At 38.5% G+C, this 57,671-nt stretch carries 51 protein-coding genes (2 of these 51 running past the window's edge); 38 read left to right on the top strand and 13 right to left on the bottom strand.

All coding sequences use genetic code 11. The features are described from left to right. The 7 genes from C4F49_RS02965 to polA form a co-directional block, all read right to left on the bottom strand. A protein-coding gene (locus C4F49_RS02965) for an OmpA family protein (RefSeq protein WP_196934370.1) crosses the window boundary here: on the bottom strand, positions 1–449 show its beginning. It extends 937 nt beyond the left edge of the window; the window shows 449 of its 1,386 coding nt (coding positions 1–449); its start codon is at positions 447–449; the stop codon falls past the left edge of the window. Between the two features lie 243 nt (positions 450–692). Further along, positions 693–1,703, bottom strand: a complete 1,011-nt coding sequence (locus C4F49_RS02960) for an inorganic phosphate transporter (RefSeq protein WP_196934369.1) — start codon at positions 1,701–1,703, stop codon at positions 693–695. A gap of 34 nt (positions 1,704–1,737) precedes the next feature. Further along, a complete protein-coding gene (locus C4F49_RS02955) occupies positions 1,738–2,385 on the bottom strand; it encodes a DUF47 domain-containing protein (protein ID WP_196934368.1) in 648 nt (215 codons plus the stop codon). A 77-nt stretch (positions 2,386–2,462) separates the two neighbouring features. Beyond that, the gene (locus C4F49_RS02950) at positions 2,463–3,491 is read right to left on the bottom strand and encodes a sensor histidine kinase (protein WP_196934367.1); all 1,029 of its coding nucleotides are present in this window, start codon (positions 3,489–3,491) and stop codon (positions 2,463–2,465) included. Positions 3,492–3,547: 56 nt separating this feature from the next. Next, positions 3,548–4,201 carry a phosphatidylserine decarboxylase family protein gene (locus C4F49_RS02945; protein WP_196934366.1) on the bottom strand — a complete coding sequence of 218 codons (654 nt, stop codon included), beginning with the start codon at positions 4,199–4,201 and terminating at the stop codon, positions 3,548–3,550. Positions 4,202–4,246: 45 nt separating this feature from the next. Continuing rightward, positions 4,247–5,350: a toxin-antitoxin system YwqK family antitoxin gene (locus tag C4F49_RS02940; protein WP_196934365.1), complete on the bottom strand. Its 1,104-nt coding sequence runs from the start codon at positions 5,348–5,350 to the stop codon at positions 4,247–4,249. 11 nt (positions 5,351–5,361) lie between these two features. Beyond that, positions 5,362–8,157 carry a DNA polymerase I gene (gene polA, locus C4F49_RS02935; RefSeq protein WP_196934364.1) on the bottom strand — a complete coding sequence of 932 codons (2,796 nt, stop codon included), beginning with the start codon at positions 8,155–8,157 and terminating at the stop codon, positions 5,362–5,364. Between the two features lie 114 nt (positions 8,158–8,271). Here polA and rsgA point away from each other — a divergent pair, with 114 nt between their 5' ends. The 6 genes from rsgA to C4F49_RS02905 all read left to right on the top strand — a co-directional run bounded on the left by rsgA (position 8,272) and on the right by C4F49_RS02905 (position 17,703). After that, complete coding sequence (gene rsgA, locus C4F49_RS02930; protein WP_196934363.1) at positions 8,272–9,192, top strand: ribosome small subunit-dependent GTPase A; 921 nt, start codon at positions 8,272–8,274, stop codon at positions 9,190–9,192. A gap of 66 nt (positions 9,193–9,258) precedes the next feature. Next, on the top strand, positions 9,259–11,049 hold the full coding sequence (locus tag C4F49_RS02925) for an AsmA family protein (RefSeq protein ID WP_196934362.1): 1,791 nt from the start codon (positions 9,259–9,261) through the stop codon (positions 11,047–11,049). Between the two features lie 72 nt (positions 11,050–11,121). Then, the gene (locus C4F49_RS02920; protein ID WP_231388184.1) at positions 11,122–12,909 is read left to right on the top strand and encodes a TrkH family potassium uptake protein; all 1,788 of its coding nucleotides are present in this window, start codon (positions 11,122–11,124) and stop codon (positions 12,907–12,909) included. Continuing rightward, positions 12,910–13,596, top strand: coding sequence for a potassium channel family protein (locus C4F49_RS02915; RefSeq protein ID WP_196934361.1), 687 nt, complete (start codon positions 12,910–12,912; stop codon positions 13,594–13,596). A gap of 7 nt (positions 13,597–13,603) precedes the next feature. Further along, entirely contained in the window at positions 13,604–15,097 is a 1,494-nt protein-coding gene (locus C4F49_RS02910; RefSeq protein ID WP_196934360.1) for a TPM domain-containing protein, read from the top strand. 113 nt (positions 15,098–15,210) lie between these two features. Continuing rightward, complete coding sequence (locus C4F49_RS02905) at positions 15,211–17,703, top strand: YfhO family protein (protein WP_196934359.1); 2,493 nt, start codon at positions 15,211–15,213, stop codon at positions 17,701–17,703. Positions 17,704–17,721: 18 nt separating this feature from the next. Here the strand turns inward: C4F49_RS02905 and C4F49_RS02900 are convergent, their stop codons facing one another. Further along, the gene (locus C4F49_RS02900; RefSeq protein ID WP_196934358.1) at positions 17,722–18,333 is read right to left on the bottom strand and encodes a ribonuclease HII; all 612 of its coding nucleotides are present in this window, start codon (positions 18,331–18,333) and stop codon (positions 17,722–17,724) included. Positions 18,334–18,462: 129 nt separating this feature from the next. On the opposite strand from C4F49_RS02900, the gene C4F49_RS02895 reads away from it, so the two are divergent. From C4F49_RS02895 to fabD, 4 genes are all read left to right on the top strand, one after another. After that, a complete protein-coding gene (locus C4F49_RS02895) occupies positions 18,463–19,284 on the top strand; it encodes a hypothetical protein (protein ID WP_196934357.1) in 822 nt (273 codons plus the stop codon). A gap of 14 nt (positions 19,285–19,298) precedes the next feature. Continuing rightward, the gene (locus tag C4F49_RS02890) at positions 19,299–22,139 is read left to right on the top strand and encodes an outer membrane beta-barrel protein (protein WP_196934356.1); all 2,841 of its coding nucleotides are present in this window, start codon (positions 19,299–19,301) and stop codon (positions 22,137–22,139) included. 62 nt (positions 22,140–22,201) lie between these two features. Continuing rightward, positions 22,202–23,461 (top strand): M16 family metallopeptidase, encoded by a 1,260-nt coding sequence (locus C4F49_RS02885; protein WP_231388183.1) that lies wholly within the window; start codon positions 22,202–22,204, stop codon positions 23,459–23,461. A 53-nt stretch (positions 23,462–23,514) separates the two neighbouring features. Further along, complete coding sequence (gene fabD, locus C4F49_RS02880) at positions 23,515–24,402, top strand: ACP S-malonyltransferase (RefSeq protein ID WP_196934355.1); 888 nt, start codon at positions 23,515–23,517, stop codon at positions 24,400–24,402. A 72-nt stretch (positions 24,403–24,474) separates the two neighbouring features. Here fabD and metK read toward each other — a convergent pair whose 3' ends face one another. Next, positions 24,475–25,728: a methionine adenosyltransferase gene (gene metK / locus C4F49_RS02875; protein ID WP_196934354.1), complete on the bottom strand. Its 1,254-nt coding sequence runs from the start codon at positions 25,726–25,728 to the stop codon at positions 24,475–24,477. 288 nt (positions 25,729–26,016) lie between these two features. Here metK and C4F49_RS02870 point away from each other — a divergent pair, with 288 nt between their 5' ends. The 25 genes from C4F49_RS02870 (at position 26,017) to C4F49_RS02750 (ending at position 51,207) form a co-directional block, all read left to right on the top strand. Continuing rightward, complete coding sequence (locus tag C4F49_RS02870; RefSeq protein ID WP_196934353.1) at positions 26,017–26,895, top strand: diacylglycerol/lipid kinase family protein; 879 nt, start codon at positions 26,017–26,019, stop codon at positions 26,893–26,895. A gap of 4 nt (positions 26,896–26,899) precedes the next feature. Next, complete coding sequence (locus C4F49_RS02865; protein ID WP_196934352.1) at positions 26,900–27,250, top strand: translation initiation factor; 351 nt, start codon at positions 26,900–26,902, stop codon at positions 27,248–27,250. 428 nt (positions 27,251–27,678) lie between these two features. After that, complete coding sequence (locus C4F49_RS02860; RefSeq protein WP_196934351.1) at positions 27,679–28,509, top strand: MotA/TolQ/ExbB proton channel family protein; 831 nt, start codon at positions 27,679–27,681, stop codon at positions 28,507–28,509. Positions 28,510–28,610: 101 nt separating this feature from the next. Beyond that, the gene (locus C4F49_RS02855; protein ID WP_196934350.1) at positions 28,611–29,264 is read left to right on the top strand and encodes an ExbD/TolR family protein; all 654 of its coding nucleotides are present in this window, start codon (positions 28,611–28,613) and stop codon (positions 29,262–29,264) included. Between the two features lie 18 nt (positions 29,265–29,282). Continuing rightward, positions 29,283–29,837 (top strand): ExbD/TolR family protein, encoded by a 555-nt coding sequence (locus tag C4F49_RS02850; RefSeq protein ID WP_196934349.1) that lies wholly within the window; start codon positions 29,283–29,285, stop codon positions 29,835–29,837. An 18-nt stretch (positions 29,838–29,855) separates the two neighbouring features. Then, positions 29,856–30,728 (top strand): energy transducer TonB, encoded by an 873-nt coding sequence (locus C4F49_RS02845; protein ID WP_196934348.1) that lies wholly within the window; start codon positions 29,856–29,858, stop codon positions 30,726–30,728. Between the two features lie 296 nt (positions 30,729–31,024). Beyond that, positions 31,025–31,951 (top strand): PstS family phosphate ABC transporter substrate-binding protein, encoded by a 927-nt coding sequence (locus C4F49_RS02840; protein ID WP_196934347.1) that lies wholly within the window; start codon positions 31,025–31,027, stop codon positions 31,949–31,951. 28 nt (positions 31,952–31,979) lie between these two features. Next, positions 31,980–33,716 carry a tetratricopeptide repeat protein gene (locus tag C4F49_RS02835; protein ID WP_196934346.1) on the top strand — a complete coding sequence of 579 codons (1,737 nt, stop codon included), beginning with the start codon at positions 31,980–31,982 and terminating at the stop codon, positions 33,714–33,716. A gap of 111 nt (positions 33,717–33,827) precedes the next feature. After that, on the top strand, positions 33,828–34,199 hold the full coding sequence (locus C4F49_RS02830; protein ID WP_196934345.1) for an NADH-quinone oxidoreductase subunit A: 372 nt from the start codon (positions 33,828–33,830) through the stop codon (positions 34,197–34,199). 95 nt (positions 34,200–34,294) lie between these two features. Continuing rightward, on the top strand, positions 34,295–34,849 hold the full coding sequence (locus C4F49_RS02825; protein ID WP_196934344.1) for an NADH-quinone oxidoreductase subunit B: 555 nt from the start codon (positions 34,295–34,297) through the stop codon (positions 34,847–34,849). Beyond that, entirely contained in the window at positions 34,842–35,345 is a 504-nt protein-coding gene (locus tag C4F49_RS02820; RefSeq protein WP_196934343.1) for an NADH-quinone oxidoreductase subunit C, read from the top strand. Before C4F49_RS02825 ends, C4F49_RS02820 begins: the two co-directional genes overlap by 8 nt. Before the next feature lie 12 nt (positions 35,346–35,357). Next, complete coding sequence (locus C4F49_RS02815) at positions 35,358–36,593, top strand: NADH-quinone oxidoreductase subunit D (protein ID WP_196934342.1); 1,236 nt, start codon at positions 35,358–35,360, stop codon at positions 36,591–36,593. Beyond that, positions 36,586–37,101: an NADH-quinone oxidoreductase subunit NuoE family protein gene (locus C4F49_RS02810; protein WP_196934341.1), complete on the top strand. Its 516-nt coding sequence runs from the start codon at positions 36,586–36,588 to the stop codon at positions 37,099–37,101. The genes C4F49_RS02815 and C4F49_RS02810 overlap by 8 nt, the downstream gene beginning before the upstream one ends. Position 37,102: 1 nt before the next feature. Next, positions 37,103–38,458, top strand: a complete 1,356-nt coding sequence (gene nuoF, locus C4F49_RS02805) for an NADH-quinone oxidoreductase subunit NuoF (protein ID WP_196934340.1) — start codon at positions 37,103–37,105, stop codon at positions 38,456–38,458. Positions 38,459–38,482: 24 nt separating this feature from the next. Continuing rightward, positions 38,483–39,499, top strand: coding sequence for an NADH-quinone oxidoreductase subunit G (locus C4F49_RS02800; protein ID WP_196934339.1), 1,017 nt, complete (start codon positions 38,483–38,485; stop codon positions 39,497–39,499). A 12-nt stretch (positions 39,500–39,511) separates the two neighbouring features. Then, the gene (gene nuoH, locus C4F49_RS02795) at positions 39,512–40,549 is read left to right on the top strand and encodes an NADH-quinone oxidoreductase subunit NuoH (RefSeq protein WP_196934338.1); all 1,038 of its coding nucleotides are present in this window, start codon (positions 39,512–39,514) and stop codon (positions 40,547–40,549) included. A gap of 6 nt (positions 40,550–40,555) precedes the next feature. Next, the gene (locus C4F49_RS02790) at positions 40,556–41,068 is read left to right on the top strand and encodes a NuoI/complex I 23 kDa subunit family protein (protein ID WP_196934337.1); all 513 of its coding nucleotides are present in this window, start codon (positions 40,556–40,558) and stop codon (positions 41,066–41,068) included. A 10-nt stretch (positions 41,069–41,078) separates the two neighbouring features. After that, the gene (locus C4F49_RS02785; RefSeq protein WP_196934336.1) at positions 41,079–41,576 is read left to right on the top strand and encodes an NADH-quinone oxidoreductase subunit J family protein; all 498 of its coding nucleotides are present in this window, start codon (positions 41,079–41,081) and stop codon (positions 41,574–41,576) included. Continuing rightward, positions 41,576–41,905 (top strand): NADH-quinone oxidoreductase subunit NuoK, encoded by a 330-nt coding sequence (gene nuoK, locus C4F49_RS02780; protein WP_196934335.1) that lies wholly within the window; start codon positions 41,576–41,578, stop codon positions 41,903–41,905. The genes C4F49_RS02785 and nuoK overlap by 1 nt, the downstream gene beginning before the upstream one ends. A 28-nt stretch (positions 41,906–41,933) precedes the next feature. Next, positions 41,934–43,853 (top strand): NADH-quinone oxidoreductase subunit L, encoded by a 1,920-nt coding sequence (gene nuoL / locus C4F49_RS02775; RefSeq protein WP_196934334.1) that lies wholly within the window; start codon positions 41,934–41,936, stop codon positions 43,851–43,853. A 25-nt stretch (positions 43,854–43,878) separates the two neighbouring features. After that, positions 43,879–45,321 (top strand): complex I subunit 4 family protein, encoded by a 1,443-nt coding sequence (locus C4F49_RS02770; RefSeq protein WP_196934333.1) that lies wholly within the window; start codon positions 43,879–43,881, stop codon positions 45,319–45,321. Between the two features lie 22 nt (positions 45,322–45,343). Next, positions 45,344–46,726 carry an NADH-quinone oxidoreductase subunit N gene (locus C4F49_RS02765; protein ID WP_196934332.1) on the top strand — a complete coding sequence of 461 codons (1,383 nt, stop codon included), beginning with the start codon at positions 45,344–45,346 and terminating at the stop codon, positions 46,724–46,726. A gap of 105 nt (positions 46,727–46,831) precedes the next feature. Beyond that, entirely contained in the window at positions 46,832–49,360 is a 2,529-nt protein-coding gene (locus C4F49_RS02760; protein WP_196934331.1) for a DUF5686 family protein, read from the top strand. Between the two features lie 2 nt (positions 49,361–49,362). After that, positions 49,363–50,136, top strand: coding sequence for an enoyl-CoA hydratase/isomerase family protein (locus tag C4F49_RS02755; protein ID WP_196934330.1), 774 nt, complete (start codon positions 49,363–49,365; stop codon positions 50,134–50,136). 12 nt (positions 50,137–50,148) lie between these two features. Continuing rightward, positions 50,149–51,207 (top strand): AI-2E family transporter, encoded by a 1,059-nt coding sequence (locus C4F49_RS02750; RefSeq protein WP_196934329.1) that lies wholly within the window; start codon positions 50,149–50,151, stop codon positions 51,205–51,207. On the opposite strand, the gene C4F49_RS02745 is transcribed toward C4F49_RS02750, so the two are convergent. Next, positions 51,208–51,843: a 4'-phosphopantetheinyl transferase family protein gene (locus tag C4F49_RS02745; RefSeq protein ID WP_196934328.1), complete on the bottom strand. Its 636-nt coding sequence runs from the start codon at positions 51,841–51,843 to the stop codon at positions 51,208–51,210. A gap of 103 nt (positions 51,844–51,946) precedes the next feature. On the opposite strand from C4F49_RS02745, the gene dcd reads away from it, so the two are divergent. Together dcd and C4F49_RS02735 are read left to right on the top strand one after the other, a co-directional pair. Then, the gene (gene dcd, locus C4F49_RS02740; protein ID WP_196934327.1) at positions 51,947–52,483 is read left to right on the top strand and encodes a dCTP deaminase; all 537 of its coding nucleotides are present in this window, start codon (positions 51,947–51,949) and stop codon (positions 52,481–52,483) included. Positions 52,484–52,576: 93 nt separating this feature from the next. Further along, complete coding sequence (locus C4F49_RS02735; protein WP_196934326.1) at positions 52,577–53,353, top strand: hypothetical protein; 777 nt, start codon at positions 52,577–52,579, stop codon at positions 53,351–53,353. A gap of 180 nt (positions 53,354–53,533) precedes the next feature. On the opposite strand, the gene prfB is transcribed toward C4F49_RS02735, so the two are convergent. The 3 genes from prfB to C4F49_RS02720 form a co-directional block, all read right to left on the bottom strand. Then, positions 53,534–54,611, bottom strand: a protein-coding gene (prfB, locus tag C4F49_RS02730) for a peptide chain release factor 2 (RefSeq protein WP_196934325.1) whose coding sequence is annotated in 2 segments (ribosomal slippage) — positions 53,534–54,550 and positions 54,552–54,611 — 1,077 coding nt in all. Because the reading frame shifts where the segments join, the coding sequence is not laid out codon by codon here. A 51-nt stretch (positions 54,612–54,662) separates the two neighbouring features. Continuing rightward, positions 54,663–55,319, bottom strand: a complete 657-nt coding sequence (locus tag C4F49_RS02725; protein WP_196934324.1) for a hypothetical protein — start codon at positions 55,317–55,319, stop codon at positions 54,663–54,665. After that, a complete protein-coding gene (locus C4F49_RS02720; RefSeq protein ID WP_196934323.1) occupies positions 55,312–56,343 on the bottom strand; it encodes a hypothetical protein in 1,032 nt (343 codons plus the stop codon). The genes C4F49_RS02725 and C4F49_RS02720 overlap by 8 nt, the downstream gene beginning before the upstream one ends. Before the next feature lie 136 nt (positions 56,344–56,479). Here C4F49_RS02720 and pgi point away from each other — a divergent pair, with 136 nt between their 5' ends. Further along, positions 56,480–57,671 carry the 5' portion of a glucose-6-phosphate isomerase gene (gene pgi / locus C4F49_RS02715; RefSeq protein WP_196934322.1) on the top strand. 455 nt of this gene lie beyond the right edge of the window, so only the first 1,192 of its 1,647 coding nucleotides appear in the window; it begins with the start codon at positions 56,480–56,482; its stop codon lies off the right edge, out of view.

The following is a 57,671-nucleotide window of genomic DNA, read 5'->3' as shown; positions in this document are numbered from 1 at the left end:
GCATTTTCTCTTCTTAAGAAGTCAATTGTTCCTAATTGGAAAACACCATTTAAGCTACTTGCCCAGTTTACTGAAGTCTCAACTGAACGAGCGCCATAAGCACCTTCTGCAGCAGGACCAGAAACATCATGGTTGTAAGTTTTGATACGACCACGGTTACCTTCTAACTCTAAACCGAATAAGTGAGAGAATTGTTTACGGATAGTTAATCCATAATACTCACCAACTTTGTTTTGGAATAAACCAACTTTTTGTCCGAAAGGTTGAGAACCACCAACGATAACGTTAGGAGTAGTAATACCACCTTGAAGACCGATAGACCAAGTTCTGTATTGGCTTCTTCCGCCGAATACCGTTGGTGTAGTTTGCGCTTGTGCAGTCTCTGCGAAGCCTAAAGCGGCTACTAAAGATGCTGCAACAGCTGTTTTTTTAATTGTAGAATAGTTCATACTCTTGTTTTTAAGGTTATTAAAAATTTTAAAATTGTTTCTTTTCTGTTATTTAACAAAACTTAACAATAAGGATGCCAAAAAATGTTTGGCCGCTAAAAAAGTTTTATTTTGTCAAAAAGTTATTTACAACAGGGTAAAAGTATATAATTCTTTAATACTATACAAATTTTTTATCTAACTATTTACTATTATAAGTGATTAATAATCAAATGTAGTTCTATTGCTACAGATATTAATACTTTATAAGATGTAGTGAATAATTGTCAAAGTTAATCCGCCTAAAACCGCGCTTACAGGAATTGTCAGGACCCAAGCCCATAACAAACTAATTGTAACACCCCATCGAACGGCTGACACTCTTTTAACTACCCCAACACCAATAATTGCTCCTGTTATGGTATGTGTTGTCGAAGCAGGAATCCCAAAATGCTCGGTGATACCAAGTGTTAATGCACCAGCGGTTTCTGCACTCACGCCTTCTAATGGCGTAACTTTCGTGATTTTAGTTCCCATCGTTTTCACAATTTTCCATCCTCCGCTCATTGTACCCAATGCAATCGCCGCATAACAAGTCAATGGAATCCATTCAGGCATGTGGTCAGTATTTTCTACATAGCCTCCCGCAACCATAGCGACTAAAATAATACCCATTACTTTTTGAGCGTCATTTCCACCATGCGCAAAGCTTAAAGCGGCAGAAGATATCAATTGTAATATTTTAAACCATTTCTCTGCAATTGCAGGGCGTGAGTTTTTCGAAATGTTTATTATGATTAAGGTTATGATAATCGAAATAATCATCCCGATCACCGGTGCGAGAACAATAAAGGAGATAATAACTAAAACTGCATTTACATTGATTGCATCTAAAGGATTTGCCCCAACGATAACTGCATAAGCCATTCCGGATCCTGCAAAACCACCTATTAACGTATGGGAGGATGAGGATGGGATGCCATAATACCAAGTGAATAAGTTCCAAGAAATCGCGGCAACTAGACCCGCGAAAATAACTTCTAAGGTGATGTATTCCTCAAGTACAGTTTTTGCTACCGTGTTAGCGACCTTATGATCTGTAAAATAAAAATAAGCTGCAAAATTAAATAGCGCGGCCCAAAGAACGGCCATAAATGGCGTAAGGACTTTGGTCGAAACGACTGTCGCAATGGAGTTTGCGGCGTCATGGAATCCGTTGATATAATCAAAAGCAATAGCTAATATTATAACAACAATTAATAATGTTGAAATCATGTTGAATTGTGTTTAATCAGTTTTTCAGAAAGAATTATGCATTCTTCACTAAAATACTTTCTAATACATTTGCAACATCTTCACATTTATCTGTTGCATCTTCCATCGCTGATAATACTTCTTTGAATTTAATCAAGTTAATCGCATCTTTTTCGTATTCGAATAACTCTGCTACCGCTTTGTCAAAGATGTAATCGGCTTTATTTTCAACACTATTGATTCGTACACAAGAATCGGTAATGTTGCGGATGTTTTTCAAATCCTTTAATTCAAAAATAGCTTTAGCAACATGTTCGGTTGCTTCTAAGATCAAATCAGTCATTTCTTTCATTGCCTGACTAGGATTCGCCACTTTATAAAGTTCGATTCTGTTAGCTGCGCCATGTATAAAATCTGCAACGTCATCTAAAGAACTTGCTAAAGCGTGGATATCTTCTCTATCGAAAGGTGTTATAAAGTTTTTGCCTAATTCTAGGTGGATTTGATGGGTAATGTTATCACCTTTATGTTCCAGGTCTTCGATTTGCTTTGCGTTTTGTGTTCTTTTTGCTGGGTCTGTTGAATACAGGCTTTCTTGAAGAAGTTTAGCCATATCAATCAGGTTTGAACCCGCTTGTTCGAATAAAGGAAAGAATTTTTTATCTTTTGGAACGAAGTATTGAAAAATGCTGTTTAGAGACATAGTAGAAAATTTATGTGCAAAAATATAACCTTAATGTTAAGTTAATGTTAAGTTTCGAATAATCTGTTAATCTAAATTTATTTTGCTTTGTTTAGCGTAAATGCGAAAGTCGTCCCAATTCCTCGGGTACTTCTTACATGTACATTTTGTTGATGTGCTTCCATAATGTGTTTAACAATAGATAATCCCAATCCTGAGCCACCAATGTCTCGGGACCGGCTTTTATCAGTTCTATAAAAACGTTCGAAAACGCGGTTTAAGTCTTTTTCGTCAATACCATGCCCATCATCAGTCACTTCTACCAAAATTTGGTCAAAAAGCTGAAACGTGCTGATAGACGTTTTGCCGTTTGCTTTTCCATACTTAATCGAGTTGTCAATCAGGTTTGTTAAAACCTGTTGAATTTTCTTCCGGTCAGCCTTGACAAGTATCGGCGTATTGTTTTTGACTTTTAAAGATAGCAAAATCTGATTAGCTTTTGCTTTATCATCTAAATAATCAATCGTTTCTCGAATCAGCTCGATGATATCGAATTTCTCAATATTCAAGGCTATTCTTCCTGATTCCAGTTTTGATATTTCATCTAAATCATTGATTAGATAACTTAGCCTGTCCAGATTTTTGGACGCTTTATCCAAAAAGCTTTTGGCTAAAACGGTGTCTTCATCGATTAAACCGTCTTGCAAGGTCTCCAAATAGCCTTGTATCGCAAAAAGCGGTGTTTTAAATTCGTGGGAAATATTGGAAAGAAATTCTTTACGGAATTGCGCCTGTACTTTTAACTTGTCAATCTCAGAAGCTTTCTGTTTGGCCCAATCGCGAACTTCGCGCTCAGCATCCGTAATCGGGTCGCTTCGGCTATGGTCTCCCAAAGCCTCTTTTAAATCTTTGCCCAACTTTAAGTTGTGAATCAATTTATAGATTGTGCGAATGCGTTCATTTATGAATTTTTCGAAGACATAATTGAGCGAAAGAAAGCTGACAACTATAGAAACTGCAAAATAGATAACGGAAGTGATAAAATCTTGGTGGTAGACGAAGCTAACCAATGAGATTGCGAAAGCAATAAAAAAAGAAATGACTAGCAACAAAACTTTAAAATCCATAAAAAAAGCCTCTTTTTAAAAGAAGCTCTAAGTTAGAATAGATTTTTTAATATTCTTTAAAATCTGGCAAGTATTGTTTTTCCGCCGACAACTTTATCGCCGATTTGCACTTCTACTTTTGAATCCAATGGAATGAAAACATCGACTCGAGAACCGAATTTTATAAAGCCAAATTCATCGCCTTGTTTAACGACGTCGTTATCTTTTACATACCAAACAATCCGGCGGGCCAGAGCTCCAGCAATCTGACGGAATAAAACTTCCACACCGCTGTTATTTTTTACGACTATGGTGGTTCGCTCATTTTCAGTCGAAGATTTTGGATGCCATGCAACCAAGAATTTTCCTTTATGGTATTTAAAGAATGTGACGATTCCGCTTATTGGACTGCGGTTAACATGCACATTCGTAGGTGACATGAAAATTGAAATCTGACGTCTGTTTTCGTTGAAATATTCCGTTTCTAAAGTCTCTTCAATAACGACAACCTTTCCGTCTGCGGGACATAAAATGACGCCATGGTCTTCTTCGAAATATTTGTTCGGACTTCTGAAGAACTGAACAACCACGATAAATAAGAAGGCCGAAAAAATATAGATAATCCAAGTTACTACAGCATTTGCATTGTAATAATTAGCCAAAGCCAGCAGTATAAAAATCAATAATATCGTTATCGCTAAGGTACTGTAGCCTTCTTTGTGAAATTTCATTTTTTTAACTTTAAAAGCAAATATAAAACTTTATCGACAAAAACTTTATTGTTCAGCATTTCTTTTAATGCTAATGCTGTGCACAGCTGGGGTTCCGTCTTCTTTAATTATCAGTTTTCCAGAAACTGATAAAATGTCCTTGACATATTCTCCATCTTTAAACGATGGCAGATAATACCTAATTCTCGATACCGCAATGTTCAGCTGTCTATTTAATTTCTCATCGGCGAAAGCTTTTGTAAAATCAGCTCTGCCCGGCTCCCCTTTTTCAGATACAGCAATGACGTATGAAAAGTCGTCGTCAGCTACTTCAGCATCTACTAATAGTGTTGCAAATCTTGAATTAAGTTTTTCCGTTAAATAAATCGAGAAACCACTGAAATCATCAAATGTGCAGTTTTTAAAATAAAGAATTTCAGCTCTGTTAAAATTTTCTGCTGGGAAAAACTGCAATTTATTGTTTACTAATTCGAAATTAAAATATTGTTCTCCAAAATCGGCAAGCACACCATTTTTGTAATATTCTTCCCGGCCTAGTTCGCTAAATTTTCCGTCAACTAAAGTTAAAGTCCAAAATCCATTTGGCACTCCATTAACTACGCGCCCCTTTCTACGGTAGGAAGGAAATCCAAATTCTGTAAATCCTTCAAAATGATAGGTAAATTCAAAATCTCCTTTTCCGTCTTTTACTTTTTCTCTACCTTTTATATCCCAAAGTGATTCGATGCGCATAATGCTATCTGTGTAATTTACAACCAGCATCGGCTTCGCGTCAGGGTAATAATATTTCCATTCGCCTGTCGGAAAATTATTTTTAAAAACGACTTCCCATTTCAGCACTTTATTCGGATGATAGGCCTTAAATACGCCTTCTTTCTCTCCGTCAACATAATTTCCTGTAAGAATCACATGTCCGTTAGGCGCGAAATCTCTAAATTCTCCATTGAAGCGCGAGTTTTTTGTATCAAAGCTTGCAACACGCTCGATAGCTTTGAACTCACAGTTTTTGTCGCATAAGAAATAATTCTTGTCAAAATAAAAGCGCAACATCCCGTTAACAGTTTTTTCAAAAAGTATCGGCTTGGTTGATTCTTGTGCGTTTAAGTTAATAGCTAAAATACAGAATAGCAAAGAATAAAAAAACTTCATAATCTAAACATTTAGTGAGCCTCGAGCCAGTTCTGGCCTTCTCCAATTTCGACTTCAATCGGAACTTGAAGTTTAATCGCGTTTCTCATCCGATTCCCAATGATTTCTTTAAGTTGGCCGATTTCGTTCATAGGAACATCAAATACAAGCTCATCATGCACTTGCATAATCATTTTTCCAGTTAATTTTTGTTCGCTGATATCTTGCTGAATTTGAATCATGGCGACCTTAATCATGTCTGCAGCAGACCCTTGAATAGGTGCGTTGATTGCATTTCGCTCCGCGAAACCACGAACAGTCATGTTCGCAGAATTGATATCTCGCAGATAACGCCTGCGCTTCAAAATTGTTTCTACATATCCGTTTTGCTTCGCAAAATCAATGGACTGATTCATGTAATTGCGAATTCCCGAATATTGTTCAAAATATTGGTCAATAATGTGCGCCGCTTCTTTTCGCGGAATTCCCAAACTCTGAGAAAGTCCAAATGCCGACTGGCCGTAAATAATCCCGAAGTTCACTGCTTTCGCATTTCTGCGCTGGTCGGAAGTGACTTCGTCCAATTCAACTCCATAAACTTTGGCGGCGGTGGCTCGGTGAATATCATGACCTAGTTGGAATGCCTCCAGCATATTTGGGTCTTGGCTTAACTCCGCCATCAAGCGCAATTCAATCTGCGAATAATCGGCAGATAAAATCACATGATTTTCAAAACGAGGGATAAACGCCTTGCGGACTTCGCGACCCTTTTCCGTACGGATAGGGATATTTTGAAGATTCGGATTCGTCGAGCTCAAACGTCCAGTTGCAGCAACTGCCTGGTTGTATGAGGTGTGGATTAGTCCGGTCTCTGGATTGATTAATTCTGGCAGGGCATCAACATACGTCGATTTCAATTTCTGCAACTGCCTGAAATCAAGAATATCTTGCACGATGTCGGATTTATGGGCTAGCGCCAACAAAACATCCTCTCCGGTTTTATATTGACCTGTTTTTGTTTTCTTCGCTTTGGGGTCTAACTGCAGTTTGTCAAATAAAACTTCGCCTAATTGCTTTGGCGAAGCAATATTGAAGGATACACCAGCTTTTTCATAAATATTCTTCTCCAAATCCTGCACATGCGCCTGCAACTCTTTAGAAAATGATTTTAACGTGTCCACATCTATTTTAACGCCGTTTTTCTCAATTTCAGCTAAAACGTAGACCAAAGGGAATTCTACGGTTTCTGCTAAATGCAAGGTTTCCGTATTTTTCAAAAGCGGGAAAAATTCATCTTTCAGCTGAAGCGTAATATCAGCATCTTCTGCTGCATATTCCGTGATTTTATCCAATTCCACATCGCGCATGTTTCCTTGTTTCTTGCCTTTTGGACCGATTAAGGTGGTGATGGATATTGGCGAATAATTTAAATAATTTTCTGCCAGAATATCCATGCCATGACGTGTGTCCGGGTCGATTAGATAATGAGCCAACATTGTATCAAAAAGTTCTCCTTGAACTTTTACATCATATCTGGAAAGCAATAAAATATCGTATTTGATATTTTGGCCAATTTTCTGAATCGAAGGATTTTCTAAAACAGCTTTGAATCGGTTAACAACCGTTAGCGCTTCTTCTCTGTTTTCTGGAGTTGGAGCGTAGAACGCTTTCCCTTTTTCATACGAAAAAGAGAGCCCAACAACATCAGCCGTCAACGCATCAATCCCCGTTGTCTCCGTATCGAAACAAAATTGCGTAAGCGATTGCAATGTTTTTGCCAGCTCTTCTTGTTCTTCAGCTGTATTGACAAGTATATAGGTATGTTCCGTATTTTCTGCTGATTGGCTTGGTTTGCTTGGAGCTTCACTTTCCGAGTCCGCCTGATTGCCTGTCGGAGGTAATGAAAATAAATCCATTTGCATTGGATTTCCTTTTATAGCAGTTTCTGTAATCGAGAAATCTTCGCCAAACACACGTTTTCCCAAAGTCCGGAATTCCAATTCAGCAAATAAAGCTTCTAGGGATTCTTTATTCGGGTCTTCGAGAATTAATTTTTCTTCTTCCAATTCGACGGGAACATCCAATAAAATGGTTGCTAATTTTTTGGAGATTAATCCTTGCTCCGCAAAATTTTCTACATTTTCTTTCAGCTTTCCTTTTAATTTGTCGGAGTTAGCGACAATGCCTTCTACTGAGCCAAAATCTTGAATTAATTTCTTTGCCGTTTTTTCACCTACTCCGGGGATTCCTGGAATATTATCGACCGCATCTCCCCACAATCCCAAAATGTCAATGACCTGAAGCACGTCGGAGATTTCCCATTTTTCTAAAATTTCGGGAACACCTAGAACTTCAGCGCCATTGCCCATTCGGGCAGGTTTATAAATGAAAATATTTTCAGAAACCAATTGTCCGAAATCTTTATCAGGCGTCATGCAATACACCTGAAAATCTTCCTTCTCTGCTTTTTTTGCCAATGTTCCAATAATATCATCCGCTTCAAATCCATCTTTTGTAATAATGGGAATGTTGAATCCTTCAATCAGGCGAAAAATATAAGGAATGGAGGTTGCCAAATCTTCAGGCATTTGTTGACGATGAGCTTTATAGGCTTCAAATTCAATGTGACGATTCGTCGGCGCTTCGGTATCAAAAACAACGGCTATGTGCGTAGGTTTTTGATTTTTTAAAACATCTAACAACGTATTTGTAAATCCCATAACGGCTCCGGTGTTTAAACCATAAGAAGTCAAACGAGGAACTTTATTTAAAGCAAAATACGCTCTGTAAATGAGCGCCATACCGTCTAAAAGGAATAATTTTTTCACAAAATCTGATTTTTAGTGTTTATCACAAAGGTAATAATTTCAATAGATGAAAGGATTAATAAATTTTTGCGACTTTTGTAGCATGCAAAGTGGTTTAAATGGGGGTTTTTGTAAATGAGGGGTTTAGTTACTAAATCAACGGGAAGTTGGTATCAAGTCTTGGCGGAAGATGGTTCTAGCTATGAATGTAGGATTAAAGGAAAATTTAGAACACAGGGCATCAAATCCACAAATCCAATCGCTGTGGGCGATAGGGTGGTTTTCGACCTAGAACCAAATGAGAATGTAGGCGTAATCCATGAACTTGAACAGCGCAAAAATTACATTATCCGAAAGTCGGTTAATCTATCTAAACAAACCCAAATTCTAGCGTCGAATCTTGACTTGGCACTATTGGTTGTCACATTGGCTTCGCCACCAACTTCGCTCGGATTTATTGACCGTTTTTTGGTCACAGCAGAAGCATATAGCATTCCGGCAATTTTAGTGTTCAATAAATTGGATTTGTTTTCAAAAGAAGGATTGGAAATCTTGCAGGAATACAAAGCAATTTACCAACATGTCGGTTACGATTGTTACGAAGTTTCGGCTTTGGAAAATATAAATATTGACCAAATCCAGGCGCTTTTGAAAGATAAAATTACTTTGGTTTCAGGACATTCGGGCGTTGGCAAGAGTACTTTGATTAACGCTATAATTCCAGATAGCAATCTGAAGACAGGAAATATTTCGGAATGGTCTGACAAAGGAAAGCACACCACAACATTCGCAGAAATGATTGAATTGCCTAATGGAGGCTTTATCGTGGATTCTCCAGGAATCAGGGAGTTGGGCGTGGTCGATATTGAGAAAGGCGAACTTTCTCATTATTTTCCAGAGATGCGAGCGCTTTTGAACCAATGTAAATTCCATAATTGTAGGCACATCAATGAGCCGGGTTGCGTGGTTTTAGAAGCGGTTGAAAATGGTGAGATTGAAAATTCGAGATATGAAAGTTATTTAAGTATCTTTCACAATCAAAACACTCGAAATTAATTATTTAAATTAGTGTGTAAAAACATAATTATAAAATCGTTGTTTTAAATCCGTAATTAGATATTTATGAAGTCAGTTTGGAAGTGGATTTTAATCAGTTTAGGCGTTTTAATCGTAATCATTATCGGTGTGTCGTGGTATTTTGCCAATAATTGGAAACCACTTGTCGAACAGAAATTGAAGGACGTTATCCATAATTCGACCAATGGATTGTATACATTAACCTACGATGATTTAGACCTGAACCTTGCATTGGGAAATGTGACCTTAAAAAACGCGCATTTGATTCCTGATTCTGCGGTCTATGCGAAATTAGTATTGGCCAAAGAAGCCCCAAACAATCAGTTCAATATCAAATTGGATGCATTGAAAATCCGCCGATTCGGCTTGATGAATATTTTAACAAATAAGAAGCTAAGCATCAATACCATTATTCTTGAAAATGCGGATATTCATTTAGTCAATGAATACCACGCTTACAACGATACGATTTCGACAAAGCCTAAGAAAACATTGTATGAAAGCGTGCAAGATGTACTTAGTTCAATCAGTGTAAAAGATATTAAAATCGATAATTTCAAATTCAAATTCACGAAGTTAGCTGACGGGAAATCCAGCGATATTTTATTGGATAGCGTAAACATCAACATACATGATGTGCTATTGGATGAAACATCCATTAACGATTCTAGCCGTTTGTTTTATACCAAAATGGTGGATATTCATGTTCCGAAATTCGCTTATGAAATGCCGGACGACATTTATAAGGCGAGTTTTGAAGATTTGAGATTGAATACGCAGAAGAAAAATTTATTGCTGACACGCGTATCTTATGCTCCAAAAATGAGCAAAGCCAATTTCTTCAAAACAAAGAACCAGAATGTCACGATGGCGGTTATGAATTTTGATACGGTGAGAATCGATAATATTGATTTGAAACAGCTTTTGGACAATCAAATTACTGTTGCGAAATCTGTTCAGCTGAAAAGCGGTGCGGTCAGCCTGTACAACGATAAACGCTTTCGCAAAGTTCCAAAAAATAAAATCGGCAATTCTCCGCACCAACAGCTTATGAAAATGAAAAGTTTGCTGTCGATTGATACGGTTTATGTAGATGATGTGGATATTCTGTATGGCGAGTTCAGCGCAAAATACAACCAGGAAGGTATCATCACCTTCAATCATGCGACGGGAATTTTGACAAATGTGACGAACGACAGCCTGCGATTGAGCAAAGACAAATTTATGCGAGCTGATTTGACCGCAAAAATCATGAAATCTGGAACGTTAAAAGCGCAGTTTGGATTTGACATGTTAAGCAAAACAGGATTTTATACCTACAAAGGTTCCTTAGGTCCAATGCAAGCCACGGCTTATAACAAAATCTTAAGACCACTTTTGAATGTTGAAATTGCCTCCGGCAATGTAAAAAGTGTGCGTTTCGATATGCAGGGTACGGATACAAAAAATTGGGGCGATTTCCGCTTCGATTATGATAATCTAAAAATCAAACTGCTGAACGAGCCTGACGCCGAGAAGAAATCTTCTAAAAAAGTGATTTCATTTATTGTGAATAACATCATCATCAATGATAGCAACCCTGATGCAAACGAGGTATATCACACCGGGAAAATAAATTACACACGGAACCCTCAGCATACATTCTTCAAAACGTTGTGGCAAAGTTTGCTAGAAGGGATTAAGCAATGTGCCGGCATCAGTCCAGAACGCGAAGCGCGATTGATGGGCGCAGCGAAGGATGTGAAAAATGCTAGCAAAGAAACACAGGGCGCGCTGAAGAAAACAGGTAGTTTTATTAAGGGAATCTTCAAAAAGAACGATAAAGAGGAAAAATAATTAACCTTTATGCAAGGTTCGGCAAAAAACCATTGCTGACAATCTTATTTAAAATCTATAAGTTTGTGATTCATGGACTCGATTATCAGTTTTTTCAAGTACGTTTTTAAGTATCGCGTTAAGGTAGTCGATAGGATTCTGTTCTATTTAAGTTTGGTCTGTGCGTTCATGGTAATTGCGCATGTTGGATACATTACTGACCCAGCAATCGGAAAGATTTCCCGCAAATTAGTCCTGTCCTTATTCTATGTGCTTTTCACTGTTGAATCCTTAATTACGGTATTTTCTATTTTCTCAAGCCGAAAACTCACACCGAGTAATTATCCTGGAATCGCGGTTATTATTTATTTCTTAATTATTCTTTTTCAGCGATTTACGCATGTTCCTTTCTTGTCTTTTCTAGAGAAAGATGAATGGATTTATTTCGGAATAGCATTTATCTTTTTTGTCCAATTATCAAAAAACAGTTTATTCTTCGATAATTTCTATTTCAACCCAACGATACTATTCGTCATCAGTTTCTTAGGGTTGATTATTTTAGGTGCAGTTTTATTGATGCTTCCCAAAACGACCATCGAAGCGCCTTTGAGTTTTATCGATGCTTTTTTTATGGCGACTAGCGCTGTCTGCATCACAGGTTTGTCTGTTACGGATATCTCGACGAATTTTTCTGTGTTCGGACAGACGGTCATTATGTTGCTTATCCAGATTGGCGGTTTGGGAATCATGACCTTTACCGGATTTTTTGGTTATTTTTTCTCTGGCGGATTTTCATTCAAAAATCAATTGATGTTCGGTGAAATTTTAGGAGAGAATAAGTTGAATTCTGTGATTTCAACTTTGTTGACCATTATTTTCATCACGCTTCTATTCGAATTTATTGGAGGGCTATTTATCTTTTTTACACTAGATTCTACGCTATTCGAATCCTTGGGCGACCGAATTTTCTTTGCGGCATTTCATGCGATATCCTCATTCTGTAATTCAGGATTTACAATCTTAAAAGATGGTATTCAGGGAGAAAATTATCGGTTCAATTATTCTTTTCAGATTGCTTTGGCAATGATTTTTGTTTTTGGAGGTTTAGGGTTCGGAACTGTTTTCAATTTTTACACCTATTTTAAAGCGAAATTTTCAGCCATAATCTGCAAGTTATTTCTAAAAAAGAATTATAAATACAAACCTCAGATTTTCAGTTTTAATTCGAGGTTCATTTTGCTCTGCAATATTATTGTTATCGTATTGGCGACGATTTCCTATTACTTTCTGGAACAGCAGCATACATTGACGGAAGACAAAAGTGCTTTCGGAGAATGGGCAACATCCTTTTTTATGGCGAATACGTCGCGCTCGGCAGGTTTTAACAGCGTGAATATTAATTTTTTGGCCAATCCGACCTTGATTATGGTGGTGACGCTGATGTGGATTGGTGCCTCGCCAGGTTCAACCGGTGGTGGTGTCAAAGTAACGACGGTAGCTATTGCTTTTTTGAATGTCATTGCGCTAGCAAGAGGAAAAGAATCGATTGAAATTTACAAAAGAAGGATTGCTTCTGAATCCATTAGCAAAGCTTTCGCTATTATCCTGCTTTCCATCGTAAGCATTACCATTTGTTTTATCTTGTTAAATTTTAGTGACCCAAATGTAGGAATGGTGGAATTGCTTTTCGAATCCGTTTCTGCGTACACGACTTGTGGATTGAGCCTAGGAATTACCAGTTCGTTGAGCTCTGCAAGTAAATTAATATTGATGCTGACAATGTTTGTCGGACGCGTTGGAACCTTGACGTTGCTTGTGGCGTTTATAAAGAATACAAAAAACAAAAGTTATATTTATCCATCGGAAAAGATTTTATTTTAAATGAAATATATTGTACTTGGTTTAGGACATTTTGGACGTTCACTTGCAACGCATCTGACGGAATTGGGGCATGAGGTTATCGCTGCGGACAAAAGCATCGTCATTGTGGAACAACTGAAAGACAAAATTACGCATACGGTTTGTTTGGATACGACCGACCGTGAAGCGGTGAGCTCGTTGCCGTTGAAAGAAAGCGATGCGGTTATTGTCGCGATTGGCGAAGATGAAGGCGCTTCATTATTGACGACCGCATTAATCAAACAGCTGGGCGTGAAGCGCGTCATTGGGCGGGTGGTTTCTGATTTGCAAAAAACCGTGCTCGAAGCCATGAACATTGATGAATATATTATGCCCGAAGAAGAAGCTGCCGAACGTTTGGCGATGCGCTTGGATAATATTGACATTGTCGATTCATTCAAAATCTCGGATAAGTACAGCATTATCGAAACAAAAGTTCCATCAAAATATGTTGGAATGACGCTGAAAGAAGCCGATTTAACCAATAAATTTAAAGTGATTGTATTGACCACAGTGCACTTTTTAGATACAAATGAAAAAGGCAAATCCATGCCAATCAAGGAGGCTTCCGGAATCGCAAAATCCGATACGTTACTCAATGAAAACGATTTGCTCGTTTTATTCGGAGAGTTTTCGGATATCAAACGCTTAATCCAAAAGGGGGAATAATTGAAGGATGGTTAAAGTCTTCAGCAAACTTCTATTCGTTTTCCTTACAGTTTTTTATTGTACACATGCGCTGGCTCAATATTCTGTAAGTTCAGTTCCTTATCCCAAAGAGGAAGGCCAAGAATTTTTTGTTAGTAATCCAGACAACATTTTGGACTATTACACGGTTTCGGCACTGAATCAGCAAATTCAAAATATCGATAGCTTGTCGGGCGCTGAATTTTGTATCGTTGTTGTGAATGATTATGTTGGCGACAGCGATTTTGAGTTTGCATTGGAGCTGTTCAATGCTTGGGGGATAGGCAAAAAAGCATCGAACAACGGCCTTTTGCTTTTTATTGCGAAAAATAGGCGAGAATATCGATTTATTTCTGGCTACGGAATGGAGTCTATCATTCCCGATGCGTACTTGAAGCGTATCGGTGAGAAATATCTGGTTCCCTATTTTCGAGAAGGAAATTACGATACAGGCTTGATTGAAGCAACTGCGTTTATTGAAGAAATTCTATTGTCGCCCAATACCATTGAAGAATTGAGATTGCAGATGCCTGAAGCAACGCCCTTTTTCAGCAGAGCGAATCTGGCGCTAATGAATACAGTGTTTTTATTTGTACTGTTTTCTGCATTCTATGTGTATGCTCATTTGATTATTGTCTATCTACTGAAAGGAACGAAAAAGAAGGTTTCTTGGGTCAATGCAATCTTTCAAGGGATTGGCTGTATGCTGATTTTGATGTTCTTTTCCGTATTTATTTTTGCTTTTGTCTTTGACAATGTTGAGGAAGTTTATCAGCTTAAACATTTGCCATATTTCGCTTTTGTCTTGCTGTCGTTCATATTGGCGATGAAAATCACGAAAGGTCGCTCATCCATTATCGAGAGTTTTAAGGATGAAGAAGATTTGCAGAAAGCATTAAAAAAATTTACTGGATTTGTGTTCGTTCCGATGTTGCTGACTCCCTTAGCTTGGTTTGATTTGGGGCTGATTTTAAATCGAATGAACAAAAATAGAAATCGATTTTCTCCTCCAGAAAATAATGGAAATTGGCAACGGATTAACCGTTCATCAAGTCCGGCCAATGATAAAAAATACCTCGATAAAGGACAGCAAAAAGAAGAATCGATTAAAAGTTTGCGCTATGAAATCTGGATAAATACGAAAACAAGCGAAACAAAACTGATTGCTTGGGATAAGAGCCGAAAGTTTTCTGAATGCCCTGAATGCCATTATTATACCTTAGAATTAAATAAAACAAAAACCATTCAAGCAGCATCTTACTCTTCTGCAGGAAAGGGCGAGAAATATGACGAATGCACGAATTGTAAGCACCATTTGTTTAAACTGTTTTTCACGATTCCGCGAAAAAGCGAAAGTTCGAGCGGTGGTAGTTCCTCTGGGCGCAGCGGCGGAGGCTCGTCTTCGTCTTCTTCCTCATCAAGAAGTAGCGGAAGCTTCGGTGGTGGCTCCTCGGGCGGTGGCGGTGCTGGCGGGCGCTGGTAGCTCATTTCTTTTCATAAACAACCAATTTTGCATCTAAATAGATATTTTGCGTATATTTCAAATCATTTCTATATTTTTGAACCTTAATTATAATCAAATCTTCTTCGAATTACATGAAAAATTGGTTTAAGCAAAACGCTACTCATCTTATCATAATCGGTCTTTTTTTAGTCCTGATTGTTTTCTATTTAACACCTATTTGGCAAGGCAAAATCCTTTCTCAAAGTGATGTTATTCAGGCTGAAGGAAGTCAAAAAGAACTATTTGATTATAAAGCGAAAGATGGACATTCTCCACTATGGACGAACTCCATGTTTGGTGGTATGCCGACTTATCAGATTTGGTATGAACATGCCAATAATATTACAACGTATATAGGCAGAGGAATTCGTACAGTTTTTCCAGCGCCGGCTGATGTCTTGTTGCTGTATTTATTGGGAAGCTATTTCTTGCTTTCGGTTCTGCGGATTCGGCCTTGGCTTGCTGCGGCGGGTGCAATTGCTATGGCATTTTCATCCTATAATTTAATTTATATCGAAGCGGGGCACATGAATAAAGCCTATGCGATTGCGTATATGGCGCCGATTATAGGTGCTGTTATTTTGTGTTATCGCGGGAATAGGTTGTGGGGAGGCGTTATATTGGCCTTGTTCATGGCATTGGAGATTCGAACCAATCACGTGCAAGTTACGTATTACCTATTTCTGGCCTTGTTAGTTTTGGTTCTGTTTGAATTGTATTATGCGATACGGGATAAAAAGCTCAAAAACTTTACGCAAGCAACGGGAGTTCAATTAATCGCGGTTGTTTTGGCTGTTTTGGTAAATGCATCCGTTTTGTATCCTACCTATGAATATAGCAAATCGACGATTCGCGGGAAAGCCAATATTGCTAAAGTCGATGAGGGGGGAAAACAGACTGATGGATTAGATAAAGAATATGCCTACGCTTGGTCGCAAGGAATCGGTGAAAGCATTACGTTCTTAATTCCAAATGCTTACGGAGGAAAAACTGGTGGCGTTTTGGATGAGAAATCAAATATTGCGAAGCTTCTTACCAAAAGCGGATTCCCAGAGAATCAAGCTGTACAGATTGCCCAAAGCATGCCGACATATTGGGGAGAGAAGACATTTACTTCTGGACCTTGGTATTTTGGGGCTGCAGTTATTTTCCTATTTATTTTAGGAATTGTAATCGTCAAAGACCGCTTAAAATGGTGGATTATTACCGCGACAGCATTAATCCTTCTGCTTTCGTTCGGACGGCATTTTCCACTTATTTCGGATTTGTTCTTCGATTATTTCCCGATGTACAATAAATTCAGAGCGGTTGAGTCTATATTAGTCGTAGCAGCGGTTTTGATTCCATTATTAGCTGTTTTGGCAATCAATGAATTAATTACCCGCCAGCAGGAAATCATCAATTTAAACAAAAAGGTTTTATATACAGGAATTGCCGTAGGTGGTTTATGTCTGCTTGTGGCGTTTATTCCTGATTTGTTTTTGAATTTCAAACCATCTACGCACCAAAATTTTGTAGCTACATTGCAACAGCAGACCGGTGACCAAAACATGGCCAATGAAATTGCATCTGCATTGATAAAAGATAGAAAAGACTTAGCGTCAAAAGATGCATACCGTTCATTTTTCATCGTGTTGATTGCTTTTGGGTTTGTATGGTCATACATCAAAAATAAAATTTCGTATACGGTTCTTATCGCTGGAGTCGGAGTATTGACATTGATTGATTTATGGCAAGTTGATAAACGTTACTTGAATGATAATTCGTTTATCGAACCTCGCGATGTGCAGCATGTTCAAGAGCGGGAAGTTGACCAATTAATCCGAATGGACAAAGATTTGAGCTATCGTGTATTGGATTTAACAACAAATCCGTTCTCTGATGCGCGAGCGTCCTATTTCCACAAAAGTTTAGGAGGCTATCATGCGGCTAAATTAATGCGATTCCAAGAAATTTTGGAACATCAATTTAACGGAGCAATTAATGAAGATGTTCTGGATATGTTCAATGTACGCTACATCATCACGCGCGACCCTTCGAATAATTCTGAAAAAATCCAGCGACGCAGTACAGCAGCGGGCAACGCTTGGTTTGTCAATAAAGTGACAATGGTCAAAGACGATGCACAAGAGATGCAGGCGATTAGCAGTTTTGACCCGAAAACGGAAGCCTTCGTCAGCGAACAATTTAAATCAAACTTGGATACGACGCGTCTTGGCGTGCCAACCAATGCAAATATTCAATTAACTTCGTATCATCCAGATACGATGCGCTACGAATATTCTTCTCCGACGACAGCTTTGGCCGTTTTCTCTGAAGTGTATTACGATGCAGGATGGAAAGCTTACGTGGATGGGGATGAGGTACCGATTATCCGTGCTGATTATGCGCTGAGAGCATTGCAATTACCGGGAGGAAATCATAAAGTTGAATTTATCTTCGCTCCTGAATCCATGCGTATTAGCGAAATTATTTCATTGATTGCGTCGATTGTTCTGGTCTTAGGCTTAGGTTTTGCCATTTGGTATACGTATTCGAACAGAAAGAAAAAACCAGAGCTTAGTAGTCCGACTAAAAAGAAATAAAAAATTTAAATAAAGCCTTTAGAATAACTTTAACTGTGGGTCAGTTATTCTAAAGGTTTTTCTATGGTATGAACAGATGCCCGATTCTAAAATGGCATTTCGATGTTCTACGGTTGGATAACCTTTGTTTTTGGTCCAGCCATAATTTGGGAAATCCTTCGCAATCCCGTCCATGTATTCATCCCGATACGTTTTCGCTAAAATAGATGCTGCGGCAATGGATAAATATTTTCCATCCCCTTTCACGATGCAGGTGTAGGGAATCTCTTTATATGGTATGAATTTGTTGCCATCGACTATAATGTATGAAGCCTCAATCGCCAATAAATCTAAAGCCTGATGCATAGCTAAATACGATGCCCGATGAATATTGATTTGGTCTATGACTTCGGCTGAAACACTAGATACGGCAAAAGCTAAAGCTTCTTTTTCGATAATTGGGCGAAGGGACTCTCTCTTTTTTAGCGATAATTTCTTGGAATCATTTAAGATTGGATTCACATAATCTGCCGGAAAAATAACAGCTGCGGCAAATACGGGGCCTGCCAGACAACCTCTTCCAGCTTCGTCGCATCCTGCTTCTGTCAATTCCGTTTGATAATACGATAAGAGCGTATTGCTTTCTTCCATCTTGCAAAATTAGGAATAAATGTAACTTCTCTGTGATACAAATGCATTTACATTAATTTACACTACTAATGCATTCTTTTGTACTATTAATGAGGTAAAGAAGAAGATTATTTAGCAAATTTTAAAGCCATGAAAAAAAGATTTGTATTATTTGGTCTACTTGTATGCATGTTACAAGTCGCTTTTTGTCAGGATAAAAAAGGATTGTATTCCTTCAAACCTGTTGAAGAAACAATAAAAGTGGATGGGAATCTAAAAGAATGGGAAAAGTCGCTGTATGTCATTAGTAAGGATAGTTCTTGGTTTTTTAATGCTTTGGTAAAGAACAATAATCTATACGTCGGCGTTAGAGTTGTTAATCTTTTTTTGCAAAGCGAAGCAACCAAAAATGGAATTTTGGTGAACATCAATGCGCAAGGGAAAAAGAAGGATGGCGCAAAGCTAATTTTTCCAAAGCCAGACCCTGAATCATTGCGGGTAATGACAGATGAAAAAAATGCAGGGTCGGTCTTTCATCGAGAGCAACTTTTGGCAAAAGCGGACGGATATCACGTTGAGGGCTTCGAAAGTTTTGTTGACGGCCTTTTGTCGTTCGCCAATGGATACGGACTGAAAGCTGTAGCTAAATTAGATTCCATGGATAATTTGGTTTATGAATGCGTGATTCCTTTGAAATTATTGAAACTCGAAGCAGAACAAACCAAACTTGCTATTCAAATAGCAATCAATAAAATGGCGCAAGATAAGCCGACCGTAGCATTAAACGATGGAAATGCTTCGGGTGGAATGCCACAAGGAGGAGGAATGAGAGGAGGCGGTGGCGGCCGGGGCGGCATGCGCGGCGGAGCAGGTGGAGGCATGAGGCCTTCCGGCAGCGATGGAAATAGAACAACAGAAAATAGGACGGCAAGCGCGAAAACGGAAGTTTGGTTTGTCGATACAATAAATTAGTACATAAAATTCATATGATGTTTAAAAGAGGAGTCATAAGTTTACTATTCGGAATTATTATCATGAGCTTTTCTGCCAATGCACAAAGCGGAAAAACGGTTCAGGGAATGTTGCGCGATAGCGCGTCACGTATAATCGCCGGCGCATCCGTGGAACTTATCACCAACAACGACACGCTCCGAACGGGTTCGAGCATTGCTGGAATTTTCACATTTGAAAATGTCAAATCAGACCAATTTACGATTCGCATCAACAGCCTTGGGTTTGAATCTTTGCAAAAAGATTTTACCATTCCCGCCAACCAGGCCAAAACGGTTCTTCCGAGTATTATTCTTAAAGGAATCGACAACTTGATTGAAGAAGTTGTGGTTTCGGGAGTAATTACCATTCAAGTAAAGGGCGACACATTAGAGTATTCTACTAAAGACCTTAAGCTTCGAGACGACGCTTTGGCGGAAGATGCGCTAAAGAAACTCGAGGGTGTTGAAGTGGACAAAGACGGAAATGTGACCGCGCAGGGCGAAGAAGTGAAGCGTGTACGGATTAATGGGAAAGACTTTTTTGGCGGTGATGTGAAAACTGCTACGCAAAATCTGCCGGCTAACATTATCGACAAGATTCAGATTATTGATGATTATGGAGATATGGCCAACCTGACTGGAAATAAAACCGGCGATACCGAAAAAGTATTGAATATTACGATTGACCCAAAATACAATCAAGGACATATGTCTACCTTGCGTTTTGGTTACGGAACGGAGGACCGTTACCAGGCGACGGGTATGTGGATGGGAATGAAAGAAGGTTCACAAATTTCTGTTTTAGGAAATTTAAATAACATCAATGCTCCGCTATTTGATTTTAGCACAACTGGTGGAGGCGCGCGGCAAATGCGCGGTGGCGGAGGCCGTGGCGGTGTTGGCGGAATCAATAATTCCACGGGTTTAACCAATACAGGTTCCATCGGAGTCAATTTCAGACATGATTTCAATGATAAATTGACGGTCTACGGAAGTTATAGCTACGGACGTGATGACCAAGATATTATTTCTTCGAGCCATTCGGTTTATCAATACGAAATTCCAGAAATTATCGACGATGAAGCAACGACGAATAACATCACCGGAAATCATCGCTTTGAATCGAATATCGAGTGGAAACCTTCTGAAACAGATTTTATAAAATTAACACCGCAATTCGGATTTTCAAACAGCTCGACTTCATCATTTACATCCTATGATAAAATGCGCAATGGAGTAAGCTGGAACCTTGAGGAAAATGCCTATGACTCTAAAACATCTTCTCCGCGCTATGGAATTAGCGGTTTGTACAACAAGCGGTTGAGCGCAAATGGCAGGAATTTGTTTTTTAATTTCAATTTTAATTCTTCTGCAACTGAATCTGACGTGGAACGGATTGTCGAAAACACCTTATTGGACACAACAAATTCGAACCTGCCTCCAGAAGAAGTGTATAGAAGAACTTGGAATGAGCTAAGAAATAAAAGTTGGAATGGAGGTGCTTCAGTTTCATACCTTGAGCCGATTTCAAAATATGGAAAATTAGAGTTCAGTTATGATTACAACGTCAATACCTATGATAACAACAATTTTCAGGAAGCTTTTAATGCAGACGAAAGTCCATTAACAGACCCCGATTATAATTTCGATTATCAATACGATTACTCATTTAGCACGCACCGTTTTGGTTCAAGCTTCAGTTTCAATAATGATAAGATAAAATATTCAGTTGGAGCATCCGTTCAGCCATCGATTTTGGAAGGAACAATCTTTGGCAATTCGGTCAATAATGAGATTCACAGGACAGCCTTCAATTTTATCCCGATTGCGCGTTTTGAATATAAATTCAGCAGACAAAGCAATATTTCTGTAAATTATTCTGGTCAAGCGACCGAACCAAGTGTAACACAGATTCAGCCGTTTACAGATTATTCGAATCCAAATTTTCCGATTTCAGGAAATCCAGATTTAAATGCGGAGTTTGTACATTCCCTGCGTTTGAATTTCCGCAAGTCCGATTTTCAGACAGGAAATACTTTTTTTGCGTTCGCTCGCGCAACATCCACTGAAAATAAAATTGCGACGGTCAATCACAGGACATCGGATGATATCGGAAATTTAATTCAAGAAACTGGATATAGAAACGCTGACGGCGCTTTCAGCGTAAGTTCGTTTTATAATTATTCGAAATCTTGGAAAGAAAAAACATATAGTTTATCCTTTAATGGAGGCGCTTCATACAACAACAACGTGTCGTTTATTTCTTCTGATGATTTAGACAACAAAGATAATCCGGAAGAGAATTTGGCAAAAAACTGGGTGTTAAATCAAGGAATTAACTTCCGTTACAATCCATCGACTAAATTTGAATTGAACCCCGGTGTGCGCTATACATTCAATAACACGTATAATACGTTGTATGCAACCACTACAAATGTGACTACTTGGACGCCGTCCATCAATGGAAACCTTAATCTTTCTGAAACTTGGATATTTGGTGCCGATGTCTCTAAATCATTTAACAGTGGTTTTGGCGGACAAACTAGCAATGTAAACCCGCTTATTATAAATGCATTTTTAGAGAAGAAATTCTTAAAAGATAACCGCGGTTCATTTAGGTTGGCTGCATTTGATATGCTGAATCAACAAACAAACATTAGCCGTACGGTACAAAATAACATCACTACCGATTCGCAAACGAATCGTTTGGCTCGTTATTTCATGTTGACATTTACTTACCGTTTCCAAAAATTTGCTTTAGGAGATTTAGCGCCACAGCAAGGGGGGCCAGGGCAAGGTGGACCTGGCGGAGGTATGCGTCCTCCCGGAATGTAAGCCTAATCAAAACAAAAGCGACAAGCCCACAAGCTGTCGCTTTTGTTTTTTATTATGTAGATTTGCAACAATTGGAATTCACATCAAAACATATTGACAATCATATTTTCAGGTTAGAAAATGGGATTCGTGTAATTTTACATCCTCAACAGTCGACGATTACACATACCTGCATGTTAATCAATGCCGGTTCTGGAGATGAGGTCGAGGGTAAATTTGGCGTGGCTCATTTTATCGAGCACATGCTGTTTAAGCAAACTGAAAGAAGAAGCACCAATCAGATTTTGGACCGACTGGAATCTGTCGGTGGGGATTTGAATGCTTATACCACCAAGGAATATACCTGCATTCATGCGTCTATTTTAAAGCCCTATTTAAATCGTGCTTTGGATTTGTTTGAGGATATCATTTTTCATTCGACATTTCCTGAAAATGAAATAGAGAAAGAAAAGGGCGTGATTTTGGATGAAATGGCTTCGTATTTAGATAGTCCTGAGGATGCCATAATCGACGATTTTGAAGATTTAATCTTTAAAAACTCAAGCTTAGGCCATAATATTCTAGGATTAGAGAACGATTTAAAGGGCATTCAGCGAGAAGACCTTCTTACGTTTATTGAATCAAATTATTCTACGGAGGATATTGTCATCGGTATTGCGGGCGATTATACGAAGCAAAATGTCGAAAAATTAGCTAATAAATTTTTTGGCAAGCTTCCATTGCGCCAAGCAGAAAAGACTAATGCGGATACAATTGTCAACATCGGCGAACATGTCGAAGTTGTAAAACCGATTAATCAGGCGCATTACATTTTGGGCACGCAGGCCTATGGAATTCAGGATGACCGCAAAACAGGCTTATTGCTGTTGAATAATCAGTTAGGCGGATTGGGCATGAGCTCAATTTTGAATTTGTCGATTCGCGAAAAACACGGTATTGCGTATACAATTGAATCCAACTATTCTTTGTATTCCAATACGGGACTATTTAATATTTATTTGGGAACAGATGAAGAAAAAATAGAAAAAGCGAAGAAATTAATTTGGAAAGAATTAAATAAATTGAAAGCAGCTCCGATTTCTGAGTCACAGCTGAATAAAGTGAAGAACAAATTTAAAGGGCAGATTGCTTTGGCAGAAGAGAATCGAATGAGCATGATTATCACCGAAGCCAAAAATTTGCTGGACTATAACCAAATTATCACACTGGATGAAGTTTTCCGTAAAATCGATGAGGTGACGCCTCAATTGATTTTTGAAATTTCAACGGATATTTTCGATGAATCGAAGATGACTTCCTTAACGTTTCTGCCAGAGGAATAGAAATTTATTCCCGATTAATTTGGCAAATTATAATTAAATCATATTTTAGCTTTATGAAAACAGCCTATATTTTTCCAGGTCAAGGTGCCCAATTCGTTGGAATGGGACAAGACTTGTATAATCTGAACTCTGAATCAAAATCTCTTTTTGAACAAGCAAACGAAATTTTGGGATTCCGTATCACGGATTTAATGTTTACGGGTACAGATGAAGATTTAAAACAAACTAATGTTACACAACCTGCTATATTCTTACACTCTGTTATTTTGGCGAAAGCTTTAGGAGATAAATTCAATCCTTCTATGGTTGCTGGCCATTCGTTAGGCGAATTTTCTGCCTTAGTCGCTGCCAATGCATTGTCGTTTGAAGATGGATTGACTTTAGTTTCAAAGCGAGCGAATGCTATGCAGAAAGCTTGTGAATTGCAACCTTCTACAATGGCGGCTATTTTGGGATTGGAAGACGAAGTTGTCGAACAAATCTGTGCGCAGATCGATGCTATCGTTGTTCCGGCGAACTACAATTGCCCTGGTCAATTGGTTATTTCGGGTTCGATTGAAGGAATTGAAGAAGCTTGCGCAGCATTAACGATTGCAGGTGCTAAACGTGCATTGAAGTTAAGTGTTGGTGGAGCCTTTCATTCTCCATTGATGGAGCCAGCGAAGGTAGAATTGCAAGAAGCCATTGAAGCGACATCGATTAAAGAGCCAATCTGTCCGATTTATCAAAATTTTGATGCATTGCCACACACGGATCCTGCACAAATCAAACAGAATCTGATTGACCAATTAACAGGAGCTGTGCGCTGGACGCAAACTGTTCAAAAAATGATTGCCGATGGCGCTGAGTCATTTATTGAAGTTGGCCCTGGAAACGTGCTTCAAGGATTAGTGAAAAAAGTTGACCGCCAAGCGCAAGCTTCGGCCGCTTTTATCGATTAATACTTATATTGTATAAATAAGAAAGCCTGCGAAAATTTTCGCAGGCTTTCTTATTTATGTATTTTTTGACGATTATATACCGAAAGAAGCTTTGATTTTGTCGACAAAATCTAGTTTCTCCCAAGTGAATAAATCAACAGTCAGTGTTTTCTTCTCACCAGTTGAATTTTCGAATTCTTTGGTAATTGTTTGAGGCGTTCTTCCCATGTGTCCATACGCTGCGGTTTCCGCATAAATCGGGTTTCTCAATCCCAAACGGGTTTCGATTCCATAAGGAGTCATGTCGAAAATCTCTCCAATTTTAGTTGCGATTTCAGCATCCGAAAGACTTACTTTGCTAGTTCCATAGGTGTTTACGTAGATTCCCATTGGGTCTTTAACTCCAATTGCATACGAAATCTGAACTAAGATTTCATCAGCAACACCGGCAGCAACCAAGTTTTTTGCGATATGTCTTGTTGCATAAGCTGCGGAACGGTCAACCTTTGAAGGATCTTTTCCAGAAAAAGCTCCACCACCGTGCGCTCCTTTACCGCCGTAGGTATCAACAATGATTTTGCGCCCTGTTAAACCTGTGTCTCCGTGAGGACCACCGATAACAAATTTTCCTGTTGGATTGATGTGGTATTTAATATCGTCATTAAATAAAGCTTGAAGTTCAGGCTTTAATTGCGCTTTTACACGAGGAATCAAAATCGCTTTAATATCTTCTGTAATTTTAGCTAGCATCGAAGCTTCTTCAGCAAAATCATCATGTTGTGTAGAAATCACGATGGTGTCAATGCGCAAAGGCTTATGGTCGTCGCTGTATTCTAGCGTGACTTGAGATTTTGCATCTGGACGTAAGTAGTTGATTTCATTGTTTTCTCTTCTCAATTCGGAAAGCTCGAACAATAAGCGATGCGAAAGGTCTAATGCCAAAGGCATATAGTTTTCCGTTTCGTTATTGGCGTAGCCAAACATAATACCTTGGTCTCCTGCTCCTTGATCTTCTTTTGCGGTGCGGTCAACGCCTTGGTTAATGTCGGCAGACTGCTCATGTATTGCAGATAAAACCCCACAAGAATTTGCCTCGAACATGTATTCAGACTTGGTATATCCAATTTTCTGGATAACCGAACGCGTTATTTTTTGAACATCTAGATAAATTCTTGATTTCACTTCTCCTGCCAGAACAACTTGTCCTGTGGTCACTAAGGTTTCGATTGCTACGCGAGAATCTGGATCCCAAGCCAAGAAATTATCAATTAGTGCATCCGAAATTTGATCCGCGATTTTGTCTGGATGTCCTTCAGAAACTGATTCTGATGTAAATAAATATGCCATATTTTAAAATTACTAGGTGGGATTTGATTGAAAAATTAAACACAGATAGTGTAAAAATCATTGGGTATGAATGGTTTTTAGCACTTTTTTACTGTGGTTGCAATCTCTTTTTGCATTAAAGCAACATACAAATCAATCCACATTTTGTGGCACAAATCTACAAACTTTATTTTATTTCAAAAGCAATTAATGTCTTGTAATTGCAATAGTCCAAAAATTTTCGCCAGAGGAATAAATTGTATATATAAGGCTTTTATTTATCTTTAGTGCGATTAGTATAATTTTTTAATGGCAGAGAGAAAAAGTATATTATTTGTTATAAATCCGATTTCTGGAGGTAAAAAGAAAACCGCATTTAACAAGCAAATATTAGAGGTTTTAGATTTACAGAAATTTAATCCCACATTCCAGCAAACGACTCATGCGAACCATGCTTACGAATTAGCAAAAAATGCAATCGAAGAACAATATGATGCCGTAGTGGCTGTAGGTGGCGATGGCACAATCAACGAAATTGGTTCGGCTTTGGTGGATTCTGGTATTCCGCTAGGAATTATTCCCGAGGGATCAGGAAATGGATTGGCTTTGTATTTGGGAATTCCATTAAATGAGGCATCTGCAATTCGCCGGATTAATCGATTTGAATTTGTGGAAGTAGATTGTGGCCTTATTAATAAGCGTCATTTTTTTAATATTGCAGGTTTGGGTTTCGATGCATCGGTCAGCGACCGCTTTGCGACAGATTCAATCCGCGGGCCTATCGGTTATTTACGCGCAGCGATTAATGTGTTAAGTAAATATAAGACGAAAAAGTACATATTGACAGTCGATGGGAAGACCTATGAGCGAGAAGCTTTTATGATTAGCGTAGCGAATTCTCCACAATATGGAAATAATGCATACATCGCTCCGAACGCATCCGTTAACGATGGTTTGTTGGATGTCTGCATCGTCCACAAATTTCCGTTATACAACCTTCCGATGATGGTTTTTCATTTATTCAACAAAACTGCCGATCAATCCGAATACGTAGAAATTATACCTGGAAAGGATATTGTGATTGAACGGACGGACGGCGGACCCGTTCATGTTGATGGCGAACCCATTGAATTAGAAAATACATTATCAATAAAAATTAATCCGAAATCACTTAAAATTATTTGTTAAAGGCATGGCAAAAGAGAAAAAACAGCGGTTTGAAGGGATTGTTTATTCCACAGCAGACAATTATGATTACGTTTCATCCGAAGAAATTACCGATAGAGAGACTTTGCCCAACAGGCAGCAAAAACTAAAAGTCGCTTTAGATCGTAAGTCTAGAAAGGGGAAAGTCGTTACATTAATAACGGGTTTTATAGGTTCTGACGAAGATTTAAATAATTTGGCGAAAACATTGAAACAAAAATGTGGGGTTGGCGGGTCTGCCAAAGATGGGGAGATTTTAATACAGGGAGATTTTAAACTAAAGATAATGGCCTATTTAGAATCAGAAGGTTTCCAAGTAAAAGGTGTTGGTGGATAAATGTTTACACTTATAGAATAATTTTTTTTAAAATAGTTAAGAACAAAAACATACTATTTCGGTTCTTTAAGCGTTGAATTAGCGTGTGTAGAATTATTAACAAGAAATGAGTAAACACTCACTTATTTTTAACATTTAATATTTTAATAATTTGCATTTAAGAAAAAAAATGATTTTCATTGTAAAATATATGGTCAATCTAACTATTTCAAATGTGGTACCTAATCGGGATAAGATGTCCGCTGATGTTCATTCCGAGATTTATTGCAGAAATTTTATGAAACTATATTTTAAAAGCAATTAAAATTTTATTTTTAACACAAAATAGTATATTTGTTTTGCTTTTAGGCAAAATAAACGCCAAACAATTGCACAAATTGAATTAAACATTATATTAAACAACAGTAAAAAATCTAAAAATTAGAAAAATGGCAAACGCACCAAAAACTACTAGCCCAGCAAAACAAGAGAGCGGCAATTCAAGTAATTTATTTGCGAGTTTAGCAATTATCATTTGTTTTATCCTCGGATATATCGTTTGGGAATTCGTAATGGGAGCTCCTTCAAACTTTATCGATGGTAATAGAGAAAATCAACCACTTCCGGGTAACTACGGTGGTATGATCTATCACGCAGGTGTAATTGTACCTATCCTTATTGGTTTATTCCTTATGGTTTGGGTATTCTCTATCGAACGTTTTATCGTAATCAGTAAAGCTTCAGGAACTGGCAACGTAGGAAATTTTGTAAGAAAAGTTCAACAATTAATCAATGGCGGTAACATTGATGCAGCGATCTCTGAGTGTGATAAACAAAAAGGTTCTGTAGCTAACGTAATCAAAGCTGGTTTATTGAAATACAAAGACGTTTCTGCAAATCCAGGACTTGATTCTGAAAAATCTGCTTTAGCAATTCAAAAAGAAATTGAAGAAACTACTGCTTTAGAAATGCCAATGTTAGAGAAAAACTTAAATGTTTTAGCAACATTAGTATCTATCGGTACATTAACAGGTTTATTAGGAACGGTAACAGGTATGATCAAGGCCTTCTCAGCATTAGCAACAGGTGGTGCTCCAGATTCAGCTAAATTGGCAAACGGTATCTCGGAAGCCTTAATCAATACAGCAACTGGTATTGCAACTTCAACTTTTGCGATTATTATGTACAACATCTTAACTGCGAAAATTGACAAGTTAACTTATTCTATCGATGAGGCTGGTTTCTCAATCGTACAAACGTACGCTTCGAACCACAAATAAAAATTTCGTTGCTTTTTTCATATTTATTTATGGAAATAAATATGAAAAAGCATCTTAATTAAAACGAATAGAATTGTTAATAAAATTAAAGAGGTAAAAAAATGGCAAGAGCTAAAGTAAAAAGACAAAGTACTTCGATTGATATGACAGCAATGTGTGACGTATCGTTCCTATTGCTTACATTCTTTGTTTTGACTGCAACAGCTCGTCAACCGGAAGTTATGCCTGTAGACACTCCAGCTTCGACCACACTAGATAAATTACCAGATGATAATTTAGGTGTGATCACAGTGAAAGGTGAGAAGATTTTCTTTGGTGTTAAAAACCCAGAAGTTCGGGTAGAAACACTTAGAAATATGTCTTCAAAATATAGCATTGCTTTCTCGGAAGAGGAGTATGAAAAATTTAAAGCCATAGATGAGGTCGGAGTTCCTATCAAAAATTTGAGACAACTTCTTTCTCTTGATAATGACAAGAGAACGGAGCAAATCCAAACAGGTATTCCAGTAGATAGTACAGAGAATGTTTCCAATGAATTATACCATTGGGTACAACAAGCACGGATTGCAACAATTTCTTACAACAGAAATCGTGAAGCAGAAGACAATGACTTTGTAGATCCAGGGCCGATGAAAGTGGCTATTAAAGCTGACGCAGGAGAAAAATATCCATCGATTAATTTGATTATTGAAACATTACGTAACCAAAAACAAAACAAATTTAGTTTTGTAACTGGATTGCGCGCTGCGGAATAATAGTAATAAAAAAGAAAAATGGCAGAATTAAATCAAGATTCCGGCGGTGGTAAAAAAGGCGGAAAGGTAAGAGCAAAGAAATCTGGTGGTAAGGTAGACTTAACAGCCATGGTGGATTTAGCTTTCTTGCTAATCACGTTCTTCATGTTAACCACCTCCTTGAATAAGCCTCAAGCAATGGACATTGCGATGCCAGACAAAAATAAAATGGATGCCAACGATAACTTGGAAATTGCCGATAATCGTTCCATCACATTGTTATTAGGTTCTGACAATAAAATTTCATGGTACTACGGACAATTAGCTAATCCTATTTACCCACCTACTACGGTAGATTACAGTAAAGAGGGAATCCGCAAAGTCTTACAACAAATGAAAGCAGAAGTTCCAAAAAGAGCTGGGGCAGATAAGGATTTGATTGTAGTTATCAGACCTAGTGAAAAATCCATAACACGCAATCTAATCGACGTATTAGATGAAATGAAAATTGTGGATATCAAGCGCTACATGATTTCTAAAATCAATGACGAAGAAATTGAAGTTTTAAAAAGCGAGAGTCTATTCAATGACTAATGCTATAAATATTTAAATATGTTTGGTTCTAAATTAAATATTTTCAAGGACGAATGGCTAGATGTCGTTTTTGCAGACAGAAATAAAGCATACGGTGCGTATCAGTTACGCAAGCTAGCGCCGAGAGCAACAAACATTGGTTTGTTGGTTATTATCGGTGTGGTTGCTTTATTCAGTATCCCAAAAGCGTTCAATCTGAAATTGTTCCCTGATAAGCAAGTAGAAGCGCCTCCTGTAATTACAGAAGTTACGCTTGAGGATTTAGTGATACCCGAGCCTGAGGAAGAAGAAGAGCCTTTACCAGATGAAGCACCTCCTCAACGAATTGCCCAAGAACCGCCTGCGGAAGACTTGGTGCGTTTCCCAGAGCCTAAGGTAGTTCCTCAAAATCAAGTAAAAGAAGAGGTAGTTTCTCAAGAAGAAATTAAAAAGGACAATAAAACTCCTGCTCGTATTACTTTAAAAGGTACAAAAGGAGCTTCTGGAGTTCCAACCGGAGAGTTTGGCCCGAAGAAAGTTGAAGGTCAAATCACAGGTTCTGCAACAGGAGACCCTAATGGTGATCCAAATACGATTTTTGAGTCAGTGGAAATTGCTCCTCAGCCTCCTGGTGGTATCAATGCTTTCCGTGAATGGATTGGAGCTAACTACTCGTATCCTCAAGGCGCAATTGATGCTGGAGTTAAAGGAACAGTTGAAGTAACCTTTGTTGTCGAGAAAGATGGAAGTTTAACGGATGTTAAAGTCCTTAGAGATTTATCTTACGGAACAGGTCAAGCTGCGGTGAATGTTATTAAAAAGGCAAAAAAATGGAAACCGGGTATCCAAAACGGACGACCTGTGCGTGTTCAGTTTAAAATGCCGATCCGTCTGGATTTAACAAATATGTAATCATTGTTTATGATTAATAAACAACAGACAAATAATTATAGACAGAAATCGCCATCAAAGCGATTTCTGTCCATTTTGGGCCTTTGCATGTTCGCCTTCTATTTTATTTTAGGCTTGCTTATTATATTCTGGAAAGGCTTTCCATTACAAATTGACCCAACTTACCGTACTCTTTTTGGAGTATTGCTGATTGTCTATTCCTTCATGCGCTTTGCTAGATTATGGCAAAATAACTTTAGGAATTAATTTTTTTAGTTCTATGTTAATCTTTTTAACGCAATTGTGCTCTAAATAATATGATGAGATTAGTAAATATCTTTTTCCTTTTTGCTTTTGTTTTCGTTGTGGCATGCCAATCGAGCAAAACAGAAGGAAAAGCTGAAGCTTCGGATAAAGACGATATCTTGACAGGAACACTAAATGTTGCTGTCGATGAATCTGTACTTCCATTGATTCAAGAACAAGTCGATGTTTTTCATCAATCTTATCCAAATAGCAAAGTTAATTTGATTCCAGCGCCAGAAATTCTGGCTATAAATACCTTGTTGACGGACAAAGCTCCAATCGGAATTTTGACGAGAGAACTGTCGGCGAAAGAAAACGAATATTTCGCTCAACGTTCAATATCACCAAGAATATTTAAAATTGGATATGATGGCATAATTTTAGTTGGGAATAAGTCCAGCGCAGATACGAGTATCCGGGTTTCGGATATTGTTGAACTGTTGAATGGAAGTACAAAGGGCAGTGCAAATCTGATTTTTGACAATTTGAATTCAAGCGCGTTGCGTTATTTGAAAGAATTAGGAAATTTGGAGACGGTATCTTCAAAAAGTGTTCAGACACAAAAAGATGTAGATGCAATTCTGAATGCTGTAGTTTCAAATCCTGCTTCGATAGGAGTTATGAGCTTAAATCAATACATTGATGCAAGCGAATCTTTTGGAGAAAAGGATAAAATTCGTATCTTAAGCGTCCAAAACAATGGGGAAGGCGCAAAAGACGGCTTGTTTCACAAGCCATCGCAATCTAGTCTTGCAACCGAAACATATCCATTGTCAAGACCTATATACGTGTTGAACTATCAACCAAATACAGGATTAGGGATTGGATTTTCGGCTTTTTTGACTGGCGATAGAGGGCAACGAATCGTACTGAAATCAGGCTTATTGCCTGCTTCAATGCCAGGAAGAGAAATAATAATTAAGGATAATATAAATTAGTATAAAACAAAAGAATAAAAGATAGATTATGACAAGTAACAAATTATTTTTGAGTCTTCTTTTAGCGGGTGCTGTCGGTTCAGCTAGCGCTCAAAACTTAAAAGAGGCTAAAGCAGCAATGCAGGCTGAACAGTATGATAAGGCTAAAGGAATGCTGCAACAACTCGTTGTGAAGAAAGCGAAAGATGGGCAGAACTATTTTTATTTAGGGCAGATTCATTTGATCAATGATAAAATTGATTCGGCGGCGATCGTTTTCAATGAAGGTGTAACAAATGCGCCTAATGAAAAATTGAATGTTGTCGGTTTAGGTATCGTTGATTTATACAAAGGAAATGAAGCGGCTGCGCAAACGAAATTTACGACAGCGACTTCTAACTTAGGTAAAAAGGATTATTTGCCTTTGTTCTACGTTGGACGTGCATACATTGATGCACCAAAACCAGATTTCACAAAAGCAATTGAATATTTAACTCAAGCGAAAGCTAAAAATGCGAAAGATGCTGAAGTATCTGTAGCATTGGGTGATGCTTATTCAGGTTTACGTGAAAGTAATCAAGCATATTTAAGCTATAGCGATGCATTGGACATTGATGGAACTTTAATAGATCCAAAAATTGGTCAAGCAATTATCAGCCGTAGAGCACAAGCATACGATATCGTGCTAGAGCAATTGGCTACGTTAGGAACCGAAAATCCAAACTATGCACCGATTTATCGTGAGCTAGCAGAGACATATTATTTGTCTTCATTAAAAGCTCCAGAAGAGGATTATAGAGAAATCAACCAAAAAGCAGTAGAAAACTATAAAAAGTATTTGAGCTTGACTGGTGATAACTCTGTAGAAGCGAAAACGCGTTATGCCGATTTCTTGGTATACTCTGGTAACTATGATGAGTTAAAAACAGTTTCTCAAGAATTGGCTAATGCTCCTGGTGTTGATGCTAAAGTTTTCCGTTATTTAGGATACATTGCATACAACCAAGATAAAGATTATGCTAAATCTGCTGAATACTTAAAACAATTATTCGAAAAAGTACAGCCTGAGCGTTTAATCCCTCGCGATTATTTGTATGCTGGATTAGCGAATATCGGAATCGGTAACAATGAAGAAGGAACTCGTTTGTTAAAAGAAGCGATTGCTAAGCAAGCAGAAGAAGATGATTTATTAGCAGAGATTTCTGAGACTGCATTTGCGAAATACACAGATGGAGACGTCCCAGCAGCCATTGGTTTATTTGCGATTCCAGCTTCAATGCCTGAATCAGATTACTACTATGATGCAAACTACTACATCGGATTAGGCGAGTACGGTATTGGAAGTAAGATTCTTGCAGTGAAAGAAGGCGAACCAGAAGTAGAAGATGGTGGTCTTGCTAAATTAGCAGAAGCTAAACCACATTTAGAAAAAGCAGTTGCAGCTCTTGGAGCAGTTACAAAAGCAACTAAGCAAGAAGATGTAGATAAATACTATATTCCTGCTTTGTATTATAAAGGTTTAGCGGAATTAGGATTAGACAACGTAATGTACAATCCAGAGGAAGCAAAAGGTTTATTTGTAGATAGCTTTACAAAATTAATTGAAGCTGTTAAAGCTAAACCAGATGTAACTAACGCGAACGAATATTTAATTGATGCAAATAACTATTTGGCATTCTACGCATATTACCAAGGTGATAATGCTAAAGCAAAAGCTTTGTTTGGAGAAACTTTGAAAGTGAATCCAGAAGATGAGTTTGCTTTACAATTTTACGATCAATTATAAGATTTTATTAATTATCAGTTAAGGGGCTTAAATTTAAGCCCCTTTTTGTTTGCCCTAAAATTTATTTTTGTTATTTTGCACCTAGTAAACTTAATTTAAACTTTTCATACTATGCCATTAGAAAGTGCTCCAGTAGATTATGTTCCTATTCTAATTCAATTAGCTGTTGCTGCAGGCTTTGGAATTTCGACGATAATTATCACCCATTTGATTGGGCCCAAAGTTCGTACGGAAAATAAACTATCTTCCTTTGAATCAGGGGTAGAGGTAATTGGTAATGCGCGTCAGCCTTTCTCGATCAAGTATTTTCTAGTCGCTATCCTGTTCGTGATTTTTGACATTGAGGTCATTTTTATGTACCCTTGGGCAGTGAATTTCCGTGAATTCGGCATGCAAGGATTGATCGAAATGTTCATCTTTATGGGCTTGCTATTGTTGGGTTTTATCTACATTTTAAAGAAAAAAGCACTAGACTGGCACTAACGTTAGAATGATTCTAAATATACCTTAGTGTTTCATGGACAGTATTATAATTATTATCTTGCTGTCGTTAAACAAAACATAATTATAAACAACGCATGAGTAAAATTACATTGGCAGAAGCTCCTGCAGGAGTTGAAGGTGCTGGATTTTTTGCAACGAGTTTAGACAAAGCAATTGGCTTAGCGCGTGCAAATTCTCTATGGCCGTTGCCGTTTGCAACCTCATGTTGTGGGATTGAATTTATGGCAACCATGGGTTCGACCTACGATTTGGCTCGCTTTGGTGCTGAACGTCCAAGTTTTTCTCCTCGTCAAGCAGACATGCTTCTTGTAATGGGAACCATCGCTAAAAAAATGGCTCCTGTTTTGAAACAAGTATACCTTCAAATGGCCGAACCCCGTTGGGTAATCGCTGTTGGAGCTTGTGCTTCTAGCGGAGGAATTTTTGACACCTATTCAGTTCTTCAGGGAATTGACGAAATCATTCCCGTAGACGTTTATGTGCCGGGATGTCCACCGAGACCCGAAGCAATCTTAGATGGTGTTCTTCGTTTGCAAGACATCGTAAAAACAGAATCATTAAACAGACGTAATTCACCAGAATACAAAGAATTACTTGAGAAATATGGAATAGCGACAGATAATGGATAAATTGAATAACCAGATTTTACTTAACCATCTTGTTGAAAAGTTTGGCGATCAAATTCAAAATATAGGTGAACCTCATGGTTTACTGACAATTGAAACCAGCAAAGATTCCATCATTGAAGTTCTTCAATATTTAAAACAGGATGCCTATCTGAAGATGAATTTTCTGACAGATATTACGGCAGTTCATTATCCAAATCAACCGAAAGCTTTTGCCGTTGTTTATCATGTACATGCCATGGTCTACAATGTTCGTTTGCGAATCAAGGTATTTATCGATGGTGAAAATCCGAGCATTCCGACAGCAACAACTGTTTATAACGGAGCGAATTGGATGGAGCGCGAGACCTATGATTTCTTTGGAATTCAATTTGAAGGACATCCGGATTTGCGCAGAATATTGAATATGGATGAATTGGACGTATTTCCAATGCGCCGAGAATATCCATTAGAAGATCCAAATCGGATTGATAAGAAAGATTTTTATTTTGGAAGATAATACCTAGACGAAATGAGCGAAACTATAACCAAAATATCTTCGAATAAGCCAATTTACGTGGATGATGATCCGCAAGATGAATTAATCACGTTAAATATTGGCCCAACGCATCCTGCTACACACGGAGTTTTTCAGAATGTCGTGCAGATGGATGGCGAACGTATTGTTTCTGGAGTTTCAACCATTGGCTATATTCATCGTGCTTTCGAAAAGATTGCGGAGCATCGCCCATTTTATCAGATTACACCTTTAACTGACCGCCTTAACTACTGTTCGTCCCCAATCAATAACATGGGATGGCACATGACGGTCGAGAAATTATTAAATATCGAAATTCCTAAGCGTGTGCAATACATGCGAGTTATCGTTATGGAGTTAGCAAGAATTGCTGACCACATCATCTGTAACGGAATTTTAGGAGTGGATACAGGCGCATTTTCTGGATTTTTATATGTCATGCAAGAGCGCGAGTTTATCTATGAAATCTACGAAGAGATCTGTGGTGCTCGCCTAACCACAAACATTGGCCGTATCGGAGGTTTCGAAAGAGATTTCAATGAGGTGGCTTTTGCTAAAATAGAAGAGTTTTTAAAACGTTTTCCTCCGGTTTTGAAAGAATTTGAGGAAATGTTCACGCGCAATCGGATTTTTATAGAGCGTACGTCAGGCGTTGCGGCAGTCACTCCAGAAGAGGCGTTAAGCTATAGCTGGTCTGGCCCAATCTTACGTGCAACAGGAATCGATTACGATGTGCGCATTGTTGATCCATATTGTTCGTATGAGGAATTTGATTTTGAAATTCCGGTAGGAACGAATGGCGACGTATACGATCGTTTTATGGTTCGAAATGAAGAAATGTGGCAATCCTTGCGCATTATTGAGCAAGCATTGGAAAAGATTTCAAAAGAACCAAAAGGTGTCTTTCATGCGGATGTACCTGAATTTTATTTACCTCCAAAAGAACAAGTGTACACCAATATGGAAGCGTTAATCTTCCATTTTAAAATTGTGATGGGTGAATGGGATACGCCACAATCGGAGGTATACCATGCGGTCGAAGGAGCGAATGGAGAGTTAGGTTTTTACTTGATTCATGATGGCGGAAGAACGCCATATCGTTTGCATTTCCGCCGACCTTCCTTTATCAATTATCAGATGTTTGCACCGATGAGCAGTGGAATGCTACTGTCGGATGCCATTCTAAATATGAGTAGTTTAAATGTCATTGCAGGAGAATTAGATGCTTAGTGTAAAAGAAAATAGTCCAGTCGAATTTTCGCCAGAATTGTTGACCAAATTTGGAGAAATTGTCAAGCGCTATCCTGAGGGAAAGCAAAAATCCGCATTATTGCCTCTTTTACATGAAGTACAAGCTGTTTTTGGATGGCTTAGTCCGGATGCAATGGACAAAGTTGCTTATTTTCTAAACATAAAACCGATAGAAGTATACGAAGTTGCGACTTTCTATACGATGTATTTTTTAGAGAAAAAAGGCAAATATAATTTAGAAGTATGCCGTACCGGACCTTGCTGTTTGGTTGGAGCCGAAAAAATTATGCATCACATTGAACAAACTTTGGGTGTTCGCGAAGGCGAAGTTACGCCAGACGGTTTGTTTTCGTGGCGTGGTGTAGAATGTTTGGCAGCTTGTGGCTATGGACCTGTTCTGCAGATTGGGCCAGAATATACTTTCTACGAGAATTTAACCGAACAAAGTGTCGATTCATTGATCGAAACGTTAAAGAATAAAGCATAACATGGGCCGTACCTTATTATTAACACATATAAACGTACCAGGCATTCAAGGTTTTGAAGTCTATCGCCAAACTGGAGGTTATCGTTCGGTGGAAAAAGCGCTGAAAACGATGAGCCCGGATGATGTGGTGGAAGAAGTGAAAAAATCTGGATTGCGAGGCCGCGGTGGTGCAGGTTTTCCTACCGGAATGAAATGGAGTTTTTTGGCGAAGCCAGAAGGTGTTGCTCGTTATTTGGTATGCAATGCGGATGAATCTGAACCAGGCACATTCAAAGACCGTTATTTGATGACACACATTCCGCATGCATTGATTGAAGGAATGATTGTTTCGAGTTTTGCTTTGGGGGCAAAAACTTCGTACATCTATGTTCGGGGTGAAATGATGCCTCAAATCCGGATTCTCGAAAAAGCAATTGCGGAAGCAAAAAATGCTGGATTTTTAGGAGATAATATTTTAGGTACAGGATACAGTTTAGAGATTTATGTACAACCGGGCGGCGGAGCTTACATCTGCGGTGAAGAAACTGCATTGTTAGAGTCGCTTGAAGGTAAAAGAGGAAATCCTCGCATCAAGCCACCTTTTCCTGCTGTTGCGGGTTTATATGGCTGTCCAACTGTTGTGAATAATGTCGAATCCATTGCAGCGACTGTCCCGATTATCAATGATGGCGGTGAAGAGTATGCTAAAATTGGAATTGAACGCAGTACAGGAACAAAATTAATTTCTGCAGGAGGAAATGTAAAACGTCCTGGAGTCTATGAAATTGAATTGGGCGTTCCGGTTGAAGAATTTATTTATTCAGATGAATATTGCGGCGGCATTGCCAACGGCAAAAAACTGAAGGCGGTTGTTGCAGGAGGGTCTTCTGTTCCGATTTTGCCAGCAAATCTAATCTTAAAAACGGCTTCTGGCGCTCCTCGATTAATGACTTATGAGTCATTGGCAGACGGTGGTTTCCAAACAGGAACCATGATGGGCTCGGGCGGATTTATTGCTTTTGATGAAGACCAATGTGTTGTCAGAAATACATGGAATTTCACTCGTTTTTACCGTCACGAAAGCTGTGGACAATGTTCGCCTTGTCGTGAAGGAACGGGCTGGATGGAAAAAATATTATACAAAATCGAACATGGTTTAGGTACGCAATCCGATATCGATTTGTTATGGGATGTGCAAAAGAATATAGAAGGAAATACTATTTGTCCATTAGGCGATGCAGCAGCATGGCCGGTAGCGGCGGCCATTCGTCATTTCAGAGATGAATTTGAATGGCACATTCAAAATCCTTCAGAATCACAAACTAGAAACTTTGGATTAGCGCATTATGCGGATCCTTTGGTTCAAACGGTAGATTAAAAAATTGCTATAACAGAAGTACACATGGCAGAAGAAGAAGTAAAATTTAGAGTAAGTATTGATGGAATTCCGGTGGATGTTGCACCTGGAACAACCATTTTGAATGCAGCGCGCCAAATCGGCGGAGACATTGTGCCTCCCGCAATGTGCTATTACTCCAAATTGGAAGGAAGTGGTGGGAAATGCCGTACATGTTTAGTTAAAGTATCAAAGGGCTCTGAAAAAGACCCACGTCCGATGCCTAAGTTGGTGGCTTCTTGCCGTACGACGGTTATGGACGGAATGGAAGTTGAAAATATTACGTCTCCAGATGTTGTCAGCGCGCGTAAAGCAGTTGTTGAAATGTTATTGATCAATCACCCATTGGATTGCCCAATTTGTGACCAAGCGGGAGAATGTAAATTGCAGGATTTGGGCTATGAGCATGGCGAGGAGCAAGCGAGGTATGAATTTGCTCGCCGTACGTTCGAGCCTATCGATATTGGCGATAAAATCCAATTGCATATGAATCGCTGTATTCTGTGCTATCGCTGTGTCTATGTCGCAAATCAATTGACGAATCAACGCGAACATGGTATTCTATACCGTGGCGACCATTCCGAAATTTCGACGTATATCGAAAATGCTTTGGAAACAGATTTTATAGGAAATGTGATTGATGTATGCCCCGTTGGTGCATTGACTGATAAAACATTCCGTTTTAAAAATAGAGTTTGGTTTACGAAACCTGTTGATGCGCATAGAGATTGTCCGACTTGTTCTGGCAAAGTAACTTTATGGTACAAGGGCGCAGATGTGTTACGTGTGACAGGACGCAAAGATGAGTTTGGGGAAGTAGATGAGTTTATTTGTGATACTTGCCGTTTCGACCGCAAACAAACAAGTGACTGGAAATTAGAAGAGCCAACTCCGGTTGAGAAATATTCTGTAATTGGCTCAAACCATTACCCAGAATTCAATCCACCAGCAGTTATTAAAGAAGATAAAAAACTGCAGACAGCCAATAAAGAGCAGTTTGCAAGAACAGAGAAATTAAAATAAGCGAACGCATACATGGAAGTAGCTTTTATTCTAGAGAAATTAATCTTAGTCGTTATCATTTTTGTGATTACGCTAGTGATTGCGATGTATTCGACTTTGGCCGAACGTAAAATTGCAGGATTTATGCAAGACCGTTACGGACCAGACCGCGCGGGAATTTTTGGCTTGTTACAGCCCTTATGCGATGGTGGAAAGTTCTTTTTCAAAGAAGAAATCATTCCGGCAGGAGCGCACAAAACCTTATTTGTCATTGGTCCTGTCATTGCGATTATCACAGCATGTATCAGCTCTGCAGTTATTCCATGGGGACAAAACCTGACAATTGGCGACCAAGTCATCACCTTACAAGTGGCTGACGTAAACATCGGAGTGCTTTACATTTTTGGTGTGATTGCATTGGGAGTTTACGGAATTATGTTGGGCGGATGGGCATCGAACAATAAGTTCTCTTTGATGGGAGCGATTCGTGCGGCATCGCAAAGTATCAGCTATGAAATCCCGATGGGATTGTCATTGATTGCCTTGCTAATGGTTACAGGAAATCTGTCTATTGGCGATATCGTTGCTAATCAATCAGGATTTAACTGGAATATCTGGGTACAGCCCTTAGGATTTTTAATTTTTATTGTCTGCGCTTTCGCGGAATGTAACCGTGTACCTTTTGACCTTCCGGAATGTGAAACCGAATTGGTTGGTGGATACCATACGGAATATTCATCCATGAAATTGGGATTATATATGTTTTCAGAATACATCAATATGTTTGTTTCATCAGCTTTGATGGCAGCATTGTATTTCGGAGGATATAACTTTCCGTTCATGTATGATTTAGGTTTGTCAGAAAACTGGATTACGATTATTGGAACTTTAGTATTTTTCCTTAAAATATTTGGATTTATCTTTTTCTTCATGTGGATTCGTTGGACATTGCCTCGTTTCCGTTATGACCAATTGATGAATTTAGGATGGAAAATGTTAATTCCATTGGCGATAGCCAATATTGTATTAACCGGAATCATTACGATAGTTGTGGATACTTATTTTAAGTAAGCGAAGATGGAATCATTATCAAATAGAAAAAAAGTAATCGAACAAAGACCAATGAATTTTTGGGAGCGCATTTATTTGCCTGCCATTGCTCGTGGACTTTCGATTACAATCAAACACTTTTTTAAGAAAATTCCGACTGTTAAATATCCGGAACAGATTCGTCCGTATTCTAAAAATTTTAGAGGACAACATTCGCTAAAGCGCGACGAATTGGGCAGAGAACGCTGTACAGCATGCGGTTTATGCGCATTGTCTTGTCCTGCCGAAGCGATTACGATGACATCCGCTGAGCGTAAAAAAGGGGAAGAAGAATTATACAGAGAAGAAAAATATGCTTCTGTATATGAAATCAATATGTTGCGCTGTATTTTCTGCGGGCTATGTGAAGAAGCATGTCCGAAAGAAGCCATTTATTTGGACGGCCCGCACGTAACAGCCGATTACTTGAGAAAAGATTTTATCTACGGGAAAGATAAATTGGTAGAACCGAAGTTTGATATTACAAAATTAGCTCAATAACCTAACACAGATGTCGATATTTTACTTTGTAGCATTTTTGTCCATTTTCTTTGCATTGATGACCATCTTTACAAAGAATCCGGTACATAGTGTTTTGTACTTAGTCATTACCTTCTTTACGTTTACCGTTCACTATATTTTGTTGAATGCTCAATTTTTAGCAGTCGTCAATTTTATCGTGTACATGGGCGCAATCATGGTGTTATTTTTATTCGTGTTGATGCTATTGAACCTCAATAAAGACACCGAACCGATGAAGTCCACCATTGTAAAGATTATGGGAACTGTTGCGGGAATGTGTCTTTTGGTGACTTTTCTTGGCGCGTTTCGCGTGATTGAAGTGAACAATGAAGCTATTACACCACATGCAAATATTGGTTTGGTGAAAAATTTGGGACAGGTGCTATTTAAGGATTTCTTGCTTCCATTCGAGTTGAGCTCTATTTTATTGCTTACGGCAATGGTTGGGGCAGTTTTGTTGGCAAAAAAAGATACAAATAAAGCATAATGGGAACGATAGTCGAACAAATACAAGGAATTCCATTAAATCATTATTTGATTTTTTGCAGTGTTATTTTCGCGATTGGCGTAATAGGCGTGCTGATTCGCAGAAATGTCATTATTATCATGATGTCAATTGAACTGATGCTGAATTCAGTTAATCTTCTGTTGGCTGCATTTTCAGCATATCATGGTGATGCGAGCGGACAGGTTTTTGTATTCTTTATTATGGCATTGGCCGCGGCAGAAGTTGCTGTTGGATTAGCCATTGTCATCATGGTATATCGAAATACTAAATCAATCGATATTGATTCATTAAATAAATTAAGATGGTAGGACAATTAATTTTAAGCATAAACTAGAGATGATAGAATTAATTTGGTTGATTCCGTTAATTCCCCTTTTGGGATTTGTAGTGAATGGTTTGGGAAGAAACTATTTGCCAAAAAAACTGATTGCTATTATTGGCTGTGGGGCTGTTTTAACGTCTTTTATAATCAGTATTGCTTTGTTCAGTGAAGTGTATCAGGATAGGTTAGCCGGAGGAGACGGACAAATATTTAAGAACTACTTTGATTGGTTTACAGTTGGAAATCTAAATGTTTCATTTTCTTTCTTGATTGACCCGTTGAGCTCCATTATGCTGTTAATCGTTACAGGAATTGGATTTTTGATTCATTTATATTCTGTTTCGTACATGTCGCATGACGATGGTTTCGGTAAGTTTTTCGCTTACTTGAACCTGTTTATCTTCTTCATGCTTTTACTGGTATTGGGCTCCAATTACCTAATCATGTTTATCGGCTGGGAGGGGGTTGGATTATGTTCGTACCTATTAATCGGTTTTTGGTACAAAAATGGTTCCTTTGCCTCAGCGGCAAAGAAAGCTTTCGTCATGAATCGAATAGGAGATTTGGGCTTTTTGTTAGCTGTCTTTTTTATCTTGGACACATTTGGTTCGTTAGAATTCTCTACCGTCTTTTCCCAAGCTACGGGCATGACTTCAGGAGATTCTACGCTTTTATTGATTACCATTTTATTATTCATCGGAGCTAGCGGTAAGTCTGCACAGATTCCATTGTTTACTTGGTTGCCTGATGCGATGGCGGGACCAACACCGGTTTCTGCATTAATCCACGCAGCGACGATGGTAACTGCCGGTATTTACATGATTGCGCGCTCGAATATTTTATTTACACTATCACCGATTACTATGCAGCTCATTGCTGTGATTGGTATTGCGACAGCACTAGTTGCGGCATTTATTGCGATTACGCAAAATGATATCAAAAAAGTATTAGCGTATTCAACAGTATCTCAATTAGGCTACATGTTTTTGGGATTGGGAGTTGGCGCGTTTACTGGCGCATTTTTCCATGTCATCACACACGCATTTTTTAAAGCCTTATTATTTTTAGGTGCAGGTTCTGTCATTCATGCGATGAGCAATGAGCAAGACATGCGCAACATGGGGGGGTTGAAAAAAGCATTACCAATAACCTACGTGACGATGCTCATCGGAACCATCGCGATTGCCGGAATTCCACCATTATCTGGATTTTTCTCCAAAGATGAAATATTAGCGCATGCCTTTTTTGCGAATCCCGTTCTATGGGGATTAGGCTTGCTGGCTGCATTCTTTACCGCTTTTTACATGTTCAGGTTATTATACCTAACGTTCTTCGGTAAATTTAGAGGAACGGAAGCACAACAATCGCATTTGCACGAATCTCCATGGCAGATGACTGTTCCGTTGATTATTTTAGCGATATTGGCAATCGGCGGAGGATTGTTGAATGTTCCTGAAGCTTTGCATGGCAACCATTGGTTGGCTAGTTTTTTACAGCCAGTTTTCGCGGATAGCCAAGCGATTGCAACACCGTTCCATCTTTCTCATGAAACGGAATATATTTTAATGGCAGTTTCTGCTTTAGCTGCGATTGCAATGGCAATTTTCGCTTACCGCAAATATGTCAGCAACAATGAAATTCCCAAAGCAGATGGCGAAGAAACTGGGGCTTTGTACAATTTATCATACAAGAAGTTATACATCGACGAGTTATACGATAAAGTAATTGTTCAGCCATTAAATGCGGCATCTAGATTTTTATACAAAGTGGTCGATAAATCATTAATCGACGGACTGGTGAATGGAATTGGGTCATTTTTCGTCTTTTCAGGCAAAGGAATTAGGCAGTTGCAAAGCGGTTATGTCACTTTCTACATCTTTATGATGGTGTTGGGTGTCATCGCCATTATGCTTTATGGACTTTTATATAGTTAGATAAAATTATTACGAATAGAATCAAATGGATAACCTATTTATATTATTATTAATACCAGTATTAAGCGCATGCATTCTTGCATTTGTGAAAAATTCGCAAACTGCAAAATGGATTGCTTTGGTACTTTCTCTAATCCAGGTTGTCGCCACAGTACCTTTTCTATGTAATTTTGTTCCAGATGCAAGCATGCAATTTGAGTCCACTTTTACATGGATTGCAAGTCTAAATATTCATTTTCATTTGGGATTGGATGGTATCAGTTTACCATTAATTCTTTTGACCAATGGATTAGTTCCTTTAATTGTCTTGACCACATTTGGCAAAACATTTAAAGGGAATTTCTATGCTTTAGTTTCCTTTATGCAGGCAGGGCTGGTATTGGTTTTTACTGCGTTGGATGCCTTCACATTCTACGTAGGATGGGAAATTGCATTGATTCCGATTTATTTTATCTGCGCGCTTTGGGGCGAAGGTGACCGTATCTGTGTCAACTTAAAATTCTTTATTTATACTTTTTTCGGAAGTTTATTGATGCTGATTGGGATTATCTACCTGTATCATCAAACTCCGAACGGTGATTTTGAATGGGCTTCATTCAAAGCTTTGCAATTGCCGGGAGGTATTCAGCGTTATATTTTCTGGGGTTTCTTTATTGCTTTCGCAATTAAAATTCCGATTTTCCCTTTTCATACTTGGCAACCCGATACCTACACAAATGCTCCAGCGGCAGGAACAATGCTGTTAGCCGGAATTATGTTGAAAATGGGTATCTATGGCTTGTTCAGATGGTTATTGCCTATCGCGCCAATCGGAACGCAAATTTACGGGGCAGTTGCTTTAGTTCTTTGTGTGATTGGAATTGTATATGCGTCGATTATTGCCTTTCAGCAAAATGATGCAAAACGTTTGATTGCATATTCATCGATTGCTCACGTTGGATTGATTTCAGCGGGTGTTTTTTCTATTCACATTGAAGGAATGCAAGGAGCAATGATTCAAATGGTCAATCACGGTATCAGCGTAATCGGATTGTTTTTTATTATTGACATTATCCAGCAACGCACAAATTCGCGAAACTTAAGCGAGTTGGGCGGTTTGGCGTATCGCATGCCTATTTTGGCTGTGTTTTTCCTGCTAATCGTTATGGGAGCCATTGGCTTGCCATTAACGAATGGATTTATAGGTGAATTTTTACTATTGAAAGGAATTTTTAGCACCAATGTTTGGTATGCTGTCTTTGGTGGCTTAACCTTAATATTTGGTGCAGTTTATATGTTGCGATTGTATCAAAACACGATGTTGGGAACTTTGCATGCAGAACACATTCAAGTAAAAGATGTACAGGGCTATGAAGTATTGGTTCTAGGAATTGTTTCTGTTTTTATTTTGTATTTGGGAATTTTTCCAAATGCTTTATTAAAATTATCAGAAGCGTCAGTCATTCAACTTATTCAACAAATAAAATAACTAAGTTTTTATACGATAGATTATGGGTGCCATTATTACACTTTCATTATTAGCAATACTTGTATTATACTTAGGATTATACAATGCCAAAGGTGCTTTGTTGCCTGTTACGATTGCCGGACTTTTACTTGCCTTAGGGTTTGAAATCAGTCTGTGGAATACAGATGCGACACCTTTATACAACGGCATGGTTTTGTTTGACCATCTTGCCCTTTCGTTTTCATCGCTTTGCATCATCGTAACGATTTTAATCGTACTGCTTTCTAAAGAATATTTTAAAGCCATTAGCGATAATGTAGCAGAATATTATTCATTGATTTTATTTTCGGTGACAGGCGCTTTATTGGTCTGTTCTTACCATAATTTTGCGATGCTGTTTATCGGCATTGAGATTATGTCCGTGGCTTTATATATTTTGGTAGGTATACGCAAACGGGATTTAGTATCGAATGAAGCTTCGCTGAAATACTTTATCATGGGCGCATTTTCGACCGGATTTTTATTGTTCGGAATTACGTTGATGTATGGAGCGACCGTAACTTTTGACTTGGAAGGTTTGAAACAATATGTGATTGCTAATCCTCAGGGAATTTCGCCATTGTTTTATGCTGGGATTTTATTGATTTTAGTCGGTTTATGTTTTAAGATTGGCGCCGCACCGTTTCATTTCTGGACACCAGATGTGTACGAAGGAGCTCCGATTTTGATTACGAGCTACATGAGTACGGTCGTAAAAGTAGCTTCGTTTGCAGGATTTTTAAGGTTGTTCAGTACGGTGTTAGTTCCTTTGAATGATTTTTGGACACCAGTTTTATTGACCATCTGTATCATCACCCTATTTGTTGGAAATATTTCAGCGCTAATGCAATCAAGCTTCAAGCGCATGTTAGCTTATTCGAGTATTGCTCATGCTGGATACATGCTTTTTGCCATTGTATCGCTTGGTGCAGATTCTGCTAGCGGGATTTTTACGTATGCAACGGCTTATTCTTTAGCTTCTGTTACGGCATTTGGGATATTGATTATTGTCAAAAGAAAAGTAGGTTCGGAACAATTCGAATCGTTTAATGGATTAGCTAAAACCAATCCTTTGCTGGCTTTATTGCTAACAATTGCAATGTTATCGTTAGCCGGAATTCCTCTAACCGCAGGGTTTATCGGAAAGTTTATGATGTTTAATGCAGTGATGCAAGATTACCACATAATCTTGCTGGTGCTTGCGGCAATTAACGCGGTTGTAGGTGTTTTCTACTATTTGCGTGTTGTTGTCAACATGTATTTCCGTACGCAAGAAGAGAATAGCAAAGTGCTTATTCCTTTAAATTATCAATTGGTATTTTTCATTGCGGCAGCACTTACGCTTTTAATTGGAGTGTATCCTGATTTTCTTATACAACTAAACTAATAATCAGGGCTAATCGTAGCAATGCGATAAAATTTTACGTTTTCTATTTTTGGATTTTGATGTTTGGGAACAAATTGTATCTTTATATGCGACCCAAAAAATTTTATGAGGAGGGAACGGTTGGTATTAAAATACATAGTATTCACAATATTTATTTTTTACGTCAGTGCAGGGGTTGCTTGTGGGCAAGAACTCTTGAAGGGTAAAATTATTAATGAATCGACAGGCGAGGGAATTGCTGGGGCGACTATAACACTTTCTCCGACTGTAGGCACTTCTTCTGATTCCTTAGGAAATTTCTCAATCCCCACCACTCTACCTTTTCCTATTCAGCTTAAGGTAAATGCTTTAGGTTTCCGCGAATCGTTTAGCATCCTCAGAAATTCCCAGCACATCAATGTCTATTTGGAAGAGACCGACAACCTGATTGAAACGATTGAAATTTCTAGAAAAAGAAAATACAGCAACCGAAATAATCCCGCTGTCGAACTTATTGACCAAGTAATTAAACACAAAGCTCAAAATCGATTATCCGGAATTGATAAAATACAATTCGACCAATACAACAAAATAAAATTCGGCTTCGTCAATCCTCGTCCCATCTTCAAAAACAATATGGGTCAAATCAAGTTTTTCTTCCAAAATATCGATTCAACATCCTTTCCTGGAAAAGAATTGCTGACCGTTTATCAAGAGGAAAACTTAGCGAAAGCATACAGCCAAAAGAATCCAGCGAATCAAAAAAAGATTGTCTATAGGCAGGAAAAGACCGAATTTGACAAACGTTATGTCAATAACCCAAATATAGAATCGTACATCAATTATCTATTTCAAGAAGTGGATGTTTATGACGAAAGTATATTCATCATCAATAAACTATTATTAAGCCCAATCGCTGATAACGCGAAGATTTATTACAAGTACTACATCATTGATACGCTTGTTCAAGACAATAAATCCTATATCAAATTGGCTTTCGAGCCTCGCAATCCCGAAGACTTATTATTCCGAGGCACAATCAACATTTCGATGGATGAACATTTTGCAGTCAAGGAAGCACGGTTAAAAATGGACCAGCAGGCGAATTTGAATTGGGTCAATCAATTGGATATTAATCTGAACTATCAGCCTCATGAAAATGGGCGATTGGTACTGGTTAAAAGCCAGGCAAAAATAATCTTTGGAGTTGGTAAATCAGACGCTGTTTTTGGAGAACGCATTGCTGTGAACAGCAAATATGATTTACAATCCGAAATTCCAAACACGGTGTTTCAAGGAGCGCCTTTGGAATATAAGTTGGAGCCTGACAACCAACGGTACACGGACTTTAAAAGACCGATTGCTTTGTCTTCAACGGAGTTGAAGACCTATCAGAATGTAGATTCCCTGAATAATACCAAGGCCTTTAAACGTCTTTTATCTGTAGGATATTTAATCGGTCAGGGATACCATAACCTCGGAGCATTTGAGTTGGGGCCTTTGGAGTATGCCTATAGTTTTAACGAACTGGAAGGCAATAGAATAAGGCTTGGGGGGCGGACGACTGATGCTTTATCGGACAAAGTTTATTTTGAAGGCTATGCCGCATACGGCACAAAAGACGAAACGTTAAAATACTTTTTGCGCTCAGCCGTTTCGTTAAACGGAAGTTCGGTATCCACGTTTCCGGCACATTATCTGGAAGGCTTGATTCAAAGCGACGTTTTCGAGCCGGGAAAAGGGATTGGTTTCAAAAAAGGAGATAGTTTTTTTGAAAGTTTTAGAAGCAATAAGCCTTTTAAGTTTCTGGAAACGGAAGCTTTCCGCTTGCGCCATGTGATTGAGTTTGGAAATCACGTCAGTTTTACTACAGGATTTACCCATCAGCGGCGCGCAGCAGCGGGTGATTTACAGCTTCTATCTTCTGCAGCTCCACATTCGCCTATTGACCCCATTGTCACAAGCGATGCACATGTGACTTTTAGATGGGCTCCGAATGAAAAATTTTACTACCGAAATCTGACCCGAAGCACGATTGTCGAGAAGTATCCCGTATTCACCGTTCAATATAATAAAGGAATTCCGAATTTTTTGGATGCGAACTATGGATTTGATGCACTTCGTGCAATGGTTTCCAAACGCCTGTTCATGAATCAGCTGGGTTTCGCCGACATTACCCTTTCTGGTGGTAAAATCTGGGGAACGCTCCCTTATCCTTTGCTGGAAATGCCAAACGTAAAAGATGAATTTGATAGGCACGAGGTTGATTTTGATTTGATGCGAAGCATGGAATTTGCGGCAGACCAGTTCGCTAAGTTTTCATTTATTCATCAAGCGCAAGGATATTTCTTTAATAAAATCCCTTTGTTCAAGCGATTGAAATTGAGAGAAATCTGGGGGACGCAATTATTTTATGGACAATTATCTGACCGAAATAATCCTTATCTTAGTGATGAAGTCGTTGAATTTGACAAAGATGAGAATGGAACTCCATACACTCAAATAATTGGAAAAAAACCATATTGGGAAGCTTCGGCGGGAATTGATAACATTTTAAACGTTTTGCGTGTTGAATATGTAAGGCGATTAAATTACACGGATTTGCCAAATGTAAATAAAGACAGGATTAGAGTATCCCTTAATCTAAATTTTTAAGTATGGATGTTTTTAGAAATATTTTAATTGAAACTGAAGGCCGGATTGCCACAATTACCATCAATCGGGAATCCAAGTTAAACGCATTGACTGCGGAAACCTTACAAGAAATTCGTTTAGCAGTTTTATCTATTCAGCAAGATAAGGAAGTTTGGGGCATGATTTTAACTGGTGCTGGCGAAAAGGCATTTGTCGCAGGTGCAGACATTAGTGAGTTTTTAGGTCTGTCGATGGAAGAGGGAATGCAACTTTCTAAGGACGGGCACGAAGTCATGGATACGTTGTACCATTCTCCAAAACCGATTGTTGCAGTCATCAACGGATTTGCGCTAGGTGGAGGTTTGGAACTTGCATTGGCTTGCCATCTTCGCGTCGCTAGCAAAGAGGCTAAAATGGGACTTCCAGAAGTTTCGCTCGGAATTATTCCAGGATACGGAGGAACACAGCGTCTGACAGAGCTTGTGGGAAGAGGAAAAGCATTGGAAATGATTTTGACCGGCGATATGATTTCATCAACTGATGCGTTGCAATGGGGGCTGGTGAATTATGTGGAAGAAGCTTCTGAAGCAAAAGGAAAAGCAATTAGCTTATTGAATCAAATGTTTAAGCGTTCCAAAGTTGCTATCGCTAATGCAATCGAAGTCGTAAATGCAGGATTGGATAAAAATCAGAATGGATATCAGCTTGAAATCGATTCTTTTGGTAAGAATTTTGCGAGTAGTGATTTTAAGGAAGGCGTTGCTGCTTTCCTAGAAAAACGAAAACCTAATTTTTAGAAGTAAAATAATATGACGCTAAATAACAACCCGGTATTTTCTCAAAAGGAGCGGAATAGGATTATTCTTATCATTGTTGTTGTTCTTGGTTTGTTTCTTGCCTATGCGGTCAAGGGAATTGTTGGTGCCATTTTGGGTACATTGGTCATGTACACGTTATTTCGTAACCTGAACATTTACTTAATTGAAAAACTGCATTGGAATAAGGCGCTATCATCAGTAACCATAATTATTATCTCGGTGTTCATCATTGTTCTGCCGTTTATTGGTATCGGTACCATGCTGGTCAATAAGGCTGTCGAACTGCAGGATAACCCGAAATGGATATCCGATATTGTTACTGCTATCAATAATTTTGCGGGAGATAAATTAGGTAAGCCCGATATTCTTCAGGAACAGCTGCAAGCCAGCTCAACCTACTTTGGGAAACTGCTCACGTCACTTCTCGGTGGCGCAGCCAATCTATTTCTAGAGATTACAGTGATGTATTTTATCCTTTACTTTCTATTCGTGAATTACAAAGGATTTGAAAATAGCTTGGTCAATTACATGCCTTTTGATGATAAGGACGCGAAAGTTTTTGGGGAAGAACTAAAAAACATTACTTATTCGAACATTATTGGACAAACATTTATCGCCATTGTTCAAGGTGCTTGTCTATCACTTGGGTTTTGGATTTTTGGTGCATCAGACCCTTTGTTTTGGGGCGTAATCTGCGCGATTTTATCGTTTATTCCGCTTTTAGGGCCACCATTGATATTCGTTCCTGCTTCTATAATTTTGATGACTCAAGGCGCTACTTGGTCCGGAGTTGGTTTATTGATTTATGGCTTCGGATTGGTTATCAATATCGATAATGTTTTGCGACTGCTTATCGCGAAGAAAATCGGCGATATTCACCCAATCATCACCGTAGTTGGCGTAATCATCGGTATTCCGTTATTTGGGATTATGGGCTTAGTATATGGTCCTTTGTTGCTTGCTTATTTTTTAATTGCTGTTCGCATTTATAAAAGCAACAAACGATTGGAGCTAAAAAAGGATGAGCTAGAACGGCAGATTAATCCTTAATCATTCGACAACATAGCCCAGCATGTATTCGCCAAACTCTTCGTAATGCACTTCAAATGTACGAAGAGAAGATGTTTGCAAATCAAGTTGCAACACGCCTTGTTTCTGATACGTAAATGGGCGGATAGTCATATCTTGCAAAAAAGAAACGCCTCTATTTCCCTGCAATTTATACACGGCTTCTTTTGCACACCAGCATGCATATAGCTGTTTCACGTAATTGTCCTCTTGCATAAAAACCAATTCTTCTGGCTTTAGAAACTTTTCTTTTATTTTTAGGACTTTCTCTTTTACAATTTCAATATCGATTCCACATTCACCTTTGGTGCTCATCAACAATCCAGCATATTCATACGAATGTGTCAAAGAGATTTTATAATCGAAATCCGGCAGATAGGGTTTGCCATTTTCGTCGGAAGGACAATTGATAAATTTATCCGTTTTCAGAAGCTGACGTAACAAAACACGGGTGGCGAGCCAATGCAGAATGCGTTTGCCTCGATTCATAGAATCTAATTTTGCTTGCTCTACTTCATTCAGCTGTAATTCTGACAACAATTCATCGGCTGTTTCTTCAATTTTCCAAATTGCAAATTTCGTTTCGGAGTCTAATTCCCGCAGATACACTAAGCTCATGCTCAAATTTACTCAAGAATTTGGTATTTTTTGCTTGAAATTTAGCCTAATAGTGTATTTTTGATTCCTCTCTAATCTTCACATAGTTTTTAGGGAGCAGGATATGATTTTATCAGATACAAGAATTTTAGAAGAAATAGAAAAAGGAACGATAATTATTGAGCCATTTGACCGTGCAGGATTGGGCACCAATTCATACGATGTGCATTTGGGAAAATATTTGGCAACCTACAATTCCAGAGTGTTGGACGCAAAAGCGCACAACGAGATTACTCATTTTGAAATTCCTGAAAATGGTTATGTCTTAGAGCCAAATACCTTGTATTTGGGTGTGACCTTAGAATACACAGAAACGCATGCGCATGTTCCTTTTTTGGAAGGAAAATCGAGCACGGGACGGTTGGGCATTGATATCCATGCCACAGCTGGAAAAGGCGATGTAGGTTTTTGCAACACCTGGACATTGGAAATTTCAGTCGCACAGCCTGTCCGAATTTATGCAGGCATGCCTATTGGCCAATTGATTTATTTTGTTGTTGAAGGAGATATTGAAACATTTTACAACAGCAAAGGCAATGCAAAATACAACCGCAAAACGGTTCGTCCGGTCGAAAGTATGATGTGGAAGAATAGCTTTTAGAAAGTTTAACTTTTAACTCGGATTGCCATTCAGCACTATTTTGCTTAAGCAAAATAGTGCTGTGATTGGGGTGTAAAGATTAGAACGAAATAAATGAGCTTGAAATTACGATTGATATTGACAACGGCACTTGTTTTCGTTGCGCTAACAATATCCGCTGAATCCAAAACTAGGGTTTCGGCTTTTTTGGGGATTGCTAAACATAGAAATTTAGATGCGGGCGTTACAACTGAAGCCAAAACGTATTTCCAAACCGAGATTGACAAAACGACGAAACGCGCCTTCTCTGAAAAGAACAAGTCCTATTTAGAAAATAAGATAAAAGCAATCGAATCGGACAGCAAAATTCCTCAACGATATAAGGCTTACTGGAAAACCTATCTACTCTACTACACTGCATTGTATTACAAAGATGTTGTGAAAGACGACAATAAAGCGGAAGAATTTATTGAGAAAGCAATCGCAAATGCCAAAAGTAATTTGGCAAATTCTGAGGACTATGCGCTTTATGCAACCTGTGTTTCCTATTCTATTCAATTCGCAAGCAGAATAAAAATGTTGGGAATGTCCGATAAAGTGAAAGCTTTAGCAGAGAAATCACTTCAATTGGATGCCAACAACGTTCGCGCTTACTGCGTTTTGATACAATTGAATTATTTTACTCCGAAATTTTTTGGAGGGATGAGCAAAGTCGAATCTCTAGGGCTCAAGGCTATAAAACTTCCTATACAATCAGACAATAATATGTATGCACCGAGATGGGGGAAATATACTGTCTACGACCTTGTTTACAAATATTATAAATCCAGCAATAAAACAGCTGAAGCGAATAAAGTAAAAACAGCTCAAAAACAGGAATTTCCGAATTAGTACTTAGCTTGTTGCTGACAAAATCCGAATGTTTCAGTTTTGGTAGGTATCGCCTTTACACATAGAAGATAGTTTTAGGTTGATTCCATTCGTGCTACATCAGTAATTTGCACAAAAAAAGCTCGTGTAAAAATTAGAAATTTACACGAGCTTTTTTATCCTTGGATTGAAATTTTTGTCTTAAAATTCCATCAAATAAGCCTTTAAAAACTCATCCAATTCACCGTCTAATACCGCTTGTGCATTTGACGTTTCGTGATTTGTCCGAAGGTCTTTCACTAATTTATAAGGATGGAGCACATAGTTACGGATTTGAGAACCCCATTCAATTTTCTTTTTCGAATCTTCAATTGCTGCGGTTGCTTCTCTTCGTTTGCGCATTTCAATCTCATAAAGTTGCGATTTCAGTAAACGCATTGCGTTTTCCTTGTTCTGCAACTGGGAACGAGATTCCTGGTTTTTAATAATGATTCCAGTTGGCTTGTGGTGCAAACGGACCGCAGTTTCTACTTTGTTTACATTTTGCCCTCCGGCTCCACCTGCACGAAACGTGTCCCATTCAATTTCAGAATCTTTAATGTCAATCTCAATCGTATCGTCCACTAATGGATAGACATAGACCGAAGCGAAAGACGTGTGGCGTTTGGCGTTCGAATCAAATGGAGAGATGCGTACCAGTCGATGAACTCCATTTTCTCCTTTCAAATAGCCATAACCGAAATTTCCTGAAATTTGAAGCGTAACGGATTTTATTCCAGCTACGTCACCTTCTTGATAATCTTGTTCAGTGACTTTGTAGCCATGTTTTTCAGCCCACATAATGTACATGCGCATCAACATCGCTGCCCAATCACAGCTTTCGGTTCCTCCGGCTCCCGCCGTAATTTGTAAGATGGCGTCCAGTTGGTCTTCTTCAGCGCTCAGCATGTTTTTGAATTCCAATTCTTCAACCAGTTCCAAGGTTAGCTGAAATTGTTCTTCCAATTCTTTTTCTGTGGCATCGCCACTTTGGAAGAATTCATAGAGAACTTGGGTATCATCCACAGCAGAGACAACCGAATCAAATTGGTCTGTCCAAACTTTTGTGTTTTTGATTACATGAAGCACTTTTTCGGCTTCTTTAGGTTCGTTCCAGAAGTCAGGTTCTAACGTAACCGCTGTTTCTTTTTCGATTAATTCTTTTTTGACATCGATGTCAAAGATGCCTCCTCAGGGCGGACACTCTATCCCTCAAGTCTTGTATTTGTTCTTTGGTCATAGCACAAATATACTCAAAAAACATTTTTTTGAAGCAAACGAAATGAGGCGATTAACGCATCTCTAAAAACTTGCCATCTATCGAAAAATATGCGCTGTAGTCAGCGCGAACACCATAAATTCGAGTGTTCCAAGTTGCTTTCTTATTTTTCGCATAATTATGGAAATTGAAATAGACATGCTGGATGTTGCCTTTACCTCCAAGTTCTTTCGTTTTATCCATGGATACGTCGTGGACTATTTTGGCGGTAGAAAATTTAATTTCATTAAAAGGCATTAATCCGTCATCGATTTTTTCCAAACGACTTAATTTTACAGGAACGGGTTTCTGCCATTCTCCATTTTGATATTTATACTCATCAATATAAGATGCGCTGTCCGGATTTTGGATACGAATCGAAATGTAACCAGCTTTAAAATCATAGAAATATAGCGAGTGATAGATGTTAATCTTTTTTCCCTTCAATTCAGGAAGATTTTCAAGTTCCGATTGTATGCTATCTAATCGCTCTGCGGAATGATATAGACTTTGAAATGTTTTCGCTTTCGAATGAGCAACAGTATCTGAATGGATTTCATCATCTGCTTGGCGCAAATCTATCCGCTTTGGATTTTTTGTGCGTTCGAAGCTCTCTCTAAGCTTATCACAGGAAATAAAATATAGCGAGAAAGCCAAGATTGCAAAAAGAGAAAAGTGTTTTTTATTCATTTAGTTTGGGGATGTAAATTGTTGTTGGATTTTTGGGGTCATACAGAATTGGGATTGTCACGCCGACATCAACCTTATGAACATCCAAAATGCTGATTAGCCGACTGAAACTAGCGGTATGAGATTTGCCTTCGTAAGTTTCGTACTGTACGGTGATTTTAATTTCTGGCCTGTCATTGACTGTCATTCCAGTTTCGTTTCGATGGATGATAACAGCATTTGCTGTTTTTCCATAAAGAAGCAATAGGTTGTTTTTCGGAGAGAAAATGTCTTTCAGCGTAAAAATCCGAATGATAATAAGTTCGATTAATAAGATAAAGGGAATCAAGACAAATGGATGAGAAAAACTCAAATACCGCCATCCAGCGCCTTGGTTTTCAATCTCATGAGAATAATACAGAAGAATCGGTGCGAATACCAGTAAAAATAAGAAAACAAGATAGTGCATCGTCCTCAATCCCTTGTTCCACACAACGCCTTTTGCTTCTACTTCAATAATTGCTTTTCCATTTTTATCTAAAAGCAGAAGGGGAATATCTGCTCCTAAGGTGTACCTGTTTTTTTCCGGCTGGCTGTCCAGAAATGAAATAGTAGACTGAACCAATGAACCAGCAAAATTGGTGAACTCCACGTTAAGAGAAACCAGTTCTCCGCTCTCGGAAGTTCCTACCGCATGATAGGCAACAATTTTTCCGTTCACCTTTTTAGCTTCGTCAGCTAGATTCTCAAGAAATTTCTTTTTTCTCTTATCGCCAGAAATAAAAATCCTATAGTACAGCAGATAAACCGAAGCCCATAGCAAGCAACCAATTCCTAACCAGAAAAAAGCCATCTCAGCCGACCTGTCAAGGACATTCTCAAACTTCCACATCTCTCCCAAATAATGGATTAACAAAGGGAGTCCGACAGTCATGAAAAGGTTGAATAAGACAATGAAATAAAGCAGAATTCTAAATGTATGAATGGGTTTGTTTTGCATTGCTACGTTAGATTGAGTCGTTTTGTTAAATGTCGTATCCATCATGAAGGTAGCATAAATAAGAGCTAAAAAAAATTAAAAATGTGCCGTTTGTCAAAATCAGGCTAAATGGGGACCTAATAAAATATTTCCGCTGATATGCTTACGTGTTTTGTTATCTTTGAAAAAAGAAGATAACAGTATGTTTCCAAAAATAGATTTTACAACCACACCCTCGTATAAATATTTAGCAGACCATTTCATTTCGATTAACGAAAAAAGCATAAAAGATTTATTTCAAGATGACCCTGCTCGCTTTGAGAAGTTCTCTATTTCTTTTAATGATATTTTAGTTGACTATTCGAAGAATAGAATTAACGAAGAAACGCTTGCTCTTTTGTTTCAATTAGCGAAGGAATGCAAACTTGATGATGCCATCAAAGCGATGTTTGCTGGCGAAAAAATAAATGAAACGGAAGGACGCCAGGTATTGCACACCGCATTGAGAAACCAAAGCGGAAATGCTGTTTTAGTCGAAGGCGAAGATGTGATGCCACAAATTAAAGCCGTTTTAGACCAAATGAAATCGTTTACCAACCGCGTAGTTTCTGGCGAATGGAAGGGTTTTACAGGCAAAGAGATTACCGATGTTGTCAATATCGGAATCGGCGGTTCTGATTTAGGGCCAGTTATGGTGACCGAAGCATTGAAATCTTATAAAACAAGATTGAATGTACACTTTGTATCTAATGTGGATGGAACTCACATTGCGGAAGCAGTCAAAGATTTAAATCCGGAAACGACCTTGTTTTTAATCGCATCGAAAACCTTTACGACGCAGGAAACGATGGCGAACGCCAACTCTGCGAAGGATTGGTTTTTAAATAGCGAAGCGAATGAAAGCGATGTGGCTAAGCATTTTGTGGCATTAAGCACGAATGAAAAAGGAGTCGCGGCATTTGGAATCGATACGCAGAACATGTTTGTGTTTTGGGACTGGGTTGGAGGACGCTATTCGTTATGGTCTGCAATCGGTCTTTCGATTTGCTTAAGCATCGGATTTGATAATTTTGAAGAACTCTTAAAAGGCGCTTATGAAGCTGATGTTCATTTTAAAGAAACAGCTTTTGAAGAAAATATTCCAGTTATACTGGCTGTTTTAGGCATTTGGTATAACAACTTTTTCGATGCGGAAAGCCAAGCGATTCTACCTTATGACCAATACCTTCACCGCTTTGCGGCATATTTCCAACAAGGTGATATGGAAAGCAATGGTAAATATGTTGACCGCAACGGTAATCGCGTCACGTACGAAACTGGGCCTATTATTTGGGGTGAGCCGGGAACAAACGGACAACATGCATTCTATCAACTGATTCACCAAGGAACGAAAT

The sequence above is a fragment of the Sphingobacterium hungaricum genome (assembly GCF_015210005.1).
Lineage (GTDB): Bacteria > Bacteroidota > Bacteroidia > Sphingobacteriales > Sphingobacteriaceae > Sphingobacterium > Sphingobacterium hungaricum.
Note: the sequence above shows the minus strand (reverse complement) of the source record. Positions and strands in the feature narration are given on the sequence as shown.

Bases quoted from the DNA above. Each gene is read 5' to 3' on its own strand.
- nuoH (WP_196934338.1), top strand. From the start codon at position 39,512: ATGGAAGTAGCTTTTATTCTAGAGAAATTAATCTTAGTCGTTATCATT.
- C4F49_RS02760 (WP_196934331.1), top strand. From the start codon at position 46,832: ATGAGGAGGGAACGGTTGGTATTAAAATACATAGTATTCACAATATTT.
- C4F49_RS02825 (WP_196934344.1), top strand. From the start codon at position 34,295: ATGAGTAAAATTACATTGGCAGAAGCTCCTGCAGGAGTTGAAGGTGCT.
- metK (WP_196934354.1), bottom strand. From the start codon at position 25,728: ATGGCATATTTATTTACATCAGAATCAGTTTCTGAAGGACATCCAGAC.
- C4F49_RS02865 (WP_196934352.1), top strand. From the start codon at position 26,900: ATGGCAAAAGAGAAAAAACAGCGGTTTGAAGGGATTGTTTATTCCACA.
- C4F49_RS02830 (WP_196934345.1), top strand. From the start codon at position 33,828: ATGCCATTAGAAAGTGCTCCAGTAGATTATGTTCCTATTCTAATTCAA.
- nuoL (WP_196934334.1), top strand. From the start codon at position 41,934: ATGATAGAATTAATTTGGTTGATTCCGTTAATTCCCCTTTTGGGATTT.
- C4F49_RS02940 (WP_196934365.1), bottom strand. From the start codon at position 5,350: ATGAAGTTTTTTTATTCTTTGCTATTCTGTATTTTAGCTATTAACTTA.
- C4F49_RS02905 (WP_196934359.1), top strand. From the start codon at position 15,211: ATGAAAAATTGGTTTAAGCAAAACGCTACTCATCTTATCATAATCGGT.
- C4F49_RS02750 (WP_196934329.1), top strand. From the start codon at position 50,149: ATGACGCTAAATAACAACCCGGTATTTTCTCAAAAGGAGCGGAATAGG.
- C4F49_RS02745 (WP_196934328.1), bottom strand. From the start codon at position 51,843: ATGAGCTTAGTGTATCTGCGGGAATTAGACTCCGAAACGAAATTTGCA.
- C4F49_RS02770 (WP_196934333.1), top strand. From the start codon at position 43,879: ATGGATAACCTATTTATATTATTATTAATACCAGTATTAAGCGCATGC.
- C4F49_RS02855 (WP_196934350.1), top strand. From the start codon at position 28,611: ATGGCAAGAGCTAAAGTAAAAAGACAAAGTACTTCGATTGATATGACA.
- C4F49_RS02800 (WP_196934339.1), top strand. From the start codon at position 38,483: ATGGCAGAAGAAGAAGTAAAATTTAGAGTAAGTATTGATGGAATTCCG.
- C4F49_RS02945 (WP_196934366.1), bottom strand. From the start codon at position 4,201: ATGAAATTTCACAAAGAAGGCTACAGTACCTTAGCGATAACGATATTA.
- C4F49_RS02820 (WP_196934343.1), top strand. From the start codon at position 34,842: ATGGATAAATTGAATAACCAGATTTTACTTAACCATCTTGTTGAAAAG.
- C4F49_RS02790 (WP_196934337.1), top strand. From the start codon at position 40,556: ATGGAATCATTATCAAATAGAAAAAAAGTAATCGAACAAAGACCAATG.
- C4F49_RS02785 (WP_196934336.1), top strand. From the start codon at position 41,079: ATGTCGATATTTTACTTTGTAGCATTTTTGTCCATTTTCTTTGCATTG.
- C4F49_RS02950 (WP_196934367.1), bottom strand. From the start codon at position 3,491: ATGGATTTTAAAGTTTTGTTGCTAGTCATTTCTTTTTTTATTGCTTTC.
- dcd (WP_196934327.1), top strand. From the start codon at position 51,947: ATGATTTTATCAGATACAAGAATTTTAGAAGAAATAGAAAAAGGAACG.
- C4F49_RS02765 (WP_196934332.1), top strand. From the start codon at position 45,344: ATGGGTGCCATTATTACACTTTCATTATTAGCAATACTTGTATTATAC.
- C4F49_RS02920 (WP_231388184.1), top strand. From the start codon at position 11,122: ATGGACTCGATTATCAGTTTTTTCAAGTACGTTTTTAAGTATCGCGTT.
- C4F49_RS02925 (WP_196934362.1), top strand. From the start codon at position 9,259: ATGAAGTCAGTTTGGAAGTGGATTTTAATCAGTTTAGGCGTTTTAATC.
- C4F49_RS02870 (WP_196934353.1), top strand. From the start codon at position 26,017: ATGGCAGAGAGAAAAAGTATATTATTTGTTATAAATCCGATTTCTGGA.
- rsgA (WP_196934363.1), top strand. From the start codon at position 8,272: ATGAGGGGTTTAGTTACTAAATCAACGGGAAGTTGGTATCAAGTCTTG.
- C4F49_RS02835 (WP_196934346.1), top strand. From the start codon at position 31,980: ATGACAAGTAACAAATTATTTTTGAGTCTTCTTTTAGCGGGTGCTGTC.
- C4F49_RS02895 (WP_196934357.1), top strand. From the start codon at position 18,463: ATGAAAAAAAGATTTGTATTATTTGGTCTACTTGTATGCATGTTACAA.
- C4F49_RS02815 (WP_196934342.1), top strand. From the start codon at position 35,358: ATGAGCGAAACTATAACCAAAATATCTTCGAATAAGCCAATTTACGTG.
- C4F49_RS02960 (WP_196934369.1), bottom strand. From the start codon at position 1,703: ATGATTTCAACATTATTAATTGTTGTTATAATATTAGCTATTGCTTTT.
- C4F49_RS02810 (WP_196934341.1), top strand. From the start codon at position 36,586: ATGCTTAGTGTAAAAGAAAATAGTCCAGTCGAATTTTCGCCAGAATTG.
- fabD (WP_196934355.1), top strand. From the start codon at position 23,515: ATGAAAACAGCCTATATTTTTCCAGGTCAAGGTGCCCAATTCGTTGGA.
- C4F49_RS02755 (WP_196934330.1), top strand. From the start codon at position 49,363: ATGGATGTTTTTAGAAATATTTTAATTGAAACTGAAGGCCGGATTGCC.
- C4F49_RS02955 (WP_196934368.1), bottom strand. From the start codon at position 2,385: ATGTCTCTAAACAGCATTTTTCAATACTTCGTTCCAAAAGATAAAAAA.
- C4F49_RS02720 (WP_196934323.1), bottom strand. From the start codon at position 56,343: ATGATGGATACGACATTTAACAAAACGACTCAATCTAACGTAGCAATG.
- C4F49_RS02725 (WP_196934324.1), bottom strand. From the start codon at position 55,319: ATGAATAAAAAACACTTTTCTCTTTTTGCAATCTTGGCTTTCTCGCTA.
- C4F49_RS02900 (WP_196934358.1), bottom strand. From the start codon at position 18,333: ATGGAAGAAAGCAATACGCTCTTATCGTATTATCAAACGGAATTGACA.
- C4F49_RS02850 (WP_196934349.1), top strand. From the start codon at position 29,283: ATGGCAGAATTAAATCAAGATTCCGGCGGTGGTAAAAAAGGCGGAAAG.
- C4F49_RS02735 (WP_196934326.1), top strand. From the start codon at position 52,577: ATGAGCTTGAAATTACGATTGATATTGACAACGGCACTTGTTTTCGTT.
- C4F49_RS02860 (WP_196934351.1), top strand. From the start codon at position 27,679: ATGGCAAACGCACCAAAAACTACTAGCCCAGCAAAACAAGAGAGCGGC.
- nuoK (WP_196934335.1), top strand. From the start codon at position 41,576: ATGGGAACGATAGTCGAACAAATACAAGGAATTCCATTAAATCATTAT.
- nuoF (WP_196934340.1), top strand. From the start codon at position 37,103: ATGGGCCGTACCTTATTATTAACACATATAAACGTACCAGGCATTCAA.
- C4F49_RS02845 (WP_196934348.1), top strand. From the start codon at position 29,856: ATGTTTGGTTCTAAATTAAATATTTTCAAGGACGAATGGCTAGATGTC.
- C4F49_RS02840 (WP_196934347.1), top strand. From the start codon at position 31,025: ATGATGAGATTAGTAAATATCTTTTTCCTTTTTGCTTTTGTTTTCGTT.
- C4F49_RS02890 (WP_196934356.1), top strand. From the start codon at position 19,299: ATGATGTTTAAAAGAGGAGTCATAAGTTTACTATTCGGAATTATTATC.
- C4F49_RS02915 (WP_196934361.1), top strand. From the start codon at position 12,910: ATGAAATATATTGTACTTGGTTTAGGACATTTTGGACGTTCACTTGCA.
- C4F49_RS02910 (WP_196934360.1), top strand. From the start codon at position 13,604: ATGGTTAAAGTCTTCAGCAAACTTCTATTCGTTTTCCTTACAGTTTTT.